The organism is Streptomyces sp. NPDC101393, assembly GCF_044767385.1.
GTDB lineage: Bacteria > Actinomycetota > Actinomycetes > Streptomycetales > Streptomycetaceae > Streptomyces.
Genome location: NZ_JBIWNU010000002.1, coordinates 494,618 through 548,770, shown reverse-complemented (window position 1 = coordinate 548,770; position 54,153 = coordinate 494,618). Strand labels below are relative to the sequence as shown.

Sequence of the window (54,153 nt, the reverse complement as noted above, 5' to 3'; positions counted from 1 at the left end):
TACCGCCGGCTGTGTCGCTGCCGGAGGCGAGATCGCGCTTCCGCGGCGGGCAACCACCTGACCGGTCGGCCCGGCTGACTGACCGGAGACCGACTGGATGAGAGGTGAGGAAGTGGTGAGTGAGATGAGGGGACGAGGTGGATGCGGGCCGACGATCAGTTTGCTCCCGGATTTTCTATCGCACCAGGCAACTGTATTCGGCAGCTGAAAGAGAACCTTCAGTTTGCGGACGAGTCTGCGTGAGTTGCGGCGCCGTGCGAACGTTCCTGACACCGGAAATTGCTTTGTGACGCCGGACCGCCCGGCCCCGCCGCCCCTGCCGGACCCGGCCCGCACAACGGAAAGCTCCCCATGGCAGCGCGCGCGATGGCGTGCTGCGCATGGGGAGCCCGGGTCGGGCACCTGCCCGACATTCCGCGGCCCGACGGCCCTGCGGTCCTGCGTTCAGGACTGCGGGCGCCGACCGTGGTTGGCCGCGTTCTTACGACGTGCCTTCTTCTTACGGCGTCGCTTCGATGACATGAGGTCTCCTCTCGCAGTGGTGGTTTTCGACGGTATCCACCCTTTCACACCGATGTCCCCACCGGCGATCACGGGTCCGGTTACCCAGCCGACGGCGAGTAACCCCTCCCGTGACTCAGCTCACCGGAGGCCACGCGGCACCGAAGACCGTCACCGGCTCACCCCGTCCCCGGGGAAGGCGTCCAACAGCCGGGTCGGCGCAGCCTGCTTCCAGGAGTCCACGAGGATGTCCCGGAGCTCGCGCTCGTCCTCCAGGGCGGCGAGCCGCACCCGTACCCAGGAGGAGCTCGCCTCGTGCGGCGGCACCCAGAATTTCTCCGGCTCCGCCGCGATCAGCTCCTGCCGCTCCAGTCGGGGACACCGCACGGCGAACGACGTCTCGTCGTCGGGAACCGTGATGTACATCTTCCCGGCCACCCGGAAGGTCGGCATGCCCCAGGCCTGCTTCTCCACCGTCTCCGGCAGGGAGAGCGCGATACGGCGGACATCATCGGAATCGTTCATGGACTCACGGTAAGAGCAGGAGGGAGGGAGGGGGCCGCGGTGCGACACCTCGGAGACCGACGCGGCCCGGAGGCCCCCGGCCGCCCGTCTGAGGAGAACCACCTGTCCCCGGCCTCCCCGTCTGAGCACCACTACTCAGGCGCGCACACCGCTCGCCATGAAGAATGAGGGCACCAGCCACCGGATCCGAAGGACCACCCACGTGCTCAGCACCCTCGCCGCCGCCGTTGTGCCGAGATTCGGCCCCCTGACCGTCACCACGGACGCGGACGTCGAGCTGGCCCCGGGCAGCATCATCGCGGCCAATCACACCTCGCTCGTGGACCCGGCGATCGTCTTCGCCGCGCTGCGGAGCCTCGGAGTGACGCCCGTCGTCATGGCCACGGCCGGGCTGTGGCGGATCCCCGTACTCGGCCGCTACCTCGAACGGGAGGGCCACGTCCCGGTCCACCGCCACACGATCCGCGCGGCCGAAGCACTGGAGGGAGCCGCCGCGGCGCTCGCCGCGGGCCGGCTCGTGCTCATCTACGGCGAGGGCGGCCTGCCGCCCCGCAAGGACGCCTCCGAAGCCGGGCCCGGCCCCTTCCGCCGTGGCCTGGCCCGGCTCGCGAGCACGACCGGCGCCCCCGTCATCCCGCTCGGCCACGCCGGGGCCCGCCGCATCAGTTCCGGTGGCCGCACCAAGCAGCTCGCCGGACTGCTCACCGCGGGGGTACGCCGCCCCGGCGCCCATGTGCACGTGGGGACGCCCTTCCGGCTGTCGGACGACGCCGCCGCGGCGACGGCGCGCGCCCACCAGGCCGTCACCGCGGCGTGGAAGACCGCGGCCGAACGCCTCGGGCTCCCTTCCGCACCGGCCCCGCTCAGAAGAACGCAAGCCTGACGCCCAGGGCGGCGAACGCGCCCGCGCAGACACGGCGCATCCAACGCACCACCCCTGGGCGGGAGATGAGCGGCCTCCGCGCGGCCGACGCACACTGCGCGTAGCCGACGGAGTCGAGGAAGGTGATCAGCGTGAGGTACGCGCTGAGCTCGGCCATCCGCAGATACGCGGAGGGCGCACGGGTGTTGACGAACTGCGGCAGGAAGCGAAGACGAAGAGGGTCAGCTCCGGATTGAGGATGTTCATGAGGACCCCGGATGCGATCACCCGCCGGAACGAGCGGGGGTGCTGTCCGCCTCCGGGGCGAGCGCGCTCGTGTCGCGGAACGTGCTCCGGGCCACGTACAGCAGGCAGGCCACCCCCAGTTGCTCGCTCCCGCCGTCCTGGTGCCCCGAACAGGTCCATTGAGGATCGCGTCCACCGGTCCGAACGGGCCGCCGTGAGCCGCCGTGGCCCGGCCGGGTCTCACCAGCGCATCGCCGTGAAGTCGATCGGCTGCGGTTGCATGTGCCGGGCGCGCGCCGTCAGCCCGCGCATCCGCTGCGCCATCTCCGTCGCGGGCAGCCGCTTGCGGTCGCCGTGCCCCGGCAGCAGCCACTCGAAGCGCAGCCGCTCTGCCGTACGGACCAGTGAAGCGGCGAGTTCATGGATGGAGTACCAGGTGACGTTCTCCGCCACCTCGATGTCGCCGGTCGTACGTGACCAGTAGAAACTGTCGCCGCTGAAGCAGTACCGCTCGTCCGCGACGTAGAGGACGCTCCCTTCGGTGTGCCCCGGCAGCGGGTGGGCGATCATGCCCTCGCCGATCTCGACGGGCTCCGTGCCGCGCAGCACGCGGTCGGCGTCCGGAGCGGCGTCGAGGTCGCCCTCATGGATCCACAGCCGGGCACCGAAGTGGTCGGCGTAGCGCCGGCCGTGTGCCGCGTGGTCCCGGTGGGTGAGCAGGACATCGGTCAGCGGCCCGAGGGCTGCGTACCTTTCGGCCAGCGCGGAGCTCCACCGTGGCGTGTCCACCATCATCACGCTCCCCGAAGGGCGCCGGACCAGGTAGGAGTTGGCCGCCGCGGTGTGCGGAGCGTTGTGCCCGCACAGATGGACGGTCTCGTCCAGAGCGAGGGGGAAGGGGTCCAGCGCCGGGTCCAGGCGCTGGGAGGTGTGGCGGATGGAGCGGGTGTGGCAGGCGAACGCGGCGGTGTGTAACTGCCGCGACTCCGCTGCGGTGCGCGGCTGGCGGATCACTTCGGCACGCCCACCGACCTCGGCGATCAGGCCGGGTGCGAGCTGTCTGGCGACATCGCAGTTCGTGCAGCGGTCGTCCACGTACCAGCCGGGCCCGGCGGTCTCCGCGGTATCGGCGTCGGTAGCGGCATCGGCGGGGGCATCGGCGGGGGCGGCAGCATCCGTATCGGTCTCGGGGCGTGCGTGGTCCACGGATCTCCTCGATTCGGGTGGGGGCGCGGAACCGGTCCGCTGCGTCTAGAGGTACCCCGATGGCGGCCGGAGGCGGAAGGGGGGACAGCCCTTGTTTCTGCGGGCGGCCACGCCTCTCAGGGGTGGAGGGGCCGCAGGTCATGTACATGCCAGCCATGCTCGATCTCCGACACCTTCTGAACTCAAAGGTTCGGTCGGGTGAGGCCACCAGAACCTGCCAACGGCGCCGACTCCGGGAATGAACTACCCCAAATACACAGCGAATTGATGGCTCGTCGGGTCCATGCAAAGAGACCATGGACCGAAGTCTTGACGCGCTGTTCACACACGGTGAACATACGTCGTGCAAGAGAGCGCTCCCTTGAACTTCATTCGTTCACTTCCTGAATCAGGAGAGCTTCCATGCCCAGACCCCCCACCAACGGCACGGCCGCGTCCGCTCCGGGTCCTTCGCGCCGCAGGATCCTCGCGGCGATGGCCGCCGCGCTCCCCGTGGCCAGCCTGCCGGTCCTCTCCTCGCCGGCCTCCGCGGCGCCCGCCGGCGCGGCGCTGCCCGGCGGAGGCGACCTCGGCCCCAATGTCGTGGTCTTCGACCCGTCGACACCCAACATCCAGGGCAGACTCGACGAGATCTTCAAGCAGCAGGAGACGGCTCAATTCGGCACCGGCAGATACGCGTTGCTGTTCAAGCCGGGCACCTACAACGGACTGAACGCCCAACTTGGCTTCTACACCTCGATCGCCGGCCTCGGCCTGTCACCCGATGACACGGCCATCAACGGTGATGTGACCGTCGACGCGGGCTGGTTCAACGGCAACGCGACGCAGAACTTCTGGCGTTCGGCGGAGAATCTGGCGCTCACCCCGGTCAGCGGCACCAACCGGTGGGCGGTCGCGCAGGCAGCGCCCTTCCGGCGGATGCACGTCAAGGGCGGCCTGAACCTCGCGCCGGACGGCTACGGCTGGGCCAGCGGCGGATATATCGCCGACAGCCGCATCGACGGCGCTGTGGCGCCGTACTCGCAGCAGCAGTGGTACACCCGCGACAGTTCGGTCGGCGGCTGGAACAACGCCGTGTGGAACATGGTCTTCTCGGGTGTCGAGGGCGCCCCGGCGCAGACCTTCCCGGACCCGCCGTACACCACCCTGGACACCACCCCGGTCTCCCGCGAGAAGCCGTTCCTCTATCTGGACGGCGCCGACTACAAGGTCTTCGTCCCCGAGAAGCGCACCCACGCCCGCGGCACCACCTGGGGCAGCGGCACACCGCGCGGCGAGTCGCTGCCGCTCGACCGGTTCTACGTCGCCAAGCCCGGGGCCGACGCGGCCACTCTCAATGCCGCCCTCGACCAGGGGCTCCATCTGCTGCTGACGCCGGGGATCTACCACGTCGACCGGCCCGTCGAGGTGAAGCGCGCGAACACCGTGGTCCTCGGGCTCGGTTACGCCACCCTCATACCGGACGGCGGCGCCACCGCGCTGAAGGTCGCCGACGTCGACGGCGTCCGGCTCGCCGGATTCCTGATCGACGCAGGTCCGGTCAACTCCGGCACGCTGCTGGAGGTCGGCCCCGAGGGCGCGTCCCAGGGGCACGCCGGCAACCCGACGACGGTCCAGGACGTGTTCATCCGGATCGGGGGCGCCGGGCCCGGCAAGGCGACGACCAGCATGGTGATCAACAGCAACGACACGATCATCGACCACACCTGGGTGTGGCGCGCCGACCACGGCGACGGCGTCGGCTGGGACACGAACCGCGCCGATTACGGCGTCCGCGTCAACGGCGACGGGGTGCTCGCCACCGGCCTGTTCGTCGAGCACTTCAACAAGTACGACGTGCAGTGGTACGGCCAGGGAGGTCGAACGATCTTCTTCCAGAACGAGAAGGCCTATGACGCGCCGAACCAGGCCGCCATCCAGAACGGCGACACCAAGGGGTTCGCTGCCTACTACATCGCCGACACCGTGACCAGCCACGAAGGATGGGGCCTGGGCAGCTACTGCTTCTACAACGTCGATCCCACCATCGTCCAGGGCCACGGCTTCAAGGCGCCGGACGCCCAGGGCGTGAAGCTCCACGACCTGCTCGTCGTCTCGCTCGGCGGCAAGGGGCAGTACGAGCACGTCATCAACGGCATCGGCGCTCCCACCTCGGGCACCACGACGGTGCCGTCCACGGTGGTCTCGTACCCCTGACACGATGACGCGTGGAGATGTGACGCAGGTCACATGATGTGGTGTCATGCATCGCCGGGGTGGTCTCCGTGTACGGAGTGAAGGGCTCGCAAGGGGCCCTGGCACTACGGGGAAAGGACATCACATGCGTAACAGGCGAATCATTGCCGGTGGCTTCGCTGTCGCCGCGCTGACGGTGATGGGGCTGGGCGCGACCCAGGCCGCCGCCACAGGAGTCGAGGCCGTCGCGCCTTCGGCCTCCACCGCGCAGCACCAGCTGAAGCCGATGGACGGTCCTCCTGGAACGGTGTGGACGGGGAAGAAGTTCTGGACGCTGAGCGGTTGCCAGGAAGCCGGCACGGATCTGGTGAGCAGCGGCAAGTGGGCGGACCCGTTCTGTGACGGGTCGGGTCTCAAGTACGACCTGTGGGCACGGCCCCTGTAGATCCACCTCGGCCACCGGAGGAATCCGGTAGCGGTCCCGAGGCGACCATCGGCCCGTTCCTGCGCGCTGTCCGCGGCGGCGCACAGGAGCGGGCCGTTCGCTGTCGCTTTACCAGGCGGCGGGCGCGTAGTCCTTCAGGAAGCAGCCGTGCAGGTCCTCGCCGAGTTCGCCGCGCACGATCGGGTCGTAGACCCGGGCCGCGCCGTCGACCAGGTCGAGCGGGGCGTGAAAACCCTCTTCGGCCAGTCGCATCTTGTCGGGGTGGGGGCGTTCGTCGGTGATCCAGCCGGTGTCGACGGCGGTCATGAGGATGCCGTCGGCGTCCAGCATCTCCTGGGAGCTGGTGCGGGTGAGCATGTTCAGCGCGGCCTTCGCCATGTTGGTGTGCGGATGGCCGGCGCCCTTGTAGCCGCGGCTGAACTGTCCCTCCATCGCGGACACGTTCACCACGTACTTCCGGCGGGCCGTAGCCGCCGCCATCGCCGGGCGCAGCCTGCTCACCAGCAGGAACGGAGCGGTCATATTGCACAGCTGGACTTCCAGCAGCTCGACCGGGTCGACCTCGTCCACCGTCTGGATCCAGCTGTTCGTCGCGTGCAGGTCCGGTACGAGACCGCCGGCGTCGATCGCGGTACCGGCCTCGATCCGGGCCGGAGACGCCGAGCCGCTGGTCAGCGCGAGCGCGGTGAGGCTCTCGGCGGACAGCGCGCCCACCCCGGCCGCGGAGGCGGCGGGCAGGGCCGCCGGGGCGCCGCTGCCGAAGTGGCCGATGACCTCGGACGCGGGCAGCTCGCCGGCCGGCAGCGGCGCGGACTCCGCCGAGATCAGTGCGCCGTACGCCTCGGGGGAGCGGCGGACGGTCTGGGCGGCGTTGTTGATCAGGATGTCGAGCGGGCCCTCGGCGCTCACCGAATCCGCGAGCGCGATGACCTGAGCCGGGTCCCGCAGGTCGATGCCGACGACCTTCAGCCGGTGCAGCCACTCCGCACTGTCCGGCATCGCCTTGAAGCGGCGGACCGCGTCGTTGGGGAAGCGGGTGGTGATGGTGGTGTGAGCACCGTCACGCAGCAGCCGCAGCGCGATGTACATGCCGATCTTCGCCCGGCCGCCGGTCAGCAGCGCGCGCCGCCCGGTGAGGTCGGTGCGGGCGTCGCGGCGGTAGTGGTTCTCCTTGGCGCAGGGCCGGCAGAGCTGGTGGTAGAACGCGTCGACCTCGACGTAACGGGACTTGCAGATGTAGCAGGACCGGGGCCGCTCCAGGATCCCGGCGATCTCCGTGGTCACCGAGCTGGCCAGGGCCAGGCCCAGCGTCTCGTCGTCGATCCGGTCGGCGGCTCCGGTGGCCGTCGCCTCGGTCACCGCCTTGTCGTTCGCGGTCTTGGCGGCCCGGCGCTCCTGGCGGCGGCGCTGCTTGACCGTACGGTAAATCCCCGCGGTGGCCCGGCGTATGGTGATCGCGTCGGGGTGGTCGAGCGGCAGCGCGTCGAGTTCCTCCAGCACGCTGAGGCAGACCGCCATCCGCTCCACGTCGATTCCCGCGCCATCGGCCCGGCCGTTCTCGGTCACCGTCATCGCCGCTGCCGCTTTCCTGGGATTGTCTGTTCTATTCACGCTCCGGCGGAACTTTACGTAGGCGCGGGCGACTCTGCCAAACCCGCAGGAACCGCTGCACCGCCGGTCACGGAACCGCGTGGCGCGGGCCCGCGTCCCCCTGGGCATCCACCACAAGATCGTCCAGGCCACCGCGGCACGGCACGGCACGGAAAGGGCGCGGGCAGATGACCGAGGGCGCAGCCGACCGCTATCTCTATCTCGCACGGCACGGTGAGGCGTCGGCGGACGAGAGCGAGCTGACCGGGAACGGCCGCCGCCAGGCCGTACTCCTCGGCGAGCGGCTCCGCCACAGCCCGCTGTCGCTCATCCGCCATGGCCCGCTGCCCCGCGCGGAGCAGACCGCCCGGCTGGTCGGCGCACAGCTCGACGGGGTCCCCGCAGAGGCGTCGGACCCGGCCGGGGACCACCTCCCCTGGATCCCACGGAGGGAAGAGCTGCCCGCTGCGTCGGCGGACCACCTGCTCGACCGTCTCGACCGCTTCCCGGCGGTGGAGCGTGAACGGGGGCCGCGGCTCGCACAAGCGGCACTCGCGCGGTTCACCGGCCCCGTCGACGGTGACGAGCCCCGCCACGAGCTGATCGTCACCCACGCCTTCCTCATCGGCTGGCTGGTCCGGGCCGCCCTCGACGCGCCGAACTGGCGCTGGATCGGCCTCAACCACGCCCATGCGGCGCTGACCGTCATCCGCTACGCGCCCGGCCGCCCCGCTTCCCTGCTGATGTACAACGACACCGGGCACCTGCCGCCCGAGCTCCGCTGGACCGGCCTGCCACCCGAACTGCACGTCTGATCGCGAAGACCGGCCGCCGCAGACCGGCGTCCCGCAGACGGGCAGCCGCAGACCGGCGCGCGGAGCCGGGACGCGAAGGTCCGGACGTGCTGCCGCCCGGGCGCAGCCGCCCGGTCAGGAGAAGCGGGCGAGGACCGTCATCGGTGGCAGCAGGATGCGGGCGCCCGGCAGCCGGTGCAGCACGGCTGCCGGAGCGCCGTGGAACAGGCCCCGGCCGCGCGGCAGCGGCACTTGTCGTACGTCGGTGATGGCCGGGTGGGCCGTACGCACCCTGGGCAGGTCCCGGGCGTCGAGGCCCCACGGCATCGGCGGCGGGGAATACCCCTGCGAGGTGCGGATCTTGCCGCGCATCGTGAGCGAACTGAAGTAGCGCGGCACCGCGTCGAAGACCAGCGCCCCGCCGCCGAACCGCTCGGCGCAGCCCGCGATCAACTCCCGTACCTGGGGCGGCTGCAGATACATCAGCAGCCCCTGTGCCGTGATCAGCACACCGCGTGAGGCGTCGACCTCGTCCCGCCAGCTCGGATCGAGCGCCGACCGGGCCAGGATGCGCCGTCGTTCGCCGTCCGGCAGCAGGGAACGGCGTACCTCGGCGGTCTCCGGAAGTTCCACGCACAACCAGCGCGCCCGGCCGTTGTCCACGCGCCAGAACTGTGTCTCCAGTCCTTCGGCGAGCGTGACGACCGTGCCCTCGGGATGCTCGGCGAGAAAGGCCCGCACCACGGTGTCGAAGGTGCGCACCCGCAGCGCGTGGCCCTGTGCGAGCAGCGCGTGCGGCCGTCCGAAGGTCTCCTCGAAGGGGTAGTCGATACGGTCGACGAGCTCGACCGCCTTCGGGTCCTCCAGCACCGGACGGCTCCGCCGCGCCTCGTACGCACGCTGGTAGAGGTTCCACAGCAGAGTCTCCGGCACCCCGCTCAGCTTCACGGTGTGCCGCTGCCCATCCGCCATGCCTGCTCCTCGCGTAAGGGGGCCCGTATCCGGTCATTCAACCCCACTTCCGGCTCGGGGCGGGGGGACCTGGGACCTGTCGTCCGGATCAGGTCGCGGCTCGCGGGGCCCGCCCTGATCCGAACGGCGGGACCTACGGGAGGGAGGATGAGCGGCCGTAGCGTTCGAGCCGGTCGGCGAGGTCCTTCGGGCGGGACAGCATGGGGAAGTGGCCGCCGTCCATCTCGTCGGGTGCGAAGCCCAGGCGCTCCGCCGACACCCTGCGCAGCATCTCGGCCGGGAAGAGCCGGTCCGCGCGGCACAGCAGGTGCCGGGTCGGGACCGGCGGCCAGGCGCTCAGCGGCCACGGCTGCGATGCGGGGGTGAGGGACTGCTCCCGCCAGTGTGCCGCCGCCTCGGCAGCTCGGCCGGGGGACAGGTCATGGAAGTACAGGCCGGCTTCGCCGTCCGGCGGCCGGCCCTCCCGCGCGGCCGCCTCGGCGCGGATCTCCTCGCAGCGCGTCGAGGCGAACCAGCCCTCCGGGGTCTCTCCCGGCGCCGGAACCATCGCGGTGACCAGGACCAGCAGCTCCACCGGCAGGTGCGCGCAGACCAGGGGTGCCGAGAACCCGGCGAAGGAGTGGGCGACCAGTACGACGCCGGTGCGGTCGCCGACCGCGGCGATGACGGCCTGCGCGTACTCGGCCAGTCCTGCCGAGTCATCGCCGCAGGGCAGGTCGACCGTCACGACATCGTGGCCCCGCCCGCGCAGCTCACCCGCCACCAGACGCCAGTGCCAGGGGCCGCAGCGGGCGCCGGGGATCAACACGAACGTCGTCATGATCGCTATTGTGCCCGGCCCGCCGCACCGGCCTGCGGGAGGCGATGCCGGGTCGGCGGTTCGCCCTCAGCAGCCGCAGTCACAGCATTCGCAGCACTGGCAGACTTCGCAGCAGCCGCACCCCTCGCAGCAGTCGCAGTTCTGACAGCACCCCTCGCGCTTCTTGCGCGACCACGGGCCCTCGTACTCCTCCGCGCAGCAGAGCTTGCAGGTGCAGCACAGGCCGATGGCGACCGCGCAGCCGGCGAGGAACCCGCGGGGCTTCTTGGGCTGCTGCGGAAGGTGCGGCATCCCGCCACCCCCGCCACCGCCCCCGTCGCCACCGGTGCCGCCGCCTCCGGCATGACCGCCGCCGTAGGGGTTCTGAGGGTTGTTCAGGTGCTGCTGCCCGTGGGGGTAGGGACCGGCGGCCTGCGGCCCGCCGTACTGCGGCGCCTGGCCGTACCGGGGAGGTCCGCCCTGTTCGTTCCGGTACGGGTTGCCGCCCTGACCGTCGTACGGTCCCGGCGTCCCGTGTCCCTGATGGGAGCAGACGGCGGTCCCGAAGGCGCGGTCCACCGACCGCCGCAGTTCGTGCACCAACAGCACATGCGCCAGCGCGGAGTCGGCGAACTCCACATCGCGCAGCGCGAGACGGATGCCGTGCAGCGCGTCGTCGCACAGCCGGCGGGCCTGTGCGGTGTCGGCGCCGGTCGCGGTGAGGGGGTTCCAGGCGCCCTCGGCGGCGTCCGCCGCGCGGTCCTCCACGGCGTCGAGAAGATGGGCCAGCCGCCCGAAGAGCCGCCCGGCCTCGGCCAGCGGCGCGGCGTTGCCGGGCCGTCCGGCCAGCACCGCGGTGTGGGCGAAGGCCGCCGCGGTCGCCGTCTCGGTCGGTTCGGTGATGGCCGTCAGCGGCGTCCCGGGACCGGCCAGCCGCTCGATGCCCACCTGCCGGTCGACGGCCTCGACCAGTACGGCGGTGTCGAAGCCGAGCGTGGCGCCGGTGCGGGCGCCCGCTCGGTCCCAGCCCGCGGCGACCTTGCGCGCGGCGGCGGCCACCGGGCGGCGGCGCAGCAGTCCGTTCCGGTCGGCGACGTGGTCCCGGATCTTCGCCGAGGCGAGCACGAGGGACACCGAGGCCGCCAGCCGTGCGCCCTCGCCCTTCGCCACCGAAGCCGTCCGCATGCCGCGCAGCGGGCAGGGGCCGGCGGTGCGCCGGGTGTCGGCCGTGTGGCCGGACTGCGCATCGACCAGCACGGACACGATCAATCCGTCGTAGTTGGTGACGACCCGGGCGAACTGCCCGTGGTCGCCGCGCAGTGCGAGACAGAGCCCGCAAAGATGGGCCATCCACTCGGACTTGAGCCCCTGGGACAGGCGATGAGTGCAAGGCCTGACGATTCCGAACACGTGAAAACCCCCGTAATGCGCGCATACATGGCATGAGTCGGCAGCGGCCGCAGCGGCTGAGAGTGGACAGGATGCCGACGGGAAATCGTATCGATCGGGTCGGTCGGCCGGACACACCCCTGATGCGGTGACGGCAAGATTCCCGCTGCGTCGGACCGGCTCCGTCCGGCCCCCGGGGGCGGGATGCACAGGCGACGGTGCCGGAGCGGTGCGGGACCGATTCCGGCCGTTTCGCCAACGCGATAGTGTGACAAAGGAGTTGGCGGTACGTCCGGATTCCGGGCGGCGGAGGGAGCGTGGCGGATGGCGAGGCCGGGGGACGACTGGATGGCGGCGCGCCCCAAACCGCCGGTCGAACTTCACACCGACCGGCCCCATGCGGCCCGCGTGTACGACGTGCTGCTCGGCGGCAAGACCAACTATCCCGCCGACCGCAAGGCGGCGGAGAAGACTCTCGCCGCGCTGCCCAACGCCGCCGCGATCGCCCGGCAGAACCGCGCGTTCATGCATCGCGCGGCCCGCTATCTGGCCGAAGAGGCCGGCGTGCGGCAGTTCCTGGACATCGGCACCGGCATCCCGACCTCGCCGAACCTGCACGAGGTGGTGCAGTCCGTCGCGCCCCGGTCGCGGATCGTGTACGCGGACAACGACCCGATCGTGCTGGCCCACTCGCGGGCCCTGCACACCGGCCACCCCGAAGGCCGGACGGTGTACCTCCCCGCGGATCTGTGCCGGCCGGAAGCCCTCATCGAGGACGGGGAACTGCGCGCGACGCTCGACTTCGACCGGCCTGTCGCGCTGACCCTCGTCGCCGTGCTGCACTGGCTGCCGGCCGAGCACGACCCGTACGCCATCGTCTCCCGGATCCTCGATGCGCTTCCCTCGGGCAGCTTCCTGGCGCTGACCCACGTCACGAACGACTTCGAGCCCGCCGCGCTGGAAGAGGTGGCGGACACCTTCCAGGCCGAGGGATCCCAGGTGAACGCCCGCAGCAAGGCGGATGTGCTGCGGTTCTTCGACGGCCTGGAGTTGGTCGAGCCCGGCCTCCAGGTGGTCCAGCGGTGGCGCCCGGAGCGGACCGATCTGGGTGCCGACGCCTTCGGCGATGCGGATATCCCGCTCTACGCAGGCGTGGCGCGGAAGGGCTGAACGTCCACCGGGGGAGCGGTAGGCGCCTGCCGCGGCCCTGGGCGACCGGGCGCCGGGTGCGCATCTCGTACGCCCCGCGGTAAATCGCCACGCGCCCGCAGGAAATTGCCAATCACGGGCGATCCGGCCGTCGGCCCCCCGCATCTGCTGGTGTCCCAACTGCCGCTGGAATTACATTCGATGGAGCGTAATTGCAGCGGTACGTGCGGACGCAATGACGCGGAGGGGCGAGGTACGGCCAGTCGGGTGCGAGGCAGCGAGGGAGCAGTGGCGATGCGGGAGATCGACAACGGGACGCGGTCCGATCTGATCGAGGGCGTGGTCTGGAAGAAGAGTCGGCGCAGTGCACCGGGAGGCAACTGCGTCGAGGTCGCCGAACTGCCGGACGGGGGCGTCGCGGTCCGCAATTCACGCCATCCGGAAGGCCCCGCGCTGGTGTACACACGGGCGGAGCTGGCCGCGTTCCTCGGCGGCGCCAAGGACGGCGAGTTCGACGCGTTGGTGCGCTGACCCGCAAGGGCCGCAAATGGGAGACTGAGGCATCTGTCCAGTCACCCACGGGAGTTGGCATGACCGCCATGATGCGGCCGAGCAACGAGCCGCCGGCCGAGCTGTCGATACGGCGCTATCTGGAGCAGCCCCAGGTCGGCCCGACGGCGCTGCGTATCGTGCTCGGCGCTCAGCTGCGGAAACTGCGGCAGCAGTGCGGCATATCCCGTCAGGATGCCGGCCAGGCGATCCGCGGATCCCATGCCAAGATCACGCGCCTGGAGCGCGGACAGGTGGGGTTCAAGGAACGCGATGTGGTGGATCTGCTGACGCTGTACCGCGTGCGGGACCCGGCGGAGCGGGCCGATTACGTCGAATTGGCCCGCCGTGCCAACACCTCCGGCTGGTGGCACCAGTACAGCGATGTGCTGGAGGACTGGTTCGAGCTGCACATCGGCCTGGAGGAAGCGGCCTCACTGATCCGGACGTACGAGGTGCAGTTCCTCCCCGGCCTGCTGCAGACCGAGGAGTACGCACGGGCGGTCAGCCGTCTGGGGTATCCGGACGCTCCCGAATCCAAGATCGACCGCCTGGTCGCCCTGCGGAAGGAGCGGCAGAAGCTCCTCACGCGGCCGGATGCGCCCCGGCTGTGGGCGGTCCTCGACGAAGCGGTGCTGCGGCGCCCGTTCGGCGGCGCCGAGGTGATGCGCGCCCAGCTGGAACATCTGCTGGAGGCGGTGGAGATGCCGAACGTCACACTGCAGGTCGCGCCCTTCAGCGTGGGCGCCAACGCTGCTGCCGGCTCGCCCATCACCATGCTGCGTTTCCGGGAGCCGGACCTGCCGGACAAGGTGTATCTGGAGCAGCTGACCGGTGCGGTCTACCTGGACAAGCAGGAGTCCATCGATCAGTACGCGCTGATCATGGACCGGCTGAGCGCCGAGGCGGATGCCCCGCAGGAGGCCGCGGCGTTCCTCCGGGCGCTGCTCGAACGACCCGCCTGACCGCTCGACGTGCTGACGGCCGCGGGACCTGGTTCGCTGGGAGTGACGCTATCCCTTCACGACCGAAGGACGGACATGGGTAATTCCGACGAAGTGCGCGGGCGGGTCCGGCAGATGCGGGAGAAGGCCCAGCAGCTCAACGAGGCCGCCGAGCGAGCGAACGACCCCGATGAGCGCAAGCGGCTCAAGGAGAAGGCCACCAAGCTCCAGAGCCAGAGCGAGCAGGAGAGCAGCATGGGCAGCGGGGACATCTACCCGAGCGAATGAGGCGCCCCCGCTCTTTCCGCGCCCGCTCTCTCCGCGTCCCGGGACGCACCTGACCGACACCTGATTGAACGGAAGCCGCCGCCCGGCCGTACGGGTAGGTGCGGCCCCGACCTCCCGAGCCTGGTCCGCCATGTCACAACGGGCCTCGCACGGAAGGAACATCGGGGTGTCGCACTTCACGCGCTCTGGCCGGCTTCCGCACACGGACACGGCACCCACCGAGGAGGGCCCGCCGCCGGACGCCGCCGTCCCGGGCCAGCGGGCCGCCGCGGGTGACGCCGCGAGCGCCGGTCCGGACGACGTCGTCGTCGGCGGCCGCCCCCGGGGCGAGCGCCCCGCCACCGCTCGGGCCGCCGCACGGGCGCTCACGGCGCTGGCCGCCCTGCTGGTGCTCAGCGCCCTGCTCCTGCCGAACCACCTCGATCGCCTCACACCCGGAGCGTTCGCGCGCATCCCGGTGGAGGGGATATGCGGCGCCGCCGTCCTGCTCCTGCTCCCGCCCTCGGCCAGGCGGGTGGCGGCGGTGCTCGCCGGGGCGGGCCTGGGCCTGCTGACGCTCCTGAAGCTCCTGGACATGGGCTTCTACGCCGTCCTCGACCGGCCCTTCGACCTGGTGCTCGACTGGATCCTCTTCGACGACGCGGAGGACTTCCTCAGCGACTCGATCGGCCGAACCGGTGCGATCGGCGCGGTCATCGGGATCGTGCTGCTCGTTGCCGCCCTGCTCGCGCTGATGACGCTGGCGGTCGTCCGGCTGAGCCGCCTCCTGGTCCGGCACAGCGCCGCGGCGACCCGCGGCACCCTGGCGCTGGGCACCGTCTGGATCACCTGCCTCGCGCTCGGCGCGCAGATCGCCGGGGCTCCCGTCGCCTCCAGGAGCGAGGCGGACCTCGTCCACGACCGTGCGGATCAGGTGCGTGCGGGCATCGAGGACGAGCAGGCCTTCGCCAGGGAGGCCGCCGGAGACGCCTTCCGCGACACCCCGCCCGACCGGCTGCTGACCGGGCTGCGGGGCAAGGACGTCCTCTTCACCTTCATCGAGAGCTACGGCCGCAGCGCGGTCCAGGACCCGGCCATGGCGCCGCAGGTCGACGCGGTGCTCGCGGACGGCACCCGTCGGCTGCGCAAGGCCGGTTTCTCGTCCCGCAGCGCCTTCCTCACCTCGCCGACAGCGGGCGGCGGCAGCTGGCTGGCCCACTCCACCTTCCTGTCCGGCCTGTGGATCAAGAACCAGCAGCGCTACCGCAGCGTCACCTCCAGCGACCGGCTGACCCTCACCGGGGCCTTCCGGCGTGCCGACGCCTGGCGCACGAGCGGCATCATGCCGGGCGTCACCCGGTCCTGGCCGGAGGGCCGGTTCTACGGCCTCGACCACGTCTACGACACCCACCATCTCGGCTACAAGGGGCCGAAGTTCAGCTGGTCGCGGGTGCCCGACCAGTACAGCTTGGCGGCCTTCGAGCGCCTGGAGCACGGCAGGCCGCGCCGCACGCCCCTGATGTCGGAGATCATCCTCGTCTCCAGCCACAACCCGTGGGCCCCGATCCCCAGGACGGTCGGCTGGGACGAGGTCGGCGACGGCTCCGTCTACGACGCCATCGAGAAGGCGGGCAAGGACCCCGAAGAGGTCTGGAAGGACCCGGCCAAGGTGCGCACCGAATACCGGCGCGCCATTGAGTACTCACTGCACAGCCTGATCTCCTACGTGGAGAAGTACGGCAACAAGAACACCGTGCTCGTCTTCCTCGGCGATCACCAGCCCGTGCCGACGGTGACCGGCGGCCATGCGAGCCATGACGTACCGATCTCGATCGTCGCCCATGACCGGGCCGTGCTGGACCGGATCTCCGGCTGGGGCTGGCAGGACGGGCTGAAGCCCGGTCCGAAGGCCCCGGTCTGGCGGATGGACACCTTCCGCGACCGCTTTCTGACCGCCTACGGTCCACGGCCCCGTGCCGCCGCGCACCGGCCGGGCAGATGAACGTTGACAAGGCGCCGCTCCGTCGCCCACTCTGACTAAGCGCTCGCTTAGAGTGGTGGGCGCTCGGCCGGCCCACCGGCCGGCCCCACCGCCGAGATTTCGGGATGCGCACATGTCCACACCGCCGGCCTCGCTGCTGCTGTCACGACGCGACCTGGACTTCCTGCTGTACGACTGGCTGGACGCCGAGTCGCTGGTCACCCGGACGCGCTTCGAGGAGCACTCCCGCGACACCTTCGACGCCGTACTCGATCTCGCAGCCGAAGTGGCCACCGAACAGTTCGCCCCCCACAACAAGCGCAGCGACGCCGAAGAGCCCACCTTCGACGGCCGGCGCGTCCACATGATCCCCGAGGTGAAGAGCGCCCTCGACGTCCTCGCCCGCACCGGCCTGCTCGGCGCCACCATGGACGCGGGACTCGGCGGCATCCAGCTGCCGCACGTCGTGTCCACCGCGTGCTTCGCCTTCTTCCAGGCCGCGAACGCCGGAACCTGGGCGTACCCCTTCCTGACCATCGCCAACGCGAACCTGCTGCTCGCGCACGGCTCCCGGGAACAGATCGACACCTATGTGCCCCCGATGCTGGACGGCCGGTTCCACGGCACGATGTGCCTGTCCGAACCGCAGGCCGGCTCCTCGCTGGCCGACATCACCAGCCGGGCCCTGCCGCAGGACGACGGGACCTACCGCATCACGGGCAACAAGATGTGGATCTCGGCCGGCGACCATGAACTCGGCGACAACATCGTCCACCTGGTCCTCGCCAAGATCCCGGACGGCCCGGCGGGGACGAAGGGCATCTCGCTGTTCATCGTGCCCAAGTACCTGGTGCGCGCCGACGGCACGATCGGCGAACGCAATGACGTCGCGCTGGCCGGCCTCAACCACAAGATGGGCTACCGCGGAACCACCAACACCCTGCTCAACTTCGGCGAGGGCGCGCACACCCCCGGCGGCCGGCCGGGCGCCGTCGGATACCTCGTCGGCGAAGCCCACCGCGGCCTCGCCTACATGTTCCACATGATGAACGAGGCCCGTATCGGGGTCGGCGCGGGCGCCACGGCGCTCGGCTACACCGGTTATCTCAAGTCCCTCTCCTACGCGCGCGCCCGCACCCAGGGCCGCCCGGTCGCCGCCAAGGACCCGGCCGCACCACAGGTGCCGATCATCGACCACCCCGATGTACGGCGCATGCTGCTCGCACAGAAGGCCTACGCCGAGGGCGCGTTGGCGCTGATCCTCTACTGCAGCAAGCTGCTGGACGACCTCGCCACCGCGGGGCAGGAAGCGGACCGCGGGCGGACGCAGCTGCTGCTGGAGGTCCTCACCCCGATCGCCAAGAGCTGGCCGTCGCAGTGGTGCCTGGCCGCCAATGACCTGGCGATCCAGGTGCACGGCGGCTACGGCTACACCCGCGAATACGACGTCGAGCAGCACTACCGCGACAACCGCCTGAACCCGATCCACGAAGGAACCCACGGCATCCAGGGCCTGGACCTGCTGGGGCGCAAGGTCGTGATGTACGACGGCGCCGGACTGGAACTGCTGCGCGCCACCCTGAGCGCCACCGCCGAACGCGCCCGCGCGGCCGCGGGCGAAGCCGCCGGGTTCGGCGCGCAGCTGCAGGAGGCGCTCGACCGCATCATGGCGGTGACCGCCCGCATCCATGAGCCCGACGACTCCGGCGCCACCGCCCGGCTGGCGAACGCCTCCCTCTATCTGGAGGCCGTCGGGCACACCGTGCTGGCCTGGATCTGGCTGGAGCAGTACCTGGCCTGCGGCAGCCGCAGAGAACCCTTCCACCAGGGCAAACGGCAGGCCACCCGCTACTTCTTCCGCTACGAACTCCCGCGCACGGGGCCGCAGTTCGATCTTCTGGAGGCGCGTGACCGGACAGCGGTGGACATGGAGACCGACTGCTTCTGAGCGGCGCGGGGCCGGTCCGGTCCCTGCGTGGGTCAGCCGCCGAGGACCGTGCGCAGATGGCCGGACAGCTGCCCGGGGTCCTTCAGGTCGAAGCGCAGCCCGAGGTGACCGTCCGGCCGGACGAGGAAACCCTCGGCGCCGCGGGCGGCGTAGCGCTGCCGGAATGCGCCCTCGCCGTCATGCACGGTGGGCGGCAGCTCCCCGCCGCCGTCCGTCAGCACACCGGGTGCGAGAACCGCGTAGATTCGCAGCCGGCCCCGCATCTCCTCCCTCGCCTGCCGCGCGCAGGCGAGGAGCCGCCCGTCGGCCGCTTCCTCGGCGTCCGCATACCGCAGCAGGACATGATCGACCCCGCTCAGCAGGTCGAACAGCCGCACCGGGAAGGCCGCGATCCCGCGCACCAGGCCCCCGCAGTCCGGCGCGCGTTCCCCGGCCGCCGGGCGGACCGACGACGGCCCCGCGGGCCCACGATCGGACATGATTCACCCCGTTTGTCTAAATATCGCGCGGCTCCTCGGGCCCGCCGGAGGACGAGCCGCCGGCCGGGCCGGGCAGGGACCCGAGTCGGGCGGCCACCCGCTCACGGAGCAGCAGGTACTCCGCCCAGCGGTGTGGCAGCGGCCCCACCGGGCGGGCGAGCGCACACGCCGCGGAAACGACCTGGCCGTCCCGGAACTGTTCGCGTGTGAGGTCGAGTTCGACGCCGCCGGGCAGGGCATTCCACCAATGGAAGCCCTGCTGTTCGCCATGGGCGGCGTGCACCTCGCCCCGCACAAGACGTCCGCCGAATATGTCGTGCACGACGAGAGCGGTGATGTCGCAATGCCCCCACGCGGGATTGCCGGGATGCCAGCCCGCGCGGTCGAGGTCGTCGGGGGAGCAGGTGTCGGCGGCCCAGCTGCCACGCAAGGCCGCATCAACGCCGAGGAGCGTCCACGGAGAGGTCATGTACGTCAGTCTGCCCAAGGTCACTGACAATCCCGGCCGGACCGGAGCCCGGCCGCACCCCGCAGGCGGGCCCGCGGCATTCGCGACCGCCGCGGACTGGGATGATCGGACGCATGACTGAACGTGTGATCGCCGCGTGTGACGGGGCTTCGAAGGGAAATCCCGGCCCGGCGGGCTGGGCCTGGGTCATCGCCGACAACGAGGAGAACCCCGCCCGCTGGGAGGCGGGCCCGCTGGGCACGGCGACGAACAACGTCGCCGAACTCACCGCCCTGGAGCGCCTGTTGGCGGCAGTCGACCCGGCCGTCGCGCTGGAGATCCGGATGGACTCCCAGTACGCGATGAAGGCCGTCACCACCTGGCTGCCGGGCTGGAAGCGCAAGGGCTGGAAGACGGCCGCCGGCAAACCGGTCGCCAACCAGGACCTCGTCATGCGCATCGACGCGCTGCTGGCCGGCCGCTCCGTGGAGTTCCGGTACGTGCCCGCGCACCAAGTGGACGGCGACCCCCTCAACGACTTCGCCGACCGCGCGGCGAGCCGTGCGGCCATCGTCCAGGAGCCCGCGGGCAGCGCCCAGGGCTCCCCGCCGCCGCCCGCGTCCGACGCCGTACGACCTGCCGGCACCCGCAAGGACGCCTCCGGAGCCGCGGAAAGGAACGCCGCCCCGCGCAAACGCACCGCGGCGAAGTCGACGCGGACACTCAACGCCAAGTTCCCGGGCCGCTGCCGCTGCGGCCGCTCGTACGGGGCGGGCGAACCCATCGCCAAGAACCCGGACGGCTGGGGCCACCCGACCTGCCGCACGGCGCCGGCCGACGGGAGCTAGGTGTGCTGTCCGGAGAGGTTGGTGACGCGGCTGGCCGGGTCCGGCGTGATCCACACGACAGACCCCAGTACGTGTCCGCGCCGTCCCTTCCGGCGCGCGGCGAACGGGGTGCCGCCGGGGCGTTGGCGACGCGTTAGCGGAGCATCAGCGGCCCCGGGCACGGTGGTTTCCACGGGGGGCGAGAAGGCCCCGCGCAGGAAACGTCCAGGGGGACCCCATGTCGCAGCCCACCACGCTCCACCGCGGTCGCAAGACCGTCGCCGCCACGCTGATCGCCGCCGCCGCGCTCGTGCTCGCCGTCTGCAATGACAGCGAGTCCTACGCGGCGGGGGCCACCCCCGCGGCGTCCGGTGCCCAACCCGGTTCCTCGGACGCCTCGACGTCCTGGAACCCCGCGGCCTTCGGGGGGCGCTCGACGGCCAGGCGCGTCCCCAACGAGAGGCAGCCCTTCCCGCTGCGGTGGCCGCACGGCGGTGCCGGCCTCGACCAGTCGGCCGCCACGCACCCCGGCACGCACCCCGGCGCGTTCGTCAAGCAGGTCAACGTGCCCTGACCGGGCGGCAGACGGGCGTCACACGCGCTGGGTGCAGACGGGGCGCGAGCCGACCAGGAGCCGGAAGTGAGCCGGACGCGGGCCCGTGGCCAGGGAGTTGCGCCGTTCGCACGTAGGCTCTGGCCGTGTTCCCTCCTCCCGCCCGCACCGCCGGCGCCCTCGCTCTTGTCCTGTTCCTGACGCTGGGCGGCACGGCGTGCTCGGCCACCGGCGCGAAGCCGGACGGTGGCAGCACCCCGAAGCCCGTACGGATGCCGGACGCGAACGCGGACTTCGACTACCAGCTCGGCGGCCCGTATTCGCCCTCCGGCACGGTGCGGGCGGTCTCCCGTGACCGCAGCGCGGAGCCCGCCGAGGGCCGCTACAACATCTGCTACGTGAACGCCTTCCAGACGCAGCCCGGCGAGGCCGTCACCTGGTGGAAGAAGCACCACCCGGACCTGCTTCTGACGGATGACGACGGCGAGTTGATCGTCGACGAGGACTGGGACGAGCCCCTGCTCGACATCTCGACCGCGCCCCGGCGCACCGCGCTCATGGACATCGTCGGGCCGTGGATCGACGGTTGCGCCACAGCGGGCTACGACGCGGTGGAGCCGGACAACCTCGACTCCTACGAACGATCCGACGGCAAGCTCACCAGCAGGCACGCGGCCGCCTTCGCCCGGCTGCTGGCTCAGCGCGCACACCGGCAGCACCTGGCCATCGCCCAGAAGAACACCGCCGACCTGCTGCCCCGGCGCTCGCACATCGGATTCGACTTCGCCGTCGTCGAGGAATGCGCCCGCTACAAGGAGTGCCCGGACTTCAGCGACGCCTACGACGGCAGGATCTTCGACATCGAGTACGTGCGGAAGGACTTCGTCGCGGCCTGCCGTACGTGGGGGGCGTCCCTGTCCGTCACCCTGCGCGACCGGGACGTCCGCCCCGCCGGTACGGACGGCTATGTCCGCCGGTCCTGCTGAGAGGCCGGACGGACGGAGAGACGGGCCCGCCCTTGAGGACGGGCCCGGTGCTCGCGGAGCGCTTCGGGATCAGACCCGGGCGGAGAAGGGGCACGCCCAGTCGGCCGGCTTGGGCCGACCCGAGTAGCGCCGGGCCTCGGAGAGCTTCTCGTACTCCAAGAGGTTGGGGTTGATGCCGCCCTGCAGCAGAATGTCCTGCTTGCGGATCTTCTCCTGCAGCCGCTCCCACAAGCCGGCCGCCTTGATGCGGTCGAACTGGGCGTGGGAGTTGAAAGCGAGCATCGGGAAGGGAGGGCGGCGCCCGATCCGGCTGTGCGTCTCGTGCAGCCCGATCACGAAGAACGGATGCCCCGCGACGCTGTAGGCGAAGGCGCCGGACGACGGGTCGGCGTCATAGCCGTCGGCCCAGGCGTGCGACAGGCTGTCGTGGTCGTGGACAGCCTGCAGCTGCTGCCACATCAGGTGCTCGAAATCGGTCTCCGACAGGTCCAGCGGGCCCGAGAAGGTGGCCACGAAACTGGTGAAGGGCTTGGCTTCCCAGTCCACGGCCTGCACGTACGCATGAAGGTCAGTTGTCATCTGCTGAGCCGCCGTGTCATCCCCGAACCACGTGTAATGGTGATGGGTGATGCCACCTTGCCGCCAAGCCGAACGACCGGCCAGGCAGGGAAAGGAATCGCCGAGCAGAAACTGCTCGACCTCAGTGGTGGCGGTGGCTTCCAGCGGCATGTTCAAGACCTTTGGGACCTTTGATCGGGGGCGTAGCCCGTAGGGGGGACCATGGCAGTGAAGAACGGGCATGGCCTGTTCGTCAACACAGGACCAAACCCGCGCGCCGACGCCGCCGCCGACGCTTCCCTATGCACCCTTCCGACCGCTTTTGCGCCCGCCCCGCGCCATCCCCCCGTCGCGACGGGAAAACCGTGGTGACGACCGGACTCACCGGCTCCCGGTCGGCGCCGCAGCACACCTCACGTTCGCCGTCGCCACGACGTCTTCCTGATGTACGGGGACGCAGACATACGCGGTGCCGTGCAGTGATACGCGTGAGCCGGTGACAGGGAGCGAGGAGAGCACCATGAGTACGGAGACGACGGGTCCGCAGATGACGACGCACGCGACGCGTACGCACACGGAGGGTGCGCGGGCGATGGGGGCGCAGGTGATGAGGACGCACACGATCGTCGACTCCCCGCTGGGGGAGCTGACCGTGGTCGCCGAGGAGGGCGCGCTGGCGGGCCTGTACTTCGAGGGCCACCAGCGCCGGCCGGCGGCGGACACCTTCGGCACCCGCACCGACGAGGGCTTCGAGCCGGTCCGGCAGCAGCTCAAGGAGTACTTCTCCGGGGAGCGGCGGGAGTTCGACCTGCCGCTCGCCCCGCAGGGCGAGGACTTCTCCCGCCGGGTCTGGGAGCTCCTGACGTCGATCCCGTACGGCGAGACCTTGTCGTACGGGGATCTGGCCCGCCGTCTCGGGGATCCGGCCCTGGCCCAGGCGGTCGGCGCGGCCAACGCCCTCAATCCGCTGTCCGTCCTCCTTCCTTGCCACCGGGTGGTCGCAGCCGACGGGAGCCTGCGGGGGTACGCCGGCGGGCTGGAGCGCAAGCGCTTCCTGCTGGCGCTCGAAGAGCCCACCGCCGAGATGGCTGCCCGGCTCTTCTGAGGAGGGGCCTTCATCCTCCGACGACGGCTGCCCACGTACCGACCTCATGTGCCGACGTCACATGGCGACCTCATTCGGCAACCTCACGTTCGGTGCGCCCGGATCGTTTACCAGATGTGAGCAAGCCATTGTTCGAACAGATCGTGACCGACCATGGACCCATGGTGCTGCGCGTCGTGCGTGCGGTCGTAGGGCCGCACGACGCGGAGGATGCCTGGTCGGAGACGTTCCTCGCCGCCCTGAAGGCGTACCCCGAGCTGCCCGACGACGCCCATGTCGAGGCGTGGCTGGTGACCATCGCGCACCGCAAGGCGGTGGACATCACCCGGGCCGACGCCCGCCGGCCCACGCCGGTCGACGCGGTGCCCGAGCGGCCGGTGCGCACCGGCCGTCCGGAGGACTGGGACCCGGACCTGTGGCGCGCTCTCAAGGCGCTTCCCGACCGCCAGCGCAAGACCGTGGCGTACCACTATCTGGCCGGCCTGCCCTACAAGGAGATCGCCGCCCTGACCGGCGGCACCACCGACGCGGCGCGCAGGGCGGCGGCGGACGGCATCAAGACCCTGCGCGCCACCTACCCCCTGACCGACGAGCCCGACCGGCCCGAGCAGACCGACCAGATGGGACGGACCGAACGATGATGAGCCATGCGTCCAGCCCCCGCGACGAGCCCCTCGCCGCGGCACTGTCCGAGCGCACCGACGACGCCGCACTGGCCCGGCTGCGTTCCCGGCTGGCCGATGATGCCGACGACGCCGGGATCCTTGACGTCGCCTACCGCACCCTGGACACCCCGATCGGCTCGCTGCTGCTCGCGGCGACCGAGGACGGCCTGGTCAAGGTCGCCTTCGAGATCCAGGACCATGCGGCGGTGCTGGCCCAGCTCTCCGACACGATCAGCCCGCGCCTGCTGCGCGCCCCCGCGCGACTCGACGAGGCCAGCCGCCAGCTGGACGAGTACTTCGCGGGTCACCGGCGCCGTTTCGACGTGCCACTGGACTGGCGCCTGTCGAAGGGCTTCCGCCGCAGCGCCCTGACCCACCTCCCGGACATCGGCTACGGACACACGGCCAGCTACGCGCAGGTGGCCCTGGCCTCGGGGAACCCCCGTGCCGTCCGGGCGGTGGGGACGGCCTGTGCGACCAATCCGCTACCGCTCATCGTTCCCTGCCACCGGGTGGTGCGCTCCGACGGTTCGATGGGCCGGTACGCCGGCGGCGTCGAGGCGAAGCGTTTTCTCCTGGACATGGAGGGAGCCGCGTGAACGGCGGCTGCACGGCGCGACGGCAGCAGGGGCCGATTGCGGGTGTGGTGCGGCAGGAGGCACCCTTGCGTCATGTCATACGTGAGGCTCGAAGCCTGGATCGGCGGAGATTGGCTGGAGGTGGATGCCGTGAGTGTCACCGTCATGGGCTCCGCGCTGACGCTCTCCTTTGACCACCAACGGACCGAGCTGGGATACCAGAGCCTCATCTGGGAGCCACTGGAGAACTTCCTCAGGGAGTACGGCGACCAGCCGCTCGTCGTCGTGCCGCAGGGGGACACCCTGCCCGCGATGTTCGGCCCCGGTGCGGCCGGTCCCTTCCGGCTGGCACGGGTATCGGACGACACGGACGGCAGGGGCGGCCCGGATGGCACGGGTGGCACGAGCCATCCGGCGCGATAGCGCGACGCGGTACCGGCGCGGAGCACGGCTCCCGCGCGGCCTGGTGCCGCGCATCCTCCGGATCCTGTCGGCGCATCGGCGCTGCCGGACCGGCGCGTACCGTAAAACGCCCTGGAGGAACTCTCCTTCGGGCCGGACACGGGACAGGAGCGTCAGCGGTGACTCGGGTGTTGAAGTCGCTCGCCATGACCACCGGCGTCCGTCTGCACGGCCATCGGCGTCTACCACTCGACGCCCGGGGTTCGCTCGGTGCCCGGCGCCGGTGAGCCCCATGCGACGATCGACTCCCGGGAACGGCTCTTCGGCGCCTACGGTCTCGCATGAGTCCACGCCGCTCGCCGGGCCCCGATCTCCGCCGACGCCGTGCGTTTCGTCGCGGGCACCATGGGAGTCGGCGGCGTGGCCCGCGTCGTGTCCCTGGCCGGCCGCGACAAGCCGCACTGGTTCCCCACCGTCCTGACCGCAGTGGAGTTCGCCATTCCCGCGGTCTTCCTCCCGATCGCGGCAGCCGACCAACGGGCGCGCACCGCGGCGGCGGTCACCGCGCGGAACGCGCCGCTCGCTCTTCCGGAGACTCCTACGGCGTGATGCCCCGGCCGGTCCTGCTTCTCGTCTCTTCCGCCCGTCAGGTGGCGGTGGGGCCGCGGCGGGCGGGTTCCTCGTCGAGCCGGTAGTCGCTCCCTTCGGAGCGGACGACTCCGGCGGTCGGGGGCGGGAAGTGGGTGCCCAGCAGCAGAGTTCCGGTGTCGGCGAGCAGCGCGAGGAGCCGGCGGCGGGTGCGCACCGCCTGTTCGGGGTCGATGTCCACGCAACTGGTGATCTCGGGGTGTCCCAGCTGCACGGGGTGGTGGATGCAGTCGCCGGTGATGACGGCCGACCGACCGCGACTGCGCAGCTCCACGGCCACTTGGCCCGGAGTGTGCCCGGGGGTGAGCAACAGCCGGATCCCGGGCGCCACTTCGGTGCCGGGCGCGGCGCCGGGGCCGTCCGTTTCGGCCGTGTCCTCGACGTCGATCAGATCGAGCAGACCGGCGTCCCGGATCGGGTGGATCGAGTCGCGGAACATCTGCCGACGGGGCTCGTCCATGTCCGCGCCCGCCCAGTGGTCCCATTCGATGCGCGACGTCAGATATCTGGCGTGGGGGAAGGTGGGGACCCATGTGCCGCCGTCGTCGCGGGTGTTCCAGCCGACGTGGTCGGTGTGCAGGTGGGTCAGGATGACCAGGTCGACGCTTTCGGGCGCGAAGCCCGCTGCGGTGAGCCGCTGGAGATAGTCGGTGTCCAGCTGGTTCCAGGCCGGGTTGGTCCGCGGCTTGCCGTTGCCGATCCCGGTGTCGACGAGGACGCGCAAGCCGTTCACCTCGAAGGCGAAGGTGTGACTGGCAAGCCGCAGCACACCGTCCGGCGCGGCGAAGCGCGGCTGCAGCCACGGTGTGCTGCGCACGACGTCGGGTGTGGCGGCGGGGAGCAGCCATGGGCCGGTCTGCGGCGGTAGCGGCGTTTCATCGATGCGGTGGACGAGCAGGTCGCCCACCGCCCAGGTCGGTGCGGATTCCCCGGTGGTGTGCGAGGACGTGCGCTGGGTCATCCGTGGCTCCTTGAGGGTGCGGTACGGGGGCGTGGTGCGGTCGGGGAGTGGTGCAGCCCCGCTGAGTGGCCCGCCGAGACGACTAAAGCTGCGTCTTTGCCTTAGTGGACGGTATGTCGTACGGTCCACTAACGCAAATAATCAGCGTTTGCGGCTGAACGTTGCGCACCCCCCGTCTCGAAAGGACGCACCGATGACCGTCACGGATCTCTCCCCGCGAGAGGTGTCCCGTTGGGCCCAGCTGGCCGGCCTCCCCCTGGAGGCGGACCGGCTCGACCTGGTGGCCGCCACCGCGCACCACATCCAGACCGTCCTGCGCCCCCTGCGCGACCTCGACTTCGCGGAGACCGCCCCGGCCGCGCCGTACGACGTCCCGGCAGCGCCCCACGACGCCCCGGCCACGCCGTATGACCCCCTGGTCGCGTCCGGCGACATCTTCCCGGACAGCCCCTACGGCACATCGCGCGCGGCGCGCGAGGAGGGGCGGACCGATGCAGCCGTATGAACCCGTGCAGCCGTATGCGTTGACGCTCGCGGAGGCGGCGCGCGCGATCGCGGCCAAGGAACTGTCCCCGGTCGAACTGGCCGGCTCGGTGCTGGAGCGGATCGAGGCGCTGGAAGGGGGGCTGGGGGCATACGTCACCGTCCGCGCGGAGGCCGCCCGTCGGTCGGCCGCGCATGCCGAGCGGGATATCGCCGCGGGTCGGTATCTCGGCCCGCTGCACGGCATACCGATGGGTCTGAAGGACCTCATCGATGTCGAGGGGCTGCCGACCACCGCGAGTTCCCGGGTGCGTGCGCACCACACGGCGGCCAGCGACAGCACGGTCGCGGCGCGGCTCCGCGCCGCCGGGGCGGTGCTGCTCGGCAAGACCCACACCCATGAGTTCGCCTACGGGCTGACGACTCCGCAGACCCGCAATGCCTGGGCCGCCGACCGTGTGGCCGGTGGCTCCAGCGGCGGTTCGGCGGTGGCGGTCGCGGCGGGTGAAGCGACGTTCGCCCTGGGCACGGACACCGGCGGATCCATCCGCGTCCCGTCGGCGCTGAACGGCGTCGTGGGCCTCAAGCCCACCTACGGCCTCGTCTCCGCGCACGGAGTGACGCCCCTGTCGTGGTCACTGGACCATGTCGGCCCGATCACCCGCACCGCTGAGGACGCCGAACTCGTCCTCGCCGCCCTCGTCGGGGACACCGCCCCGAACCCCATGGATTCCTCGAACTCCCGGGTGGGCCGGCGCAGTTCACCCCTCCCTCGCCCGCGCCGCACGGACGGGACCCTGGCCGGACTGCGGATCGGCGTCCCCCGCAACTACTACTTCGACCGGGTCGCACCCGATGTGGAGGACGCGGTCCGCGGCGCCATCGACGGGCTGCGCGCACTCGGAGCCGACCTCGTGGACGTCGACATCCCGATGACCGAGTACATCCAGGCCACCCAATGGGGGCTCATGGTCCCGGAGGCCACAGCCTTCCACGAACGGACGCTGCGCACGTCCCCGGAGCTGTACTCGCCCGAGGTCCGCACCCTGCTGGAAGCCGGCGAGTTCGTTCCGGCCGGCGACTACCTCCGCGCCCAGAGGTCCCGCACGCTCATGCGGCGCGCGTGGGCGCAGCTGTTCCACGAGGTGGACGCCATCGCCGCGCCGACCGTGACCTCCACCGCCGCCCGCAGCGACCAGCAGACGGTCGAATGGCCGGACGGAACCGACGAGAGCGTGTCGGACACGTACGTCCGGCTGTCCGCCCCGGCCAACATCACCGGCGTCCCGTCGCTCTCCCTCCCGGTCGGCCTCGACCGCACGGGGCTGCCCGTCGGCATGCAGCTCATGGGCAGGCCGCTCGACGAGGCGACGATCCTGAGGGTCGGCCGCGCGTACGAGGCAACCCACACCTCCGACGCACTTCGTCGCCCCGTTCCCGCCTCACCCGTAGCGCGGGGGCTCACCCCGTAGGGCGGGGGTGCGGCGGCAGGGGTTTCCCGCCAGGGCAGAATCGGGCAATGAATTTGCGTTAAGGTGGTGGTGTGAGCCCCAGACCAACGGTCCGCCCCGGAGGGCGCAGCGCCCGCGTGCAGCAGTCGGTACACGCGGCGGTGCGCGAGCTCCAGGCCGAACAGAAGAGAGCCGACCTCACCGTCCCCCACATCGCCGCCCGCGCGGGCGTCACCCCGTCAACGATCTACCGCCGTTGGGGAGACCTCCACGAACTGCTGGCGGACGTCGCGGTGGAGCGGTTGCGCCCCGAGGCGCCACCGGCCGACCTCGGCAATCTGCGCGAGGACCTGGAGCACTGGGCCGCCGACTTCCTTGAGGAGATGTCCTCCCCGCCGGGCCGCTCCTACATCCGTGACGCGCTCGCCGGTGACCCGGACAGCGGAAACGCGGGGCAGTGCTCCGCCTACGCCGTGGAACAGGTGGAGGCCATCCTCACGCGTGCCGCTCAGCGCGGTGAACACGTGCCGGATACCGAGACGGTGATGGACCATGTCGTGGCCCCGATGATGTACCGCATCCTCTTCCGTCCGGGGCTCCTGGAAGCGCGGTACGCGCGCGACCTGGTGGCCACCGTCTTCTACCGGCTCATGCCGTTGCCGTGACGCGGGTCCGAGGCGCCCGCGCCCCGTGCCGCCCCGGACCCGCGACGGAGACCGGGGCGACACGGGGCCCGGGGGCGCGGGCCCCCGGGGGCGTCAGGAGAGGTTCCCCTCCAGCGCAGCCACGTAGTTGTTGATGAAGTGGTCGCGGATCCCGTCTCCGGCAGGGGCGAAGACGTCGGCCGTCCGGCCTTTGACCCGGTCGGCGAGGTTGCCGAGCAGCGGCATCGACTCGTGGATCCGGCCTCGGGAGTCGATGTAGCGGATGGCGTCGACGTGGTGGAAGACCGGCTCGGGCGGCACCTGCGTGACGACATCGTTGTTGTTGACGAAGCGGTACATGCGATCGGTGAACGCGGAGTTGTGGGCGGCGGCCAACTCCCGGTCGCAGGTGCGCGGTTGACCGAAGGTGTAGATCCCGTCCGCCAGGAGCTTCGGGTCCTCGAAGTACAGGCGTGAGCCGGCCAGCATCGCCAGCGCGCCGCCCAGACTGTGCCCGGTGAACCACACGGTCTGCCCGTTGTCGCGGAACTCGCTCAGCGCCTCCTTGACCGCGGGGAAGACCGACTGGAGGGCCTCGGCGAACCCGTAGTGCACGTAGCCCTTCTCCCCGGGGCCGGGCCACGGCGGGGTGGTGATGTCCGAGAGCCAGTCGCGGATCTCGACCGGCTGGGTGCCACGGAAGGCCGTGATGATCATGCTGTCGCCGGCCATGGTGTACGCCTGCGTGTCCTGCAGCGGGAACGGCGGCTGGAAGGTGGTGCGGTGGTGACGCACACGGTCGAAGCCCCATTCCCGGGCCTGCCGCTGCACGGCCTCCTCATTCCGGTAGGCGAGTTCCGAGGCGCGGGCGAGCCAGTACGCGTGACCCAGGCTGTAGCCGGTCGCGTGATGGTCAAGAGCAGTCACAGGCACGGAGGTTCCTCCAGCTGAAGCAGTGGGGGTGGTGGTCGGGGCGGCGTCGCCCCTCCGCTCGCCAACGTGCCAGGCGCAGGCCCCCAGCCGGCTGCGCCCCGGCGGCGAATCATCCGAACGCACTTGCCCTGTCACCGGACCGAGTGACGCGCTCCGCGGGGCCGTGTGAGGTGAACCGTCGGCCCGTGTGACGCGTGCGCCCGTTCCTGCGGCGCGCACAGCTCAGGTGCCCGGACGCCACCGCGCGGCCGGACGAACGGACCTGACCGGACCGGAGGGGACCGGACCGGACGGGCCGCTCGGGAGTTTCGCCGCGGCGAATTCGCCCCTTCGGCGCCCGGCCGTTCAGTATCGTTCCGTACCGACCACTCGTTCGAAATACACACAGCGCGGTTCGTCCATCGGGATGCCGGTGACGGCGGCAGACCAGTGCGTCAGTGCGCCGGCCGATGCCTGCTGAACCGCGCCCACGGGGGAAATGCGATGAGCCCTGAACCGAACCTCCGTCAGACGATCGCCGAGGACCTGCGCGACATCCCTGCCGGAGAGATCGTGCTGCGGGACGAGGGCACGGGGACGCACTGGAAGGTCCGGGTCGCGGCTTTCCGTATGGCGCCGTATCCCGTGACCCGCGACCTCTACGGTGCGGTGCGAGGCGAAGCGCACACGGGTCCGGCGGGGCCGCGGACACCGGTGACCGAGGTCTCCTTCAAGGACGCCATCCGTTTCTGCAACCTGCTCTCCCGCGCGACGGGACTCGAACCCTGCTACTCGGTGGGCGACGACCCCGACGCGCAGGACGCCGTATGCGACTGGGAGGCCGACGGCTATCGCCTCCCGTCCGAGGCGGAATGGGAGTACGCGTGCCGCGCCGGGACCTCCGGTGTCCGTTACGGAGAGCTGGACGAGATCGCCTGGTACCGCGGGAACTCCGGGGACGCGGTGCACGATGTCGCGACCAAGGCGCCGAACGCATGGGGTCTCCACGACATGATCGGCAACGTGTGGGAGTGGTGCTGGGATGTCTACGACCCCGCGGTCTACGGCCCGTACCGCGTCTTCCGCGGAGGCGGCGGATTCGATCACCCCCGGGGATGCCGGGCCTCGTGCCGCCGCAAGAGCCACCCCACCCTTCGCATCGACGACCTCGGCTTCCGCCTCGCCCGCTCCCTCTGAACGGCCGGGCAGAGCCCGGGAGACTGGCGGGCCGTCGATAGGTGATGGGCTGCCGGATAGGCGGCGGAGGGGGCGGCGGCCCCGCTGGTACGGACGCAACGGACACACAGCGGCCACAGAGGGGTGTGCATGACGCCAGAGGGACACGCTCAGGCACGGAGCAAGGTCTTCGGTGAGGTGGCGGAACTCTACGACGCCGGCCGCTCGGGGTATGCACAAGAGATGGCCGCGGAGGTGCTGGCGTACGCCGCTCCGGGGGATCGCGCGGCCGTCGAGGTCGGCGCGGGGACCGGCAAGGCCACGTTGCCGTTCGCCGCGCTGGGGATTCCGCTGGTCTGCGTGGAACCGGACGCGCGCATGGCTGAGGTGCTGCGTCGCCACACCGCCGGATATCCGAACGTCCGCGTGGAGGAGCACGACTTCGAGCAGTGGCAACCAGGAGGGCGGCGCTACGGACTGCTGTTCGCCGCCTCGGCCTGGAATTTCCTGGACCGCGATCGGCGTTGGGATCTGGCACATGCCGCGCTCGCCCCGGGCGGCGCGACGGCGTTGATCTTCGGTCCGCACGGCATTCATGACGCCGCGCTGCGCGCCGCACTCGCCGCCATCGGCGACCGCCACCACCTCACCGGCGCACCGCACCGCTTTCTGGCCTCCGACTTCTCCGGTGACGAAGCGGGAGACTGGGACCCGCGCCGGCCGGCGGCCGAGTGCCGCCGCGACGGCCGATTCACCGACCTGCGCGCGGTCCGGTTCCGGCAGGAGCGCCGCTACGACCCCGACCACTACCTCCGCTACCTCGCCTCCCTGTCCGCCTATCGCGTCCTTCCGGACGTCTCTCGCGAGCAGGCGCTCGCCGAGGTCCGCAGCCTCCTCGATGCCCACGGCGGCGGTATCGACGTCCACCAGGTCACCGACGTCTTCCTCGCCCGGGCACGCTGACAGCCGTCATTCTTCGCCGGTCGCGAGAGCGGCCGCCACGGCTGGGCTGTGCCTGCGCCTCCCGGGTGTCCGCGGATTGGCTCATCTCGTCCAGCAGACCCCGGAGTTCACCGCGGGTCGCCGCTGCCTCACCTGGCCCGCGTTGCCGAGCCTGGTGGTGCCACACCCAGGATGAGCTGACACTTCTTGGCATCCGCGGAGCCCGGCACACTGATCGCCATGACAGACAACACCGCGCAGATGAAGGCCGTCACCATCCCCGAGTTCGGCGCCGCCGACGTTCTCCGCCTCGACGAGGTGAAGATCCCCGAGCCCGGTCCGGGGCAGGTCACCATCGATGTGGCGTACGCGGGCGCCAACTTCGCCGAGGTCCTCTACCGGCAGGGCGTGGTGGACGTACCGCTGCCCTTCGTCCCCGGCATTGAGGTGTCCGGCCGGATCCGGGCGATTGGCCCGCAGGTGGAAGGGCTGGTGGTGGGGCAGCCGGTCGCCGCGCTCACCATCGTCGAGGGGGGTGGCTACGCCGAGGTGGTCACTGCTTCGGCGGACCTGGTCGCCCCCGTCGACGGATACGACCTGCCGCTGGATATCGCCGCCGCGCTTCCGTCCAACAGCACCACCGCGTTCCTGGTGCTCGACCGGGTGGCCGGTATCCGGCCCGGCGAGCGCGTACTGGTGCATGCCGCGGCCGGCGGGGTGGGCAGCCAGCTCGGACAGGCCGCACGGCTGCTGGGCGCCGGCCGGGTAGTGGGCACGGTCGGCAGCGAGGCCAAGATCGAAACGGCGAAGCGCTTCGGCTACGACGAGGTGGTGCTGCGTGATCGGGTCGCCGACGTGGGGGAGTTCGACGTGGTGGTGGACATGGTCGGCGGTCCGACCCGCCGCGCGAGCCTTGACCTGCTCGCCCCGATGGGGCGCTTGGTGGTGATGGGCAACGCTTCGGGCGGCGAGGACGTCGGCATCCCGGCCAACGAGCTCTGGTTCACCAACAAGACCGTCTCCGGATTCAACCTGGCCGCGTTCTCCGCTGCCTTCCCCGCGGAGGCGGGCCGGGCGCTGCGCCGCGCGGTGGAAGCGGCGGCGAGCGGTCGGATGCGGGTGGAAGTCGAGACACTGCCCTTGGCACAGGCGGCCGAGGCGCACCGCCGTATCGAATCGGGTTCCACCACCGGCAAGCTGGTGCTCAGGACCGCATGACAGCCGGCCCCGGGGGAGGGCGCCCGACGCCCACCGGGGGCCTCGTCGCTCCGGGTGAGGACGGGCCGGTCACGGCGGTGGCGCCCGGCGGCCGCTTACGTGCCCTGTGTCCTCCCGGCCGCGGACCGGCCCCCGGCCCCGGTCCCGACCCGCGTGTACGTCACGTCGAAGTCCGTCGTCCACAGCTCGCCGTCAGCAGACCGTTCCCACCCGCCCTTGATCGTGTCGCCCTCGTCGGCGAAGGTGGCGGTGAACCGCTGGTGGAAGCCGGGCGCCGCACGCCACTGCCGCCACACGCCGTCGTTCATGCTCGTCCGGTAGACGCGCGCGACGCCGCGACCGTCCGCGTACAGCGTCGTGAACTCCTCGGCGGTGTCGTCGTAGCCGGTCAGCGTGACGGTGGGGAACGGCGCGTGCGAACCCCACTCGGCGGGCAGCGCCGATTCGGGTCCCGTATCCGCGCGTTGGACGAGGAAGGCCCCGCCTTCCAGCCAGGACATCTCGGCCCGTACCGGCCCTGCGCTGTGTCCGAGTGCCCACATGTCCCACTCGCCCACGAGTACCTGCAGGCGGTGCAGCGCGGAGTGTGGTGTCGGTTGGTTCATCGCCTTCTCCTGCTGTCGGTCGTCGGGTGTCGGCGGCGGCCCGCCTGTGCGGAATGCGCGGACGGGCGGCCGGTCCATCCTCCCGCCGTTCACGGCCGCAAGGTACCCGCCGCACCGGCCCCGGTCCCGGTCATCAAGGGACGGCCTCAGGCTCCGGCGAGCTCGCGGGCGGTCGCCATATCGCTGAAGGGGATCAGGCGCTCGCCGATGGTCTGGTGCGGCTCGCTGCCCTTGCCGGCGATCAGGACGATGTCGTGCGGGCCGGCGGCGGACAGCGCGAAGGCGATTGCTTGGCGGCGGTCGGTGAGGCGCTCGAAGGGTGTGCCGGTGGCCATGAGTCCGGGCGTGATGTGGTCCAGGATGGTCTCGGGGTCCTCGTTGCGGGGATTGTCCGAGGTGACGACGCACAGATCGGAATGGGTACCGGCAATCCGCCCCATGTCGGCTCTCTTGGTGGTGTCGCGGTCCCCTCCGCAGCCGAAGACGGTGATGACCCGGCCGCGGGCGAAACCGCGGATGGTGGTCAGGACCTTGTTCAGGGAGTCCGGTGAGTGCGCGTAGTCCACGACCACCGATGTTCCCTGCGGGGTCTGGAGGCGTTCGAAGCGGCCCGGGACGGGAGGCATGCGGTCGAGTGCGGAGACCAGTCCGCCCAAGTCGTGTCCCAGGATGTGGCAGGCCGCCACGGTGGCCAGTGCGTTGGCCACCGAATACCGGCCGGGGACCGGGATCGCTGCCGGGTACTTGCGGCCGTCGTGGTGCAGGGTGAAGCGCGTGCCGGAGGCGTCGACGCTGAGGTCCGTGGCCCGGTAGTCCGCCGGGGCATCGAGGGAATAGGTGAGCGCGTCGGGCATCATCGCCACGATGCCCGCGCCCACGGGGTCGTCGGCGTTGACGACCGCGCGCCCGCACAGGCCCTGGAACAGCCGCAGCTTCGCGTCCCGGTAGTTCTCCATCGTGCCGTGATCGTCGAGGTGGTCCTGCGTCAGGTTGGTGAAGACCCCGACATCGATGAACGTGCGGTCCACCCGGTGCGTCAGCAGGCCCATCGAGGTGGCCTCCAGCACCACGGTGCCGGCCCCGCGGTCGCGCATGCACCCCAGCAGGTATTGCAGATCGGGGGACTCCGGTGTGGTCAGCACCGAGCTCGGCATCGGGATCAGCTCGTTGCCGACCCGGCTGCCGGCCGTTCCGATGACGCCCACTTTCGCGCCCTCGGAGAGCCGTAGCGCCGATTCGACCATGTACGACACCGAGGTCTTCCCGTTGGTGCCGGTGACCGCCACCACGTCCATCTCCCGGCCCGGTTCGCCGAAGTAGCGGGAGGTGACGATCGCGGCCACCTTCCGCGTGTCCGGCACCTGCACGACGCAGGCGCCGGTCGCCGACGCCGATGCCCACACCGACTCGGGAAGGGTCGGTGACCTGCTGTCGACGAGCACCGCCCCCGCGCCCCGGGCAAGGGCCGGCGCCACCGAGTCCGGTCCGCCTTCGCGGTGTCCGGGCACCGCGATGAACAGCGAGCCCGACGTCACCCGGTCGGCGTCGAAGGCCGTCCCCGCAGTGATCCACGTCGTGTCCGCGTCGCCCCGCAGAGTGTGGTGCTCCTGCCCGGCAAGCAGTTCGCTCAGCTTCACAATGATCCCTTCGAAGGCGCGCGGCCCGTGGTGCGGCCGGCGCAAGGCGGCAGCGCCGGCGGCACGCCGGAAGCTGCGGTGATGACGTGGATCAGGCGGCGCAACCACATGTCCGACTCCGGCAGGAGACGGACACATCGCTCAGCCCGGCAGCGAAAGACCTGCCGTATGCGGGAAAGCCGGAGAGCCCGGGAACGGGCATTCGGCCAGGGGCAGCTGCGAGCCGCTAGCCGTGGCCGTGCAGCGCGATGAGGCGGGTCTGCGGTGCCTCGACGTCAGCGGCGGTCGCCCGGGTGAGGGCGGGGCGTCCCGCGGCCGCGGGACGCAGTGCGCGCATGGCCTGCTGCAGGCATCCCCTTACGGCACGTGTACGACCCATGAGCCGAGTGTACGTCCATCCGAGCCGCCGAAGATCCGCGTCCGGCCGTCTCCGCACCGAACCGGCGACCCGCCCACCCGGGTGCGACAGCGACGGTTCGCCCGCGAGCCCGGCTCGACGGCGGCCCGGCCTGTCCGCGCCGCCCGGAGCCCAGGATCACCGCTCTGGATCACGCGTCGGTCTTGGACGACGGTGACCGATGCGACGGAAGAGCCGTTTGCCTGAGCACGGTCCTCGACCACGACCGCGGAGCGGATCATCACTCCGTCGCCCGTCCCCTTTCGGGGGCCGCAACCGCGCGCTCAGCCGACGGCAGCGCCGAACCACTTGGGCAGCAGGCCGACCAGCTCCCGCTGATCTTCACCGACCCACGCCACGTGGCCGTCCGGCCGCAGCAGCACCGCCGGCGCGTCCAACTCCACGCTCCCGTCGACGACGTGGCCGACCCGGTCCGCCCAGCCCGCCACCGAGAGCCGGCCGGTCCGGTCCAGAAGCAGGCCGCGGCCGTCGTGCATCAGTGCGTAGAGCCGCCCGTGCTTCAGCTCCATGTCCCGCATCCGCCGGCCGAGCAGCTCATGCCCCTCGCCGAAGTCGTAGCGGATCCCGACCGCGGTGATCATCTCGGTCACGTACCGGTTCACCTCCTCGAAGTCCATCAGCGTCGAGAACAGCTCCCGCAGCGCGGCGGCCCCCGGGCCGGTGCCGAGAAGCGTGATCTGCGCACGGGTGTTGTCCAGCACGCGGGCGCCCACCGGGTGCCGCTCTGTGTGGTAACTGTCCAACAGCCCCTCCGGCGCCCAGCCATTGACCGCGGCGGCCAGCTTCCAGCCGAGATTGAAGGCGTCCTGCACGCCGAGGTTGAGCCCCTGCCCGCCGGTCGGCGGGTGGATGTGCGCCGCGTCGCCGGCCAGCAGCACCCGGCCGACCCGGTAGCGCTCGGCCTGCCGGGTGGCGTCGCCGAACCGGGACAGCCGGCGCGGCGAGTGCACGCCGAAGTCGGTGCCCGCCACGGCCCGCAACTGCTGCTTGAAATCTTCGAGGGTCGGTGCCGTCGCACGGTCCTCGGCCACCCCGTCGGCGGGTACGACAACGCGGTACGCCCCGTTCTCGCCGGGGCCGACGCCGAACCGCAGCTGGGTCTTGCGCACTTCCTCGACGACGGCGGCGATGGTCGCGGGATCCTCGGTCACCTCCATTTCGCCGATGAGCGTCTCGACCGTCGCGGGCACGCCGGGGAAACCGACGCCGAGCAGCTTGCGCACCGCACTCCGGCCGCCGTCGCACCCGACGAGGTAGCGCGAGCGCAGCTGTGTGCCGTCCGCCAGCTCGACGGTCACCCCCGCCCCGGCCCCGTCATCGGACTGGCTCAACCCGACCACTTCGCAGCCGCGCCGGATCTCGGTACCGAGCTCGACGGCACGCTCGCCGAGCAGCCGCTCGGTGACCGGCTGCGGGGTGGCGACGCCGTACGGGTGTGCCGTGTCCAACCCGTCCGGCCACGGCTTCGTGATGCCGCCGAAGAGACCCCCGACCTTGAACGTCTCACTGACCGCGAGGAACCGGTCGAGGAGGCCGCGCTGGTCCATCATCTCGACGCTGCGCGCATGCAGGCCCTGCCCGCGGGACTCCCCGGTCGGCGCGGTCAGCTTCTCCAGCACGACCACCTGCACGCCGTGCAGCCGCAGCTCACAGGCCAGCATCAAGCCGGTCGGTCCACCACCGGCAACGATCACGTCAATCATCACAACCCCCAACGCAACGACCCTGCATTCCGGGAAGCCGCATTCGTGGATTCCGGCTTCGATCGGCGATTCTGCGGCATCACCGGGGCCTTGCCGCAAGGCCCTGGGTGCGCTATATGTTGAGAGTGGCAAGGAGTGGGTATTCTCTTCGCCGGTATCTGGCGTCGCCGCAGCATCCCGGGATTCCGAGAACCCGAGGGTCTGAGATCTTCCCTGGCGACCACCGCCGTTCCTGTTGGCCCTTCGCCGTACATCAGCCTGCGCTCGCCACCGGCCGGTGACGCCTGGTGGCCAGATACAGGGCACATGCCCAACCCAGGAATGTCGCGCCCGCAACAATATTGATGCCGAGAACAGTCCAGCGGTGACGGGAATCGCGGCGGAAGGCGACGACGCTCGGAAACAGGTACACGAGGAATCCCAGGACCATGAGGGTGACTTCAAGGGGACCCGAATTGCCGAACATATCTTTCTCCCGTTGTCGTTCCGGCCGACCGGCCTGCGGCCGTCCACGGCAGTGAGCCGGCGGTGCGGTCAACTCCGCTGCAGGGACGCTGCAGGGCAGATGTCGTGGCCCGCCACGCGAACTGCGCGCCGCAGCCGAGCAGTTGTTACGGTGAGCGCCCCCGGGCCCGTACGCTGCGGCGATGGCCGGGTGGGTGGACGATACGTGGTGAGAGGTGGGGGAATGAGATTCAGCGGGCTCGGCTACTGGGCATCTCACGTCAGCGAGTTCGGTTACAGCCACGGAGCCCTGCGGGGAGCGGTCGGAACGATCGCTGTGCTCCTTGCCTCGGTTCTGCTCGGGTGTGCGCTCCACCGCGTTGACCGCATCCGTCGCCTGCGCTTTGCACCGGCGGCCGCGGCGGTCGCTCTGTCCGGTGTCGGCGTCGTCTGGCTCGCCACCAACTGACATACGGCGCAGGACGGCAGGACGGCACGATGCAGGGCGGCGGGGCTCGGCGTTCGAAGGGGCGTCAGCCCCACCGCTCAGGAGATAACGCGCTGCGGAGGGACCGCTCAGGACCGCATCAGGACCGCAGGGCGGGGCTGTCGTGTGCGGCCGGACGCGAGGGACGTGACGGGCGCGGTGGGCCGGGCACTGCCGGCGGTGCCGCGGCCAGCCGGTTGAGGGCGGCGGCCTCCTCGCTGCCCGCCTCGGCGCTGAAGACGTGCACCACCAGGCCCGTCTCGCCGGGGGCGACCGGCACGTGCAGGGTTTCGTAGTCCAGGGTGAGCAGCCCGGCCTCCGGGTGTCGCAACCGTTTGCGCCCCGCCCCGCACATCAGCACCTCGCCGGTGGTCCAGATCCGGCGGAACTCGGTGTGGTGCGTGGACAGTTCGGTGATCAGCGCGGCCAGTTCCGTGTCGTCGGGGAATCGGCCCGCGGAGACCTGCAGCTGGCCCACGGCCTCCCTCGCCCTGTCCTCCCAGTCGGGGTGGACGTCCCGGGAGGCGGGGTCGAGGAAGAGGTACCGGGCGTTGTTCCGATCGCGGCGGGCGGCGTCGGCCACGCCCCCGATGAGTTCGGCGCCGAGGTCGTTCCATGCCACCACGTCGAGGCGGTGGTTCGTCGCGAAGGCCGGCAAGTGATCCATGGCGTCCAGGATCCGCTGCAGCAAGGGGCTGACCCGGGCGGTGGGCGCGGGGTCGCGGCGGGCGGCGGCCAGGGTGGCCAGGTGCCTGCGTTCGGCCGCGTCGAGGCCGAGCGCCCTGGCGAGCGCGTCGAGCACCTCCGGGGACGGCTGGGTGGCCCGGCCCTGTTCGAGGCGTACGTAGTAGTCGACGCTGATCCCGGCGAGTTGCGCCAGCTCTTCGCGGCGCAGCCCGCGCACCCGTCGGCGACGGCCGCCGGTGAGCCCGACGTCCTCCGGTGCGACGCGACCCCGGCGGGCCCGCAGAAATCCGCCGAGCGCCCGCCGAGTGCCGCCGATCCCGTCGGTGCGAGCGATGGCGTCGCTGTCGTCGACGGGGTTGCCGACCCGGCCTGCGCGCTCGATGCCGCCTACGCCATCCACATCGTCCGGGTCATCCACGTCGTCCGGGTCATCCACGTCGTCCGGGTCATCCACGTCGTTCATGCGTTCAAGTATGCGTGGCCCTCGCAGTACCAGGATCATCGTTCCTGCGGTGGCACGGGGTACTGGTTGCCCGGCCGCGCCCGGGAGAACGTGAAGGCATGATCGAAGCCACACCGCAGCAGCGGAAGAAGATCCTCGTCGTCAGCGCCCACCCGGAACCCCGTTCGCTCAACGCCGCTCTGGCCACCTTCGCGGTCGAGCACCTGCGGGCCGCAGGACACGAGGTGCGGGTATCCGACCTGTACGCGATGAAGTGGAAGGCAGAGGTGGATGCCGACGACTTCCCCGACCACGTCGCGGACCGGCGACTGGACGTGTTGGCCGCCCACGAGCAGGCCACGCTGGCGGACCGGCTGTCGCCCGATGTCGCCGCTGAACAGGCGAAGGTGCGCTGGTCGGACGCGGTGGTCCTGCAGTTCCCGATGTGGTGGTTCTCCGTGCCCGCGATCCTCAAGGGCTGGATCGACCGGGTGTTCACCAACGGCTTCGCCCACGGCCCGGCAGTCCCGCCGCCCTACAGCGAGGGCGCCTTGGCGGGGCGGCGCGCACTGGTGTCCGTGACGATCGGTGCCCGGGAGTCGGCATTCTCCGACCGGGGCATCCACGGGCGGCTGGCGGATGTCCTCCACCCGGTGCAGCACGGCCTGTTCTGGTTCACCGGGATGACGCCGCTCGAACCGTTCGCCATGTACGACGCCGTTGATGTGTCACAGGACCGATTCGCGGCGGCGCGGCGGGAGTACGGGCGTCGGCTCGAGGGGCTCTTCACGGACGAACCGGTACCGTTCCGGTCGCTCGTCGGCGGCGACTACGACCATGACATGCGACTGCTGCCGGGCGTGGAGGCGGAGGGGACGAGCGGCCTTGACCTTCACGTCCGCCCGGGAGGCTGAACGACCCGCTCGTTCGGCCGGAGGGGCCGGTCGGCCAGGTGGGCGCCGATGCTCCGCAGGCGCCCCGGGTGTCAAACAACAGCGCCACGCGCCGGGGGAGCGCGGAGTGCCGATGAGATCTGGAACGACATCGCGGACCACTTCGACGACCATCAACTGGCCACACGTGTGAAGGCAGTTGCCACGATCAACGCGTGGAACCGAACCGATCGGTGTCGCCACCCGCCTCGTGGCAGGTTCCCAACGGGGCGGGATGTGAAGGTTTTGGGGAGGGGTGCGGGGTAGGAGGTGAGTGACGTCGGAAGTGCGCAGGGAGGGGGCAGGCCAGGGCGACATCAGCAGTGCGGGAGTACACCGCGGTGGGAAATCCGCGCACCCCGACCGCGCCTTCAATTGCCCACCGTGCAACACGATGCGGTGAGCTCACCGAGTGACGTCGTGCGATGCGCGAGTTCACCACATTCGCCGGCTTTCCCGCCGTCCGCCATTCTCCATTTCAGTGGCGAGATTCAGCGGTTCTTCCGTGGCACCAACTGATCCGTGCGTGTTCCTCGCCGTTCTCGGATGCCGCTCATTGACCTTGCTCGCGCGCGAAATGGGTGAGGACCGCGGAATTCCCGAACCGGCTGTCGCCGGCTTCGCGTACGGCTCGGAGCCGGAGGAGCGCGAGAACGTCCAGGCCCTCAAGCCGCACCCTGCGGAGCTGGGCGACCGCGAGGGCACCCTGTCCCCGGTCCGCTTCGGCGCCGAGAGGACACAGCCCGAGATCGGTGCGGAGCTGGGCCTCTCCCGGATGCACGTCTCCTGTCTCCTCGCCGGCGCTTACGTCACCCCGCGCGAAGGGCTCCTCGCCGAAGCCTGGACAGGCGCCGACGATGTCGGGTGTTGTCCCGCCGTGCGGGTGCCGTGCAGGTCGCGGCGGCGAGGCCGCTTCGGAGATCAGGAAAACGGCTTTCGGAGCCTGCTCCGACGGTGGATCCGTCAGGGGATTGGGGGCCTGACGGTCTTTATAACGCCACAATTCCCTTCGGCCGGGATCCCACGCATACGTTCGAGAGCGAGGGGCACACGACGTTCTGTCGCCGGAACGAACCGGTGAATGCACAGCTTAGACAAGAGCCCCAACGACGCGCAGCGGACGGGATCATGACGACAAAGGAGAGCGCGGAAGGTAAAGGCGGCCCGGAGCGTATCAGCGCCCCCGCGGCAATGGGCCAGGCCGTCACCCAACTCGCGCAGATGCTCCGATGTGAGCCGGGCTCGGTATCCGCACTCAAACCCACCGATGAGGGCTGGTCGGCGGATGTGGAAGTGGTGGAGATCGAAAAGGTTCCGGACACCTCGAGTGTGATGGCTTCCTACCGTGTCCAGCTCGATACGCAAGGCGACCTCGTGGGATTCGAGCGCACTCGCCGGTATGCGAGAGGCCAGATCGACAGATGAGCCCCGGAGGGGAATCCAAGGGAGGCCGTCGAATTCCTTGATCGTCCCATGACCCGCTCCAGCAATCTGGAAGGGAAGTTCGACCGTGTCTGTAGTCCAGCAATCCAATGCACCGAACAGCGGGGGGAGTGGCTCGGGCAATCTCTACGATGTCCTTGAGCTCATCCTCGACCGGGGTCTCGTCATCGACGCCTTCGTGCGTGTCTCGCTCGTCGGCATCGAGATCCTCAAGATCGACGTACGTGTCGTCGTCGCCAGCGTGGACACCTACCTGCGGTTCGCCGAGGCGTGCAACCGGCTCGACCTGGAATCGGGCCGCAAGGCGCCCAGCCAGCTCACCGACCTGGTCGGTGAGGTGACCGAGAACGGCGCCAAGGGAAAGTCGAAAGGCGCGCTGACAGGCGCCGTTGAGGCGTTCAGCGATTCCTTCCAGAAGGGTCGTGACGACTCCGAGGAGGAAGAGGAGCGCCCGGCCCGCAAGTCCTCCTCGTCCAGCAGCCGCCGAACACCCCGTCGCCGGGAGGACTGACCATGCCGACGTACATCTACGCGATCACCGACGCGGGCCACCCACTGCGTCTGGAGGGGATAGCCGGCGTCGGCGACCCCGCAGCCGAGCTGCGCACCGTCAAGACGAAGGACCTCAGCGCGGTGGTCAGTGACGCACCGGAGGATCTGCGGGCCAAGCGCCGGGACCTCGTCGCTCACCAGACCGTTCAGGAACGCCTGCTGGCTGACGGCGCCGCCCTGCCGATGCGCTTCGGCCTCCTGGGCCCCGACGACGACCAGGTCCTCGCCGTCCTGGAGCAGCAGCGCGACGCCTACACCGAGCGTCTCGAAGAGGTCAACGGCTGCCTGGAGTACAACCTCAAGGTGGCGCGCGACGAGGACGACCTGCTGCGCGAGATCGTGGCGGAGTCGGCGGAGGTACGCCGGCTCAATGACCGCACCCGCCAGAACCCCGGTGCGCACGACGACAAAATGGCGCTCGGTGAGCTGATCTCGCAGGAGGTCAACGCCCGCCAGGACCGCGCCGGCAGCGCCATGGTGGAGCGCCTCGCGCCGGCCGCCGAACGCACCGCGGTCACCGAGCCGACCAAGACCCACTTCCTGAATGTGTCGTTCCTGGTCAAGCGGGACAAGGCGGCGGCCTTTTCCGAAACCGTCCACGAAGAGGCCAGGCAGCGCGGCGAGGCCTACACCTTCAACCTGCACGGTCCGCTGCCGCCGTACAGCTTCGTCTGAGCCGGCAGGCCGTGCCGAGCGGAGATCCGCCATGGGCCTCATCACGCAGATCCTGACCTTTCCGCTGGCCCCCGTACGGGGCACCGCCTGGGTACTCGACCAAGTCCTGCTCACCGCGGAGCGTGAGTATTACGACCCGGAGCCGGTACGCGCGGAACTGGCGCAACTGGAACGGCAATTGCTGGACGGCGGTATCGGACCCGACGAATTCGACCGTCGCGAGGACGAACTGCTGGACCGCTTGGAGTGGCTTGAGGCCAACCAGCAACGCCTACGTACCAACAACTCCTGAACCACAGGGAGAACGAGGTGTACGAGAGATGATGAACAACGCCAAGATAGGAGTGGCCCTCGTAGGAGGCTACTTTCTGGGACGCACGAAGAAAGCCAAGATGGCGATCGGCCTGGGCATGTTCCTGGCCGGCCAGAAACTGAATCTCGATCCGAAGCAGCTCGGCAAGCTCGTCGCGAATTCGCCGGTTCTCGGATCCCTGAACGCCCAGGTGCGCGAGGAACTGGTGGATGCCACGAAATCGGCGGCCACCTCCGCGCTCACACAGCGGATCTCAGGCCTCACCGATTCCCTCCACGAGCGGACGCTGGACCTCAACGACGCGGACAGCGACAACGGCCGCCGCGCCGAGGAGCCGGCGGACGAGGCCCCGCCGGAGGACCAGCACGAGCCGGGTGACGACACCGAGGCTGACGACACCGAGGCCGGCGACGCCGATCAGCGGGAGGCCGAGGACGAACGGCCCGCGCCACGCCGCAAGGCACCGGCGAAGTCCGCCAAGTCCACGACGTCCGCCAAGTCGGCCAAGTCCTCCAGGCCCGCCAAGTCGGCGGCCGGGAAGGCCGCTTCCGGCGCCGGGACCGCCGCCTCGGGTGCGCGCAAGTCCGCCGCGGGAGCCAGGAAGACGGCCGGCGGTGCGGCACGCAAGGACGGTGCGGTGCGCCGGACCGCTGACCGTGGGGGTCGAAATGGCTGAGTCCACGTTCAGCAAGCTGAAGGACGAAGTGGCGAAGAGCCCGGCCACCGAAGAGCTCAAGGAAGAACTGCAGAAGTACCTTCAGGCCCGTGCGCAGCACGCCGTCACCAGCCTCGGGCACAAGCTCGGCGAGAGCGTCACCAAACTCGGCGAGCCGGGCCAGGGGGCGAGCGGGCTCGTCAGCGCCCTGTCCAAGGGCGGCAAGGCCCTCGGCGAGGGCAAATCGCCGGCGCAGGCCGCGCTCACCGCGGGCACCTCGCACCTCAAGGACACCGTCAAGGACAAGGTCAAGAGCCTGTTCGGCAAGGGCCGCAAGAGCGGTGGCGGCAAGTCCAAGAGCGTGACGATCGTCGAGGACATCGATGTGGGGGTCCCCGTACGCGAGGCGTACGACCAGTGGACGCAGTTCCAGGAGTTCAGCACCTTCGCCAAGGGCGTCGTCAGCGTCGAGAAGGCCGACGACACCACCAGCAACTGGAAGGTGAAGGTCGCCAAGTCCACGCGGAGTTGGCGGGCGAACGTCACCGAGCAGGTGCCTGACGAGCGCATCACCTGGACCACGGAGGGAGCCAAGGGCACGGTCAAGGGGGTGGTGACCTTCCACCGCCTCACCGGCGACCTGACGCGGGTGCTGCTCGTCCTCGAATACTTCCCCAAGGGCCTCTTCGAGAAGACAGGCAACATCTGGCGCGCCCAGGGCCGCCGTGCCCGGCTCGACCTCAAGCTCTACCGCAAGTTCCTCATGATGCGCGGCGAGGCCACCGACGGCTGGCGCGGCGAGATCCAGGACGGCAAGGTCGTCGTCGAGCACGACGAGGCCATCGCGGCGGAAGAGGAAGCGGACGAAGACCTCGGAGATCTCGAAGACGAGGACGACGACCGCGGCGATCCCGTGCACGAGGACGAACTCGACGACGAGCGCGACGGCGAAGGGGAACTCGACGACGAGCGCGAACCCGACGACGAACTCGACGACGAGCGCGAACTCGACGACGAGTACGACGACGAGGACGACGACCAGGGCGAGGCCGACAGCGAGGACGAGGGCGACTACGAAGAAGAGCCGCCCGCCCGTCGACCGCGGCGCCATGCCGCCGCGGCGCGTGGCTGACCTGCGCTGACCTGTCCTGACCCTGTCCCGACCGCACAGACGAGGCTGATCACGTGTCCGATTCACTGGCCGGCCGGATGGGGCCCTCCTCCGGGGCGGCCCCGTACGGCGGGCAAGGATCCTCCGCCAACCTGGCCGACATCCTGGAACGCGTCCTGGACAAGGGCGTGGTCATCGCGGGCGATATCCAGATCAATCTGCTCGATATCGAACTGCTGACGATCAAGCTCCGGCTCCTGGTCGCGTCCGTCGACAAGGCCAAGGAAATGGGCATCGATTGGTGGGAGCACGACCCCTCGCTCTCCTCCCGTGCCCGTGCCCCGCAGCAGGTCTCGGACCAGCGCGGTCCGGCCTCGGGCAGTGACCCGCTGGCCGCGGAGAACGACCGGTTGCGCGCCGAGCTCGCCGAACTGCGGGCGGCCGTCGGCCTGCCGAAGGGCTCCGCCCAGAACCAACCGGCAACGGACCCGGCCCGTGGCGAGGACGGGGCACAGCGGGCCACCCGCGAGGAGGAACAGTGAACACCGACGTGCAGGCCGCCGCGGCGGGCTCCGCGCCCCAGGACAGGCCGACCGCGCAGCCGGAGTCCGGGCCCCGGATCTCCTATGTGTACGCCATCAGCCGCGCGGCCACCGCCCTCGACGCAGCCGCGCCGGGTCTCACCGGGCTGGGTGGCGGTCCCCTGCGGACCGTCACCGCCGGCGGGCTGGCGGCCCTGGTGTCCTCCGTCCCGGCCGACACCTACAGCGCGGAGGGCATGAAGTCGCAGCTGGAGGACCTGGCCGGGCTGGAGGCGATCGCCCGTACGCACCACGCCCTGGTCGAGGCCGCGTACACGAGCACCACGGTGCTTCCCATGCGGCTGGCCACCGTGTATCTCGACGACTGCCGGGTGACCGCGATGCTCCAGGAGCGCGCCGCCGGCTTCGCCGAGCTGCTCGACTGGCTGGAGGGCCATGTCGAGCTGGGAGTGAAGGTCTACTCGGATCCGCGCGAAGCGGCCGCCGCCGAGCCCCCTGCCCCGGCTCCCGGCGCGGAGCCGGACAGCCCCGGGCGGGCGTATCTGCAAAAGCGCAGGGCGCAGCGGCGCACCCACCGTGACGCCTACCGGGCGGCGGGCGCGGTCGCCGCCGGCGTGCCGGAGCGGGCGTCCGCTCTGGCGCGGGCCAGAGTGGTGCACCGCCCGCAGCAGGGTGAACTGGCGTCGGGTGCGGGCGAGAACATCGCCAACGAGGCCTATCTGGTCCCCGCCGACCGGGTGCGGGAGTTCCGCCAGGCGCTCGCGGGCCTCGGCGATGACGTCCCCGGAGTGCGGGTCGAGATCACCGGTCCCTGGGCGCCGTACTCCTTCGCCACGCCGACCGAGGCCGGTGGTCGCACGTGACGGACACCGGCCTGCGGACGGATGCGGAGCTGGACGCGCTCGAAGGGCGTCAGGTCGCGCTCATCGACCTTCTCGACCGCCTCCTGAACGGCGGTGCCGTTCTCACCGGCGATCTCGTACTGTCCGTCGCCGATGTGGACCTGGTCCGGATCAATCTGCGTGCGGTCATCCACTCCATCACGCCCGACGATCCGTCCCCGTGGTGAACGACCGCTGGAACAGCACCACTTCGCGGCGGTGTGCGCCGCACGGACGAGGAGACCTCATGACGGATGATCCCGTACACCGGGAACCCGCCTTCGCTCAGGTGGCACAAGCCGCGGCACGCGCCTTCGACCTGGTGCCGGCCGGGGCCGACGAGCCGAGGCGCGACAACGACATCGCCCAGCGGCTGGGCACCGACCCCGAGACCGTCGAGCGTGACCTCATCAAGCTGGTGCTGACCATTGTCGAACTGCTGCGGCAGCTCATGGAGCGCACCGCACTGCACCGCGTCGACCAAGGTGATCTGAGCGAAGCCCAGGAAGAACGGGTCGGGATGACGCTGATGATCCTTCAGGACCGCATGGCGGAGCTCTGCGACCGTTACGGGCTCACCATGAGCGACCTCAACCTGGATCTCGGCCCGCTGGGTTCGCTCCTGCCACGGACCGACGCCGAGTAGGAGGGGAGAGGGGGTGCCCCGCCGCCTCAGCACGTCGTGCCCGGCGCGATCCTCGTGCGGTCGACGAGATACGCGTCGACGGACCGCGTGACGCAGGAGTTGCTGCGGCCGTAGGCGGTGTGGCCCAGACCCTCGTAGGTCAGCAGCATCCCGCCGGGCAGTTGGCGGGCCAGGCTCCGCGCCTCGCCGTACGGGGTGGCCGGGTCGCCGGTGGTGCCGACCACCAGGGTCGGCGGCAGGCCGGAGGCGACGGGGCGGACGGGGTGCGGTTTCGTGTTTCCGGCCGGCCAGTTACGGCAGCCGAGCTCGTCCACGATGCTGGATGTGCCGTACACCCCGGCCTTCTCGTACGCCGGGCCGAGAGCGTCCCAGTACGCCTTCGGGTCCCGGGGGTGGGGTATGTCGAGGCAGTTGACGGCCATCATGGCCGCATCGCTGTTGTCCTTCGCGCGGGCCCCGGTGCGGGGGCCGGGCCTGAGCGCGGCCCGGCCGGATCCTGCGGACGCGGCGGCGGGCCCCTCCTCTCCCTGAGCGAGGTCGGCCAGCTTCGTGCCATCGCCGTCGGCGGCGTCCCACAAGCCTGCGGAGAGGTCCTGCCACTGGGTCTCCGGGGCGTACATGGCGTCGGTGATCGCGCTGTACAGCTCCGTCACGCCGAGGCGCTCGTCCCGGTCGGCGACCGGCAGCGGTTCGTCGGCGGCCGTTGCGTACAGGTCGTCGACGAGAGTGCGTATCTCGTCCGGGGTGTTGCCGGGGCAGTCGGCCCCGACGACCTTCGCGCACTGCTGCGCGTAGTCCTCCACCGACTTCTGGAACGCCGCGCCCTGCCCGATCGCACGCCGGTACCAGTTGTTGGCCGGATCGACGGCCCCGTCCAGCACCATCGTGCGGACCCTGCGGGGGAACAGCTCGCCGTACGTGGTGCCCAGGCTGGTCCCGTACGACCAGCCCAGAAAGTTCAGCTTGCGCTCACCGAGGGCGGCACGCAGCACATCCACGTCCCGGGCGGCGTCGGGCGTCCCGACATGCCGGAGGATCGTGCCGCTGCGCGCCGTGCACCCCGCGGTCTCGCTCCGGGCGTCGTCGAGCGCGGCCCTGCGCTGGGCCTTCGTGCGCGGGAACAACTCCCCGTCCCCGCCGTCGGCGTCCGGGCCCGCCGTGGCGCCGACGGCACGGATGACCCCGGTCGGGCGGGTGAAGGCCGCGGCCTTCACGGGTACCGGGTCGCAGTTCACGGCCGGTCTGCTGCCGCCCACCCCGCGCGGATCGAAGGTCACGACATCGAAGCGGGCCCGCACCCGTGCGCCGAACGACTCGATGTTCCCCGACTTGAGGTCGTCCACACCGGAGGCGCCGGGGCCGCCCGGGTTGTAGACGAGCGACCCGATGCGCTGCGCCTGCCTCTCCGCGCGGTGCCTGACCACCGGCAGTGCGAAGCGCTTGCCGTTTCGCGGATGCCGGTAGTCCATGGGGACGTGCAAGGTGGTGCACTGCAGGCTCCCGCACTTCTTCCAGTGCAACTGCTGCCCGTAGAACGGGCGCAGGGAGGGCCGGGCGGCGGGGTCGTCCCAGGTGTCGGCGGCTTCCGACGTGCGGTCCGGAGCCCAGGGCGGCGTCCCGTCGCAGGCCGCGAGCGTGGCGGTGCCGAGGACGGCCAGGGAAACAAGAAAGGCACAGCGCTGCCGAACCGCAGAATTCACCGAAAGCTCCGTCATGTGTGGGGTCGCTGAAGTGTCCAGGAGCAAGGCTGAGGATTTGATGAAGGCGACGCGTGCAGCGACCACCGGCACGAGTACGCGGGTGGGGCCGGGTACTCGGGCTGCTCGGCGGGGAGGGGTTCCGCACCTGGCCGTTAGGGTTGCCGCGTGCGAGTGCTGCTGGTGGAGGACGACGACGATTTGCGCTTCGGGGTGGCGGCCGCGCTGCGCGCCGCCGGACTGGCCGTCGACGAGGCGAAGGACCTCCCGCAGGCCGACGAGGCACTGTTCGTCACCGCCTACGACTGCGCGGTCTTCGACCGGATGCTCCCGTCCGGCGACGCCGCCGGCTACGTGGAGCAGCGGCGCCGCTCCGGGCTGGCGGTGCCGGTGCTGTTCCTCACCGCCCGCGACGCACTCGCCGACCGGGTGGAAGGATTCGCCAGCGGGGGCGACGACTATCTGGTCAAACCGTTCGCCGTGCCGGAACTCATCGCCAGGGTGCGCAGCCTCTGCCGCCGCGCCTCGGTCATCCGGCCGCCTGTCCATCGCGTCGCCGACATCGAGATCGACACCGCCCGGCGGCACGTCCACCGAGCCGGTGTCCTGCTCACCCTCACCCGCAGGGAGTTCTCCGTCCTTGAGGTGCTGGCGACCCACGCCGATCAGGCGGTGTCCCGGGCCGAGCTGATAGAGCGGTGCTGGGATGAGATGGCGGCGCCGCAGTCCAACGTCCTGGAGGTCCTGATCGCCCAGCTCCGCCGCAAGCTGGGCGATCCTCCGCCCATCCACACGGTGCGCGGCGTCGGCTACCGCCTGGCGCCCGACGGCCCGTGATGCGGATGCCCGCCCGTTTCCGCCGCTCGCGGCCGCTCACCCCGACCGCCAGGGTGCGCCGGCTGCGTCGGCGTATCACCACGCTGTTCGCGCTCACCAGCGCCGTGGGCCTCGTCGCGATGGCCGTTCTCGCGATCCGCAGCGATGACGCGAGGTGGCGCGAGCAGCTCGACCGGACGATGGACGCGGACACCAGCTGGGCGATGGGGCTGCTGGAAACCGACGAGAGCGGCCGGCTGGACACCCGCGTGATGGCCGACACCATGGGCACCGGTTGCCCGCCCCTGACAGTGCTGTCACTGACACCCGGAACGGACACCGACCTGGTCGTCGATCGCGCGCCGCCCCGGCCCTGCCTGTCCGCCCGGCCCACCGACGTACGGGAAGCGGCGGCAGCTGCCGTACGCGACGAAGAGGCCTCGGCATTCGACCGGCGCACGACGCACGGCGAGCCGGTGCGGGTGTTCGCTCTGCCCTTCTACTGGCCGGACGCCGTCGAGGGCGATCGACCGCAGGGCGCCATCGTCACTCTGTCCAAGACCTCCTCCCAGGGCGCCGACCACCGTCGGCTGACCTGGCTGGTGTCGGGTGGCTGTGTGGCGTTGATGTGCCTGTCGGCCGCTGTCGGCCATGTGCTGTCCGGGCGCGCGGTCCGGCCGGCGCTGGCGGCACTGGACCAGCAGGAGGCGTTTCTCGCCGACGCCGCGCACGATCTGCGGACACCGGCCGCGTCCCTGCGCACGCTCTCCGAGACCGCACTGCGTGGTGAGACGGACGGCACCGAGGTGCTGCGGCGCACCCTGAGTCTGGCGCAGGGGATGGGCCGCCTGGTCGACGGGCTGCTCACCCGGGCCCGGCTCATGTCCGGTACGGCAACGCTCGCGCGCGAACCCCTGCGTCTGGACCAGTTGGTGGAGGACACGGTCGCGGACGCCCCGCTCGGGGAGCACCGGGTGACGGTGCGGGCCGAGGAGGCCATCGTCGTCGCCGATCCCGATCTGGTGCGCCGGGCCGTGGGCAATCTGCTGGGCAACGCACTTGTCCACGGCCACGCCCCGGGGGTGCCGGCCGACGTCCGTATCACCGTGGCGCGGGACGGCACAGTGACGGTCGACGACGCCGGCCCCGGGCTGCCGCCTCAGGTGGCGGGAGCCTTGTTCGAACGTTTCCGCAGTGGCGGCGGATCCACCGGCCTCGGCCTGTCCATCGCCTCCTGGGTCGCGCACGCGCACGGCGGCAGCCTCACCGCCGCCGCCGGCGAACGCGGCGGCGCCCGGTTCACCCTGCGGCTCCCCACCAGCGCCTGACCGGTCCCGGCCCGGCGGGTCCGCCCTGCCGGACGCCCTCGGTCAGGACTCCCGCCCGCCGAACTGCCAGGCGTGCACCTCGATGCCGGCGTACCTGTCGGGGGTGAGGAGGGCGCCTGCCGCCTCCGGGGCCGGCACTACGCCGCGGCGCGAGCACCCGAGCGGGTGCTCGCAGAAGGCCTGGTCGGAGTGCAAGCTGTCACGGTGGCCTGCTCCGCCGAACCGCAGGACGAGCACAGCTGGGAGAAACGCGATGGCGACGAGAGCGAACCTGCCCCAGGTGGTGTCCCGCGAGGAATGGCTCGCGGCCCGGAAGGAGCTGCTGACCGAGGAGAAGGAGCTCACCCGGGCGCGCGACCGGGTCAATGCCGACCGGCGGCGGCTGCCGATGTTCCGCGTCGACAAGGCGTACTCCTTCGAAGGCCCGAACGGGAAGGTGGGTCTGCTCGAACTGTTCGACGGGCGGCCTCAGCTGGTCATGCACCACTTCATGTGGATCTTCGACACCGACGCGGACGGCGTCGAGCACCCCCGCGATACCGGCTGCTCCTCCTGTTCCTCCGCGGCTGACGGGATCGGCAAGCTGCGGCAGCTGCATGTCCGCAACACGACGCTGGTCGCGGTGACCCGGGCGCCGTATCCGAAGCTCGCCGCCTTTCGCGAGCGGATGGGCTGGACTTTCCCCTGGTACTCCTCGGCGGGCAGCGACTTCAACTACGACTTCCACGCGACCGTCGACGACCGCGTCGCGCCGGTGCAGATCTTCCACCGCAGCGAGGCCGAGCTCTCCGAGGCGGGGATGCCGTGGTCGGAGAGCATGCGCGGTGACTGGCCGGGCATCAGCGCATTCCTGCGGGTCGGGGACGAGGTCTTCCACACCTACTCCACGTTCGGCCGTGGCATCGAAGAGTTCCACAACGGCTATCAATACCTCGACCTCACGGCGCTCGGCCGCCAGGAGGCCTGGGAGGAGCCGAAGGGACGCGCGGTCCCACTGGGTCTGCACGTCGGCGGACCCGCTCTGCGTCTCCCCGACGAATACGACGACTGACAGCGCGGTCGCGGGGTATCCGAAGTGCGCGACGGTGCCGACGAGTGGTGAGTCCGCCCTCAGCGCTGCTGCCCAAGGCGGGACGGGTGAGGCCCTGACCTGGAATCCGCCCAGGTCGGGGCCTTGTGCGTGGCGTGGGGCCCTCCGGCGCGGGCCGGATCGCTCGCGAAGGGTTGTGACGTGGGACACGTTGAAGAATTTGTTCCCTTTGAGGTAATTGTCGCTTCTCTGTGAGCGCCGCCGGGAACGATCTAGGCCGGAAACTCTCCGCTTCTGATTGATATGGACGCGGGGGAGGCGTGGTTGACAAAAGGCCGGTGACTGAAGATCGCCGCCCGTGCTGCCTGCGTCGCGTCATGAGCGTGAGGGATATCGGTCCTGTCCTGGCTGGCAGGGGAGCCGCCTGTTCCTCCGTCAGGTGAGGCGTCATTAATTCATGGCGCGTTCATAATGCTGCGGATCGTCCGGCGTTCACGTAAACATGACGATTTTCCGGTCATAGTGAGGGTTCGTGTTGCCGGGATCTCCGTTCGTGCTGTCTTGTGGTCACATCAGCAGCCACGAGGGGAATTGCTAGTTATGGCAATCAAGATCAATCCTGCTCGGTTCAGCCAGTTCGGGTCGGCTGAAGGAAGCATCTTCTGCCTGATAACGAACCGTGAGCTCGAAGGTGAGCTGGAGATCGTCAAGGAAGCTCCTTACGCGGAGTACCGGACGATCATTCTGGGCCCGGGTGACGATTTTGAAGCGATGCTGGCCGAAGGGGTAATCCCGCAGCGGTCGCACTCGCTCGCCATCTCGCCCTACCGGTTCTTCGAGTCTCCCTCCGAGGAGGTTCTCGGGTCGGAGCGCAAGCTCATGGGAATGGCGTGCAATTCGACGCCGACCGACCTGGGGACGATCCGCCATTTCATCGACGTGATCGAGCGGACATCGGCCCAGGAACAGGGTGAGTTCAGCGACCGGTTCTTCGAACTGGCCGAGTCGACCGACCACCTCGTCTACGTCGATGAGCGGCACGGGACGCGGGCTGTATTGGATCACCTCGCCGATGGCCTGGTGTGGAACCAGCAGGCCGGCCCGCTGGATTGGGGCGAGCAGCAGATCGTGCCCTCCGGCGAGATCAGCGTTCTGCCCACGCAGATCGTCGAGTTCGACGAGAGCCTGCACCTTCCGCTCGAGGGCTCGGTCGCCTTCCGCGGGTTCCCCATCCTGCACAGCGGTACGCCGTCCTTCACCAGGAAGGACCAGGCCCGCCTGCAGGGCAAGCTCGCCGGCCTGGAGCGCGAGGCCATCGTCTGCGACGTGCGCAAGGGAACGATCACCTCGCTGCGCCCGTACCGAACCGAAGGCGCCGCGGTGGCCAGGGTCTTCGAGGCCATGTTCGAGGTCGACTCGCGCTACTCCCTGATCTGGGAGATGGGGCATGCCCTCAACACCAGCCTGGACATTCTGCCGGGCAACCATGCCATGAATGAGGTGTACGGCGGCGAACGCGGCTGCCTCCACTGGGGATTGGGGCTCACCCCGTTCACCCAGTACCACCTCGACATCATCTCGCCCGACACCACCGTCTATACCGAAAACGGTGAAGTCGTACTGGGCGACAAAGGCGGCGCTCCCCGAGTCCGCATGGCTGCTGTCGCCTGACCGGCCATCAGCGTAGAGCGGAGCGCACATCCGTAACCGAAGGGAGGTGACCGTCGTGAA

General features: G+C 70.5%; 60 protein-coding genes and 1 pseudogene. 40 read left to right on the top strand and 21 right to left on the bottom strand.

The features are described from left to right. Nucleotides 1–672 precede the first annotated feature (672 nt). A complete protein-coding gene (locus tag ACIRQ7_RS08025; protein ID WP_404260837.1) occupies nt 673–1,026 on the bottom strand; it encodes an MmcQ/YjbR family DNA-binding protein in 354 nt (117 codons plus the stop codon). Nucleotides 1,027–1,228: 202 nt separating this feature from the next. On the opposite strand from ACIRQ7_RS08025, the gene ACIRQ7_RS08020 reads away from it, so the two are divergent. Then, nucleotides 1,229–1,909, top strand: coding sequence for a lysophospholipid acyltransferase family protein (locus ACIRQ7_RS08020; RefSeq protein ID WP_404261343.1), 681 nt, complete (start codon nt 1,229–1,231; stop codon nt 1,907–1,909). Here ACIRQ7_RS08020 and ACIRQ7_RS08015 read toward each other — a convergent pair. After that, nucleotides 1,890–2,066, bottom strand: coding sequence for a hypothetical protein (locus ACIRQ7_RS08015; protein ID WP_404260835.1), 177 nt, complete (start codon nt 2,064–2,066; stop codon nt 1,890–1,892). The genes ACIRQ7_RS08020 and ACIRQ7_RS08015 overlap by 20 nt on opposite strands. A gap of 308 nt (nt 2,067–2,374) precedes the next feature. Continuing rightward, nucleotides 2,375–3,229: an MBL fold metallo-hydrolase gene (locus ACIRQ7_RS08010; RefSeq protein ID WP_404261342.1), complete on the bottom strand. Its 855-nt coding sequence runs from the start codon at nt 3,227–3,229 to the stop codon at nt 2,375–2,377. 513 nt (nt 3,230–3,742) lie between these two features. Between ACIRQ7_RS08010 and ACIRQ7_RS08005 the strand changes: the two genes are divergently transcribed. Continuing rightward, complete coding sequence (locus tag ACIRQ7_RS08005) at nt 3,743–5,536, top strand: coagulation factor 5/8 type domain-containing protein (protein ID WP_404260833.1); 1,794 nt, start codon at nt 3,743–3,745, stop codon at nt 5,534–5,536. A 124-nt stretch (nt 5,537–5,660) separates the two neighbouring features. Next, the gene (locus ACIRQ7_RS08000) at nt 5,661–5,960 is read left to right on the top strand and encodes a hypothetical protein (protein ID WP_404260832.1); all 300 of its coding nucleotides are present in this window, start codon (nt 5,661–5,663) and stop codon (nt 5,958–5,960) included. A gap of 108 nt (nt 5,961–6,068) precedes the next feature. On the opposite strand, the gene ACIRQ7_RS07995 is transcribed toward ACIRQ7_RS08000, so the two are convergent. After that, nucleotides 6,069–7,532 (bottom strand): SDR family NAD(P)-dependent oxidoreductase, encoded by a 1,464-nt coding sequence (locus ACIRQ7_RS07995; RefSeq protein ID WP_404260830.1) that lies wholly within the window; start codon nt 7,530–7,532, stop codon nt 6,069–6,071. 206 nt (nt 7,533–7,738) lie between these two features. On the opposite strand from ACIRQ7_RS07995, the gene ACIRQ7_RS07990 reads away from it, so the two are divergent. Next, nucleotides 7,739–8,365 (top strand): histidine phosphatase family protein, encoded by a 627-nt coding sequence (locus ACIRQ7_RS07990; protein WP_404260829.1) that lies wholly within the window; start codon nt 7,739–7,741, stop codon nt 8,363–8,365. A gap of 114 nt (nt 8,366–8,479) precedes the next feature. On the opposite strand, the gene ACIRQ7_RS07985 is transcribed toward ACIRQ7_RS07990, so the two are convergent. From ACIRQ7_RS07985 to ACIRQ7_RS07975, 3 genes are all read right to left on the bottom strand, one after another. Beyond that, nucleotides 8,480–9,316: a class I SAM-dependent methyltransferase gene (locus ACIRQ7_RS07985; RefSeq protein WP_404260827.1), complete on the bottom strand. Its 837-nt coding sequence runs from the start codon at nt 9,314–9,316 to the stop codon at nt 8,480–8,482. A gap of 133 nt (nt 9,317–9,449) precedes the next feature. Next, nucleotides 9,450–10,136 carry an alpha/beta hydrolase gene (locus tag ACIRQ7_RS07980; RefSeq protein ID WP_404260826.1) on the bottom strand — a complete coding sequence of 229 codons (687 nt, stop codon included), beginning with the start codon at nt 10,134–10,136 and terminating at the stop codon, nt 9,450–9,452. A 66-nt stretch (nt 10,137–10,202) separates the two neighbouring features. Then, the gene (locus ACIRQ7_RS07975) at nt 10,203–11,525 is read right to left on the bottom strand and encodes a DUF5685 family protein (RefSeq protein WP_404260824.1); all 1,323 of its coding nucleotides are present in this window, start codon (nt 11,523–11,525) and stop codon (nt 10,203–10,205) included. Nucleotides 11,526–11,828: 303 nt separating this feature from the next. On the opposite strand from ACIRQ7_RS07975, the gene ACIRQ7_RS07970 reads away from it, so the two are divergent. The 6 genes from ACIRQ7_RS07970 (at nt 11,829) to ACIRQ7_RS07945 (ending at nt 18,342) form a co-directional block, all read left to right on the top strand. After that, nucleotides 11,829–12,674, top strand: a complete 846-nt coding sequence (locus tag ACIRQ7_RS07970) for an SAM-dependent methyltransferase (protein ID WP_404260823.1) — start codon at nt 11,829–11,831, stop codon at nt 12,672–12,674. A 273-nt stretch (nt 12,675–12,947) separates the two neighbouring features. Next, nucleotides 12,948–13,184, top strand: coding sequence for a DUF397 domain-containing protein (locus ACIRQ7_RS07965; RefSeq protein WP_401468661.1), 237 nt, complete (start codon nt 12,948–12,950; stop codon nt 13,182–13,184). Between the two features lie 59 nt (nt 13,185–13,243). After that, nucleotides 13,244–14,167, top strand: coding sequence for a helix-turn-helix domain-containing protein (locus ACIRQ7_RS07960; protein ID WP_404260822.1), 924 nt, complete (start codon nt 13,244–13,246; stop codon nt 14,165–14,167). A 75-nt stretch (nt 14,168–14,242) separates the two neighbouring features. Then, complete coding sequence (locus ACIRQ7_RS07955) at nt 14,243–14,434, top strand: DUF6381 family protein (RefSeq protein ID WP_401468666.1); 192 nt, start codon at nt 14,243–14,245, stop codon at nt 14,432–14,434. Between the two features lie 166 nt (nt 14,435–14,600). After that, entirely contained in the window at nt 14,601–16,415 is a 1,815-nt protein-coding gene (locus ACIRQ7_RS07950) for a sulfatase (RefSeq protein WP_404260821.1), read from the top strand. Between the two features lie 112 nt (nt 16,416–16,527). After that, a complete protein-coding gene (locus tag ACIRQ7_RS07945; protein ID WP_404260819.1) occupies nt 16,528–18,342 on the top strand; it encodes an acyl-CoA dehydrogenase in 1,815 nt (604 codons plus the stop codon). 32 nt (nt 18,343–18,374) lie between these two features. Here the strand turns inward: ACIRQ7_RS07945 and ACIRQ7_RS07940 are convergent, their stop codons facing one another. Together ACIRQ7_RS07940 and ACIRQ7_RS07935 are read right to left on the bottom strand one after the other, a co-directional pair. Beyond that, complete coding sequence (locus ACIRQ7_RS07940; RefSeq protein WP_404260817.1) at nt 18,375–18,821, bottom strand: hypothetical protein; 447 nt, start codon at nt 18,819–18,821, stop codon at nt 18,375–18,377. A gap of 16 nt (nt 18,822–18,837) precedes the next feature. Further along, nucleotides 18,838–19,290 (bottom strand): hypothetical protein, encoded by a 453-nt coding sequence (locus tag ACIRQ7_RS07935; RefSeq protein WP_404260816.1) that lies wholly within the window; start codon nt 19,288–19,290, stop codon nt 18,838–18,840. 101 nt (nt 19,291–19,391) lie between these two features. Between ACIRQ7_RS07935 and ACIRQ7_RS07930 the strand changes: the two genes are divergently transcribed. From ACIRQ7_RS07930 to ACIRQ7_RS07920, 3 genes are all read left to right on the top strand, one after another. Continuing rightward, entirely contained in the window at nt 19,392–20,117 is a 726-nt protein-coding gene (locus tag ACIRQ7_RS07930; RefSeq protein WP_404260815.1) for a ribonuclease H, read from the top strand. A 217-nt stretch (nt 20,118–20,334) separates the two neighbouring features. After that, nucleotides 20,335–20,670: a hypothetical protein gene (locus ACIRQ7_RS07925; RefSeq protein ID WP_404260813.1), complete on the top strand. Its 336-nt coding sequence runs from the start codon at nt 20,335–20,337 to the stop codon at nt 20,668–20,670. 119 nt (nt 20,671–20,789) lie between these two features. Then, nucleotides 20,790–21,635, top strand: a complete 846-nt coding sequence (locus tag ACIRQ7_RS07920; protein WP_404261341.1) for an endo alpha-1,4 polygalactosaminidase — start codon at nt 20,790–20,792, stop codon at nt 21,633–21,635. A 69-nt stretch (nt 21,636–21,704) separates the two neighbouring features. On the opposite strand, the gene gntA is transcribed toward ACIRQ7_RS07920, so the two are convergent. Beyond that, entirely contained in the window at nt 21,705–22,364 is a 660-nt protein-coding gene (gene gntA / locus ACIRQ7_RS07915) for a guanitoxin biosynthesis heme-dependent pre-guanitoxin N-hydroxylase GntA (protein WP_404260811.1), read from the bottom strand. 349 nt (nt 22,365–22,713) lie between these two features. On the opposite strand from gntA, the gene ACIRQ7_RS07910 reads away from it, so the two are divergent. The 5 genes and pseudogenes from ACIRQ7_RS07910 to ACIRQ7_RS07890 all read left to right on the top strand — a co-directional run. After that, nucleotides 22,714–23,298, top strand: a complete 585-nt coding sequence (locus ACIRQ7_RS07910) for a methylated-DNA--[protein]-cysteine S-methyltransferase (protein ID WP_404260810.1) — start codon at nt 22,714–22,716, stop codon at nt 23,296–23,298. Between the two features lie 116 nt (nt 23,299–23,414). Continuing rightward, nucleotides 23,415–23,939 carry an RNA polymerase sigma factor gene (locus ACIRQ7_RS07905; protein WP_404260809.1) on the top strand — a complete coding sequence of 175 codons (525 nt, stop codon included), beginning with the start codon at nt 23,415–23,417 and terminating at the stop codon, nt 23,937–23,939. Further along, nucleotides 23,936–24,562: a methylated-DNA--[protein]-cysteine S-methyltransferase gene (locus tag ACIRQ7_RS07900; protein ID WP_404260808.1), complete on the top strand. Its 627-nt coding sequence runs from the start codon at nt 23,936–23,938 to the stop codon at nt 24,560–24,562. The genes ACIRQ7_RS07905 and ACIRQ7_RS07900 overlap by 4 nt, the downstream gene beginning before the upstream one ends. A gap of 72 nt (nt 24,563–24,634) precedes the next feature. Further along, on the top strand, nt 24,635–24,964 hold the full coding sequence (locus ACIRQ7_RS07895) for a hypothetical protein (RefSeq protein WP_404260807.1): 330 nt from the start codon (nt 24,635–24,637) through the stop codon (nt 24,962–24,964). 339 nt (nt 24,965–25,303) lie between these two features. Then, a pseudogene (locus tag ACIRQ7_RS07890) lies at nt 25,304–25,552 on the top strand (DUF4345 family protein); the annotation flags it as partial. Between the two features lie 37 nt (nt 25,553–25,589). On the opposite strand, the gene ACIRQ7_RS07885 reads toward ACIRQ7_RS07890, so the two are convergent. After that, nucleotides 25,590–26,552, bottom strand: a complete 963-nt coding sequence (locus ACIRQ7_RS07885) for an MBL fold metallo-hydrolase (protein ID WP_404260805.1) — start codon at nt 26,550–26,552, stop codon at nt 25,590–25,592. 193 nt (nt 26,553–26,745) lie between these two features. On the opposite strand from ACIRQ7_RS07885, the gene ACIRQ7_RS07880 reads away from it, so the two are divergent. From ACIRQ7_RS07880 to ACIRQ7_RS07870, 3 genes are all read left to right on the top strand, one after another. Continuing rightward, nucleotides 26,746–27,057, top strand: coding sequence for a hypothetical protein (locus tag ACIRQ7_RS07880; RefSeq protein ID WP_404260803.1), 312 nt, complete (start codon nt 26,746–26,748; stop codon nt 27,055–27,057). A gap of 4 nt (nt 27,058–27,061) precedes the next feature. Next, complete coding sequence (locus tag ACIRQ7_RS07875; RefSeq protein WP_404261339.1) at nt 27,062–28,507, top strand: amidase; 1,446 nt, start codon at nt 27,062–27,064, stop codon at nt 28,505–28,507. Between the two features lie 71 nt (nt 28,508–28,578). Beyond that, nucleotides 28,579–29,151, top strand: coding sequence for a TetR/AcrR family transcriptional regulator (locus ACIRQ7_RS07870; protein ID WP_404260801.1), 573 nt, complete (start codon nt 28,579–28,581; stop codon nt 29,149–29,151). 93 nt (nt 29,152–29,244) lie between these two features. Here ACIRQ7_RS07870 and ACIRQ7_RS07865 read toward each other — a convergent pair whose 3' ends face one another. After that, nucleotides 29,245–30,063 carry a lipase family protein gene (locus ACIRQ7_RS07865; RefSeq protein ID WP_404260799.1) on the bottom strand — a complete coding sequence of 273 codons (819 nt, stop codon included), beginning with the start codon at nt 30,061–30,063 and terminating at the stop codon, nt 29,245–29,247. 483 nt (nt 30,064–30,546) lie between these two features. Here ACIRQ7_RS07865 and ACIRQ7_RS07860 point away from each other — a divergent pair, with 483 nt between their 5' ends. The 3 genes from ACIRQ7_RS07860 to ACIRQ7_RS07850 all read left to right on the top strand — a co-directional run bounded on the left by ACIRQ7_RS07860 (nt 30,547) and on the right by ACIRQ7_RS07850 (nt 33,378). Next, the gene (locus ACIRQ7_RS07860; protein WP_404260798.1) at nt 30,547–31,239 is read left to right on the top strand and encodes a formylglycine-generating enzyme family protein; all 693 of its coding nucleotides are present in this window, start codon (nt 30,547–30,549) and stop codon (nt 31,237–31,239) included. Between the two features lie 129 nt (nt 31,240–31,368). Beyond that, nucleotides 31,369–32,181: a class I SAM-dependent methyltransferase gene (locus ACIRQ7_RS07855; protein ID WP_404260796.1), complete on the top strand. Its 813-nt coding sequence runs from the start codon at nt 31,369–31,371 to the stop codon at nt 32,179–32,181. A gap of 219 nt (nt 32,182–32,400) precedes the next feature. Beyond that, nucleotides 32,401–33,378, top strand: coding sequence for a zinc-binding alcohol dehydrogenase family protein (locus tag ACIRQ7_RS07850; RefSeq protein ID WP_404260794.1), 978 nt, complete (start codon nt 32,401–32,403; stop codon nt 33,376–33,378). Nucleotides 33,379–33,473: 95 nt separating this feature from the next. On the opposite strand, the gene ACIRQ7_RS07845 is transcribed toward ACIRQ7_RS07850, so the two are convergent. From ACIRQ7_RS07845 to ACIRQ7_RS07820, 6 genes are all read right to left on the bottom strand, one after another. Then, nucleotides 33,474–33,983, bottom strand: a complete 510-nt coding sequence (locus ACIRQ7_RS07845; protein WP_404260792.1) for a hypothetical protein — start codon at nt 33,981–33,983, stop codon at nt 33,474–33,476. Nucleotides 33,984–34,129: 146 nt separating this feature from the next. Further along, nucleotides 34,130–35,620 carry a UDP-N-acetylmuramoyl-L-alanyl-D-glutamate--2,6-diaminopimelate ligase gene (locus ACIRQ7_RS07840; RefSeq protein WP_404260791.1) on the bottom strand — a complete coding sequence of 497 codons (1,491 nt, stop codon included), beginning with the start codon at nt 35,618–35,620 and terminating at the stop codon, nt 34,130–34,132. Between the two features lie 226 nt (nt 35,621–35,846). Beyond that, the gene (locus ACIRQ7_RS07835) at nt 35,847–35,999 is read right to left on the bottom strand and encodes a hypothetical protein (protein ID WP_404260789.1); all 153 of its coding nucleotides are present in this window, start codon (nt 35,997–35,999) and stop codon (nt 35,847–35,849) included. Nucleotides 36,000–36,301: 302 nt separating this feature from the next. Next, nucleotides 36,302–37,741 (bottom strand): rifampin monooxygenase, encoded by a 1,440-nt coding sequence (gene rox / locus ACIRQ7_RS07830; RefSeq protein ID WP_404260788.1) that lies wholly within the window; start codon nt 37,739–37,741, stop codon nt 36,302–36,304. Between the two features lie 253 nt (nt 37,742–37,994). Further along, nucleotides 37,995–38,207 (bottom strand): superinfection immunity protein, encoded by a 213-nt coding sequence (locus ACIRQ7_RS07825; protein ID WP_404260786.1) that lies wholly within the window; start codon nt 38,205–38,207, stop codon nt 37,995–37,997. Nucleotides 38,208–38,772: 565 nt separating this feature from the next. Continuing rightward, nucleotides 38,773–39,822: a helix-turn-helix transcriptional regulator gene (locus ACIRQ7_RS07820; RefSeq protein WP_404260785.1), complete on the bottom strand. Its 1,050-nt coding sequence runs from the start codon at nt 39,820–39,822 to the stop codon at nt 38,773–38,775. Between the two features lie 98 nt (nt 39,823–39,920). On the opposite strand from ACIRQ7_RS07820, the gene ACIRQ7_RS07815 reads away from it, so the two are divergent. Further along, the gene (locus ACIRQ7_RS07815; protein ID WP_404260783.1) at nt 39,921–40,715 is read left to right on the top strand and encodes an NAD(P)H-dependent oxidoreductase; all 795 of its coding nucleotides are present in this window, start codon (nt 39,921–39,923) and stop codon (nt 40,713–40,715) included. Between the two features lie 571 nt (nt 40,716–41,286). On the opposite strand, the gene ACIRQ7_RS07810 is transcribed toward ACIRQ7_RS07815, so the two are convergent. Then, nucleotides 41,287–41,514, bottom strand: coding sequence for a hypothetical protein (locus tag ACIRQ7_RS07810; protein WP_404261375.1), 228 nt, complete (start codon nt 41,512–41,514; stop codon nt 41,287–41,289). On the opposite strand from ACIRQ7_RS07810, the gene ACIRQ7_RS07805 reads away from it, so the two are divergent. The 11 genes from ACIRQ7_RS07805 to ACIRQ7_RS07755 all read left to right on the top strand — a co-directional run bounded on the left by ACIRQ7_RS07805 (nt 41,419) and on the right by ACIRQ7_RS07755 (nt 47,551). Continuing rightward, on the top strand, nt 41,419–41,814 hold the full coding sequence (locus ACIRQ7_RS07805; protein ID WP_404261337.1) for a sigma factor-like helix-turn-helix DNA-binding protein: 396 nt from the start codon (nt 41,419–41,421) through the stop codon (nt 41,812–41,814). The genes ACIRQ7_RS07810 and ACIRQ7_RS07805 overlap by 96 nt on opposite strands. Nucleotides 41,815–41,861: 47 nt before the next feature. Continuing rightward, on the top strand, nt 41,862–42,158 hold the full coding sequence (locus ACIRQ7_RS07800) for a gas vesicle protein (protein WP_404260781.1): 297 nt from the start codon (nt 41,862–41,864) through the stop codon (nt 42,156–42,158). An 85-nt stretch (nt 42,159–42,243) separates the two neighbouring features. Further along, entirely contained in the window at nt 42,244–42,687 is a 444-nt protein-coding gene (locus ACIRQ7_RS07795) for a gas vesicle structural protein GvpA (protein WP_401468755.1), read from the top strand. A 2-nt stretch (nt 42,688–42,689) separates the two neighbouring features. Further along, on the top strand, nt 42,690–43,403 hold the full coding sequence (locus ACIRQ7_RS07790; protein ID WP_404260779.1) for a GvpL/GvpF family gas vesicle protein: 714 nt from the start codon (nt 42,690–42,692) through the stop codon (nt 43,401–43,403). Between the two features lie 31 nt (nt 43,404–43,434). Beyond that, complete coding sequence (locus ACIRQ7_RS07785) at nt 43,435–43,695, top strand: gas vesicle protein GvpG (RefSeq protein ID WP_404260777.1); 261 nt, start codon at nt 43,435–43,437, stop codon at nt 43,693–43,695. A gap of 28 nt (nt 43,696–43,723) precedes the next feature. Further along, complete coding sequence (locus tag ACIRQ7_RS07780; RefSeq protein ID WP_404260776.1) at nt 43,724–44,392, top strand: hypothetical protein; 669 nt, start codon at nt 43,724–43,726, stop codon at nt 44,390–44,392. Next, complete coding sequence (locus tag ACIRQ7_RS07775) at nt 44,385–45,503, top strand: SRPBCC family protein (protein WP_404260774.1); 1,119 nt, start codon at nt 44,385–44,387, stop codon at nt 45,501–45,503. The genes ACIRQ7_RS07780 and ACIRQ7_RS07775 overlap by 8 nt, the downstream gene beginning before the upstream one ends. 53 nt (nt 45,504–45,556) lie before the next feature. After that, nucleotides 45,557–46,024, top strand: coding sequence for a gas vesicle protein (locus ACIRQ7_RS07770; protein ID WP_401468770.1), 468 nt, complete (start codon nt 45,557–45,559; stop codon nt 46,022–46,024). Next, nucleotides 46,021–46,887 (top strand): GvpL/GvpF family gas vesicle protein, encoded by an 867-nt coding sequence (locus ACIRQ7_RS07765; protein WP_404260773.1) that lies wholly within the window; start codon nt 46,021–46,023, stop codon nt 46,885–46,887. Before ACIRQ7_RS07770 ends, ACIRQ7_RS07765 begins: the two co-directional genes overlap by 4 nt. Further along, complete coding sequence (locus ACIRQ7_RS07760; protein ID WP_404260771.1) at nt 46,884–47,093, top strand: gas vesicle protein; 210 nt, start codon at nt 46,884–46,886, stop codon at nt 47,091–47,093. Before ACIRQ7_RS07765 ends, ACIRQ7_RS07760 begins: the two co-directional genes overlap by 4 nt. A gap of 59 nt (nt 47,094–47,152) precedes the next feature. After that, nucleotides 47,153–47,551, top strand: coding sequence for a gas vesicle protein K (locus tag ACIRQ7_RS07755; RefSeq protein WP_404260769.1), 399 nt, complete (start codon nt 47,153–47,155; stop codon nt 47,549–47,551). A gap of 26 nt (nt 47,552–47,577) precedes the next feature. On the opposite strand, the gene ACIRQ7_RS07750 is transcribed toward ACIRQ7_RS07755, so the two are convergent. Beyond that, complete coding sequence (locus ACIRQ7_RS07750) at nt 47,578–49,251, bottom strand: alpha/beta hydrolase (RefSeq protein WP_404260768.1); 1,674 nt, start codon at nt 49,249–49,251, stop codon at nt 47,578–47,580. 171 nt (nt 49,252–49,422) lie between these two features. On the opposite strand from ACIRQ7_RS07750, the gene ACIRQ7_RS07745 reads away from it, so the two are divergent. Further along, nucleotides 49,423–50,085, top strand: a complete 663-nt coding sequence (locus ACIRQ7_RS07745) for a response regulator transcription factor (protein WP_401469281.1) — start codon at nt 49,423–49,425, stop codon at nt 50,083–50,085. Nucleotides 50,086–50,090: 5 nt separating this feature from the next. Then, complete coding sequence (locus tag ACIRQ7_RS07740) at nt 50,091–51,392, top strand: sensor histidine kinase (protein WP_404260766.1); 1,302 nt, start codon at nt 50,091–50,093, stop codon at nt 51,390–51,392. A 42-nt stretch (nt 51,393–51,434) separates the two neighbouring features. Here the strand turns inward: ACIRQ7_RS07740 and ACIRQ7_RS07735 are convergent, their stop codons facing one another. After that, entirely contained in the window at nt 51,435–51,587 is a 153-nt protein-coding gene (locus ACIRQ7_RS07735; protein WP_404260765.1) for a hypothetical protein, read from the bottom strand. Between the two features lie 58 nt (nt 51,588–51,645). On the opposite strand from ACIRQ7_RS07735, the gene ACIRQ7_RS07730 reads away from it, so the two are divergent. Both ACIRQ7_RS07730 and ACIRQ7_RS07725 read left to right on the top strand, forming a co-directional pair. Next, on the top strand, nt 51,646–52,443 hold the full coding sequence (locus tag ACIRQ7_RS07730) for a DUF899 domain-containing protein (RefSeq protein ID WP_404260764.1): 798 nt from the start codon (nt 51,646–51,648) through the stop codon (nt 52,441–52,443). 579 nt (nt 52,444–53,022) lie between these two features. Beyond that, nucleotides 53,023–54,093 (top strand): hypothetical protein, encoded by a 1,071-nt coding sequence (locus ACIRQ7_RS07725; protein ID WP_404260763.1) that lies wholly within the window; start codon nt 53,023–53,025, stop codon nt 54,091–54,093. The last annotated feature ends 60 nt before the right edge of the window (nt 54,094–54,153 follow it).

Coding starts and splice junctions, on each gene's coding strand:
- rox (WP_404260788.1), bottom strand. CDS start 37,741: ATGATTGACGTGATCGTTGCCGGTGGTGGACCGACCGGCTTGATGCTG.
- ACIRQ7_RS08000 (WP_404260832.1), top strand. CDS start 5,661: ATGCGTAACAGGCGAATCATTGCCGGTGGCTTCGCTGTCGCCGCGCTG.
- ACIRQ7_RS07900 (WP_404260808.1), top strand. CDS start 23,936: ATGATGAGCCATGCGTCCAGCCCCCGCGACGAGCCCCTCGCCGCGGCA.
- ACIRQ7_RS07785 (WP_404260777.1), top strand. CDS start 43,435: ATGGGCCTCATCACGCAGATCCTGACCTTTCCGCTGGCCCCCGTACGG.
- ACIRQ7_RS07955 (WP_401468666.1), top strand. CDS start 14,243: ATGGGTAATTCCGACGAAGTGCGCGGGCGGGTCCGGCAGATGCGGGAG.
- ACIRQ7_RS07970 (WP_404260823.1), top strand. CDS start 11,829: ATGGCGAGGCCGGGGGACGACTGGATGGCGGCGCGCCCCAAACCGCCG.
- ACIRQ7_RS07910 (WP_404260810.1), top strand. CDS start 22,714: ATGAGTACGGAGACGACGGGTCCGCAGATGACGACGCACGCGACGCGT.
- ACIRQ7_RS08015 (WP_404260835.1), bottom strand. CDS start 2,066: ATGGCCGAGCTCAGCGCGTACCTCACGCTGATCACCTTCCTCGACTCC.
- ACIRQ7_RS07980 (WP_404260826.1), bottom strand. CDS start 10,136: ATGACGACGTTCGTGTTGATCCCCGGCGCCCGCTGCGGCCCCTGGCAC.
- ACIRQ7_RS07855 (WP_404260796.1), top strand. CDS start 31,369: ATGACGCCAGAGGGACACGCTCAGGCACGGAGCAAGGTCTTCGGTGAG.
- ACIRQ7_RS07850 (WP_404260794.1), top strand. CDS start 32,401: ATGACAGACAACACCGCGCAGATGAAGGCCGTCACCATCCCCGAGTTC.
- ACIRQ7_RS07775 (WP_404260774.1), top strand. CDS start 44,385: ATGGCTGAGTCCACGTTCAGCAAGCTGAAGGACGAAGTGGCGAAGAGC.
- ACIRQ7_RS07820 (WP_404260785.1), bottom strand. CDS start 39,822: ATGAACGACGTGGATGACCCGGACGACGTGGATGACCCGGACGACGTG.
- ACIRQ7_RS07725 (WP_404260763.1), top strand. CDS start 53,023: ATGGCAATCAAGATCAATCCTGCTCGGTTCAGCCAGTTCGGGTCGGCT.
- ACIRQ7_RS07885 (WP_404260805.1), bottom strand. CDS start 26,552: ATGACCCAGCGCACGTCCTCGCACACCACCGGGGAATCCGCACCGACC.
- ACIRQ7_RS07925 (WP_404260813.1), top strand. CDS start 20,335: ATGTCGCAGCCCACCACGCTCCACCGCGGTCGCAAGACCGTCGCCGCC.
- ACIRQ7_RS07960 (WP_404260822.1), top strand. CDS start 13,244: ATGACCGCCATGATGCGGCCGAGCAACGAGCCGCCGGCCGAGCTGTCG.
- ACIRQ7_RS07965 (WP_401468661.1), top strand. CDS start 12,948: ATGCGGGAGATCGACAACGGGACGCGGTCCGATCTGATCGAGGGCGTG.
- ACIRQ7_RS07790 (WP_404260779.1), top strand. CDS start 42,690: ATGCCGACGTACATCTACGCGATCACCGACGCGGGCCACCCACTGCGT.
- ACIRQ7_RS07825 (WP_404260786.1), bottom strand. CDS start 38,207: ATGTTCGGCAATTCGGGTCCCCTTGAAGTCACCCTCATGGTCCTGGGA.
- ACIRQ7_RS07755 (WP_404260769.1), top strand. CDS start 47,153: ATGACGGATGATCCCGTACACCGGGAACCCGCCTTCGCTCAGGTGGCA.
- ACIRQ7_RS07945 (WP_404260819.1), top strand. CDS start 16,528: ATGTCCACACCGCCGGCCTCGCTGCTGCTGTCACGACGCGACCTGGAC.
- ACIRQ7_RS07835 (WP_404260789.1), bottom strand. CDS start 35,999: ATGGGTCGTACACGTGCCGTAAGGGGATGCCTGCAGCAGGCCATGCGC.
- ACIRQ7_RS07940 (WP_404260817.1), bottom strand. CDS start 18,821: ATGTCCGATCGTGGGCCCGCGGGGCCGTCGTCGGTCCGCCCGGCGGCC.
- ACIRQ7_RS07880 (WP_404260803.1), top strand. CDS start 26,746: ATGACCGTCACGGATCTCTCCCCGCGAGAGGTGTCCCGTTGGGCCCAG.
- ACIRQ7_RS07985 (WP_404260827.1), bottom strand. CDS start 9,316: ATGGCGGATGGGCAGCGGCACACCGTGAAGCTGAGCGGGGTGCCGGAG.
- ACIRQ7_RS07930 (WP_404260815.1), top strand. CDS start 19,392: ATGATCGGACGCATGACTGAACGTGTGATCGCCGCGTGTGACGGGGCT.
- ACIRQ7_RS07935 (WP_404260816.1), bottom strand. CDS start 19,290: ATGACCTCTCCGTGGACGCTCCTCGGCGTTGATGCGGCCTTGCGTGGC.
- ACIRQ7_RS07815 (WP_404260783.1), top strand. CDS start 39,921: ATGATCGAAGCCACACCGCAGCAGCGGAAGAAGATCCTCGTCGTCAGC.
- gntA (WP_404260811.1), bottom strand. CDS start 22,364: ATGCCGCTGGAAGCCACCGCCACCACTGAGGTCGAGCAGTTTCTGCTC.
- ACIRQ7_RS07990 (WP_404260829.1), top strand. CDS start 7,739: ATGACCGAGGGCGCAGCCGACCGCTATCTCTATCTCGCACGGCACGGT.
- ACIRQ7_RS07995 (WP_404260830.1), bottom strand. CDS start 7,532: ATGACGGTGACCGAGAACGGCCGGGCCGATGGCGCGGGAATCGACGTG.
- ACIRQ7_RS07800 (WP_404260781.1), top strand. CDS start 41,862: ATGACGACAAAGGAGAGCGCGGAAGGTAAAGGCGGCCCGGAGCGTATC.
- ACIRQ7_RS07895 (WP_404260807.1), top strand. CDS start 24,635: ATGTCATACGTGAGGCTCGAAGCCTGGATCGGCGGAGATTGGCTGGAG.
- ACIRQ7_RS07845 (WP_404260792.1), bottom strand. CDS start 33,983: ATGAACCAACCGACACCACACTCCGCGCTGCACCGCCTGCAGGTACTC.
- ACIRQ7_RS07780 (WP_404260776.1), top strand. CDS start 43,724: ATGATGAACAACGCCAAGATAGGAGTGGCCCTCGTAGGAGGCTACTTT.
- ACIRQ7_RS07730 (WP_404260764.1), top strand. CDS start 51,646: ATGGCGACGAGAGCGAACCTGCCCCAGGTGGTGTCCCGCGAGGAATGG.
- ACIRQ7_RS08025 (WP_404260837.1), bottom strand. CDS start 1,026: ATGAACGATTCCGATGATGTCCGCCGTATCGCGCTCTCCCTGCCGGAG.
- ACIRQ7_RS07740 (WP_404260766.1), top strand. CDS start 50,091: ATGCCCGCCCGTTTCCGCCGCTCGCGGCCGCTCACCCCGACCGCCAGG.
- ACIRQ7_RS07860 (WP_404260798.1), top strand. CDS start 30,547: ATGAGCCCTGAACCGAACCTCCGTCAGACGATCGCCGAGGACCTGCGC.
- ACIRQ7_RS08005 (WP_404260833.1), top strand. CDS start 3,743: ATGCCCAGACCCCCCACCAACGGCACGGCCGCGTCCGCTCCGGGTCCT.